This is a genomic window from Pseudomonas sp. FW305-3-2-15-E-TSA4 (genome assembly GCF_058787295.1).
This window is the reverse complement of record NZ_JBYSZP010000008.1, coordinates 188,923-244,560: the sequence shown is the minus strand read 5'-3', so window position 1 is coordinate 244,560 and position 55,638 is coordinate 188,923. Positions and strand designations below refer to the sequence as shown.

The 55,638-nt window shown below is 61.1% G+C and carries 54 protein-coding genes and 1 pseudogene (2 of these 55 cut by a window edge); 39 read left to right on the top strand and 16 right to left on the bottom strand.

What is annotated here, in order from left to right:
- The 8 genes from AC3WMV_RS13720 to AC3WMV_RS13685 form a co-directional block, all read left to right on the top strand.
- Positions 1–285 carry the 3' end of an SDR family oxidoreductase gene (locus AC3WMV_RS13720; RefSeq protein ID WP_096794887.1) on the top strand. The gene continues 534 nt to the left of window position 1, outside the view, so only the last 285 of its 819 coding nucleotides appear in the window; the start codon falls outside the window, past its left edge; its stop codon occupies positions 283–285.
- Between the two features lie 136 nt (positions 286–421).
- Entirely contained in the window at positions 422–1,426 is a 1,005-nt protein-coding gene (locus AC3WMV_RS13715) for a substrate-binding domain-containing protein (protein ID WP_027612369.1), read from the top strand.
- A 33-nt stretch (positions 1,427–1,459) separates the two neighbouring features.
- Positions 1,460–3,004, top strand: coding sequence for an L-arabinose ABC transporter ATP-binding protein AraG (araG, locus tag AC3WMV_RS13710; protein WP_103369238.1), 1,545 nt, complete (start codon positions 1,460–1,462; stop codon positions 3,002–3,004).
- A 12-nt stretch (positions 3,005–3,016) separates the two neighbouring features.
- Entirely contained in the window at positions 3,017–3,985 is a 969-nt protein-coding gene (araH, locus tag AC3WMV_RS13705; protein WP_027612371.1) for an L-arabinose ABC transporter permease AraH, read from the top strand.
- A gap of 186 nt (positions 3,986–4,171) precedes the next feature.
- Positions 4,172–4,885: a GntR family transcriptional regulator gene (locus AC3WMV_RS13700; protein WP_027612372.1), complete on the top strand. Its 714-nt coding sequence runs from the start codon at positions 4,172–4,174 to the stop codon at positions 4,883–4,885.
- Positions 4,882–5,880 (top strand): ADP-ribosylglycohydrolase family protein, encoded by a 999-nt coding sequence (locus AC3WMV_RS13695; protein ID WP_103369239.1) that lies wholly within the window; start codon positions 4,882–4,884, stop codon positions 5,878–5,880. The genes AC3WMV_RS13700 and AC3WMV_RS13695 overlap by 4 nt, the downstream gene beginning before the upstream one ends.
- A 214-nt stretch (positions 5,881–6,094) precedes the next feature.
- Positions 6,095–7,561 (top strand): purine-cytosine permease family protein, encoded by a 1,467-nt coding sequence (locus AC3WMV_RS13690; protein WP_103369240.1) that lies wholly within the window; start codon positions 6,095–6,097, stop codon positions 7,559–7,561.
- The gene (locus tag AC3WMV_RS13685; RefSeq protein ID WP_027612375.1) at positions 7,554–8,483 is read left to right on the top strand and encodes a PfkB family carbohydrate kinase; all 930 of its coding nucleotides are present in this window, start codon (positions 7,554–7,556) and stop codon (positions 8,481–8,483) included. Before AC3WMV_RS13690 ends, AC3WMV_RS13685 begins: the two co-directional genes overlap by 8 nt.
- Positions 8,484–8,599: 116 nt before the next feature.
- On the opposite strand, the gene AC3WMV_RS13680 is transcribed toward AC3WMV_RS13685, so the two are convergent.
- The 4 genes from AC3WMV_RS13680 to AC3WMV_RS13665 all read right to left on the bottom strand — a co-directional run bounded on the left by AC3WMV_RS13680 (position 8,600) and on the right by AC3WMV_RS13665 (position 10,441).
- A complete protein-coding gene (locus tag AC3WMV_RS13680; RefSeq protein WP_103369241.1) occupies positions 8,600–8,980 on the bottom strand; it encodes a Rho termination factor N-terminal domain-containing protein in 381 nt (126 codons plus the stop codon).
- 63 nt (positions 8,981–9,043) lie between these two features.
- Entirely contained in the window at positions 9,044–9,301 is a 258-nt protein-coding gene (locus tag AC3WMV_RS13675) for a hypothetical protein (RefSeq protein ID WP_096794892.1), read from the bottom strand.
- A gap of 44 nt (positions 9,302–9,345) precedes the next feature.
- On the bottom strand, positions 9,346–9,690 hold the full coding sequence (locus AC3WMV_RS13670) for a hypothetical protein (protein WP_103369242.1): 345 nt from the start codon (positions 9,688–9,690) through the stop codon (positions 9,346–9,348).
- A gap of 97 nt (positions 9,691–9,787) precedes the next feature.
- Positions 9,788–10,441: an HD domain-containing protein gene (locus AC3WMV_RS13665; RefSeq protein WP_103369243.1), complete on the bottom strand. Its 654-nt coding sequence runs from the start codon at positions 10,439–10,441 to the stop codon at positions 9,788–9,790.
- 222 nt (positions 10,442–10,663) lie between these two features.
- On the opposite strand from AC3WMV_RS13665, the gene AC3WMV_RS13660 reads away from it, so the two are divergent.
- The 4 genes and pseudogenes from AC3WMV_RS13660 (at position 10,664) to AC3WMV_RS13645 (ending at position 12,564) form a co-directional block, all read left to right on the top strand.
- Positions 10,664–11,143, top strand: coding sequence for a GNAT family N-acetyltransferase (locus AC3WMV_RS13660; protein WP_047295620.1), 480 nt, complete (start codon positions 10,664–10,666; stop codon positions 11,141–11,143).
- Positions 11,144–11,301: 158 nt separating this feature from the next.
- Positions 11,302–11,589: pseudogene (locus AC3WMV_RS13655) on the top strand (hypothetical protein); the annotation flags it as partial.
- 25 nt (positions 11,590–11,614) lie between these two features.
- Complete coding sequence (locus AC3WMV_RS13650; RefSeq protein WP_103369244.1) at positions 11,615–12,058, top strand: PAAR domain-containing protein; 444 nt, start codon at positions 11,615–11,617, stop codon at positions 12,056–12,058.
- Between the two features lie 11 nt (positions 12,059–12,069).
- Positions 12,070–12,564, top strand: a complete 495-nt coding sequence (locus tag AC3WMV_RS13645; protein ID WP_049827881.1) for a hypothetical protein — start codon at positions 12,070–12,072, stop codon at positions 12,562–12,564.
- Positions 12,565–12,607: 43 nt separating this feature from the next.
- On the opposite strand, the gene AC3WMV_RS13640 is transcribed toward AC3WMV_RS13645, so the two are convergent.
- On the bottom strand, positions 12,608–13,054 hold the full coding sequence (locus AC3WMV_RS13640; protein WP_103369245.1) for a hypothetical protein: 447 nt from the start codon (positions 13,052–13,054) through the stop codon (positions 12,608–12,610).
- Positions 13,055–13,245: 191 nt separating this feature from the next.
- Here AC3WMV_RS13640 and AC3WMV_RS13635 point away from each other — a divergent pair, with 191 nt between their 5' ends.
- The 5 genes from AC3WMV_RS13635 to AC3WMV_RS13615 all read left to right on the top strand — a co-directional run bounded on the left by AC3WMV_RS13635 (position 13,246) and on the right by AC3WMV_RS13615 (position 18,422).
- Positions 13,246–14,235 carry a 2-dehydro-3-deoxygalactonokinase gene (locus AC3WMV_RS13635; protein WP_103369246.1) on the top strand — a complete coding sequence of 330 codons (990 nt, stop codon included), beginning with the start codon at positions 13,246–13,248 and terminating at the stop codon, positions 14,233–14,235.
- A gap of 19 nt (positions 14,236–14,254) precedes the next feature.
- Positions 14,255–14,875: a 2-dehydro-3-deoxy-6-phosphogalactonate aldolase gene (locus AC3WMV_RS13630; protein ID WP_103369247.1), complete on the top strand. Its 621-nt coding sequence runs from the start codon at positions 14,255–14,257 to the stop codon at positions 14,873–14,875.
- Between the two features lie 48 nt (positions 14,876–14,923).
- Positions 14,924–16,072 (top strand): galactonate dehydratase, encoded by a 1,149-nt coding sequence (gene dgoD, locus AC3WMV_RS13625; RefSeq protein ID WP_007961968.1) that lies wholly within the window; start codon positions 14,924–14,926, stop codon positions 16,070–16,072.
- Positions 16,073–16,253: 181 nt separating this feature from the next.
- The gene (locus AC3WMV_RS13620) at positions 16,254–17,558 is read left to right on the top strand and encodes an MFS transporter (protein ID WP_098964997.1); all 1,305 of its coding nucleotides are present in this window, start codon (positions 16,254–16,256) and stop codon (positions 17,556–17,558) included.
- A gap of 60 nt (positions 17,559–17,618) precedes the next feature.
- Positions 17,619–18,422, top strand: a complete 804-nt coding sequence (locus tag AC3WMV_RS13615; protein ID WP_103369248.1) for an IclR family transcriptional regulator — start codon at positions 17,619–17,621, stop codon at positions 18,420–18,422.
- Here the strand turns inward: AC3WMV_RS13615 and AC3WMV_RS13610 are convergent.
- Positions 18,419–19,471 carry an NAD(P)-dependent alcohol dehydrogenase gene (locus AC3WMV_RS13610; RefSeq protein WP_041069261.1) on the bottom strand — a complete coding sequence of 351 codons (1,053 nt, stop codon included), beginning with the start codon at positions 19,469–19,471 and terminating at the stop codon, positions 18,419–18,421. The two genes, AC3WMV_RS13615 and AC3WMV_RS13610, sit on opposite strands and share 4 nt — an antisense overlap.
- Before the next feature lie 190 nt (positions 19,472–19,661).
- Between AC3WMV_RS13610 and AC3WMV_RS13605 the strand changes: the two genes are divergently transcribed.
- Positions 19,662–20,552 (top strand): AraC family transcriptional regulator, encoded by an 891-nt coding sequence (locus AC3WMV_RS13605; protein WP_007961974.1) that lies wholly within the window; start codon positions 19,662–19,664, stop codon positions 20,550–20,552.
- Between the two features lie 183 nt (positions 20,553–20,735).
- Here the strand turns inward: AC3WMV_RS13605 and AC3WMV_RS13600 are convergent, their stop codons facing one another.
- Positions 20,736–22,400, bottom strand: coding sequence for an electron transfer flavoprotein-ubiquinone oxidoreductase (locus AC3WMV_RS13600; RefSeq protein ID WP_027612388.1), 1,665 nt, complete (start codon positions 22,398–22,400; stop codon positions 20,736–20,738).
- A gap of 525 nt (positions 22,401–22,925) precedes the next feature.
- On the opposite strand from AC3WMV_RS13600, the gene AC3WMV_RS13595 reads away from it, so the two are divergent.
- The 10 genes from AC3WMV_RS13595 (at position 22,926) to AC3WMV_RS13550 (ending at position 32,365) form a co-directional block, all read left to right on the top strand.
- Positions 22,926–23,675 carry an electron transfer flavoprotein subunit beta/FixA family protein gene (locus AC3WMV_RS13595; protein ID WP_003226982.1) on the top strand — a complete coding sequence of 250 codons (750 nt, stop codon included), beginning with the start codon at positions 22,926–22,928 and terminating at the stop codon, positions 23,673–23,675.
- A gap of 2 nt (positions 23,676–23,677) precedes the next feature.
- On the top strand, positions 23,678–24,607 hold the full coding sequence (locus AC3WMV_RS13590; RefSeq protein WP_007961977.1) for an electron transfer flavoprotein subunit alpha/FixB family protein: 930 nt from the start codon (positions 23,678–23,680) through the stop codon (positions 24,605–24,607).
- 80 nt (positions 24,608–24,687) lie between these two features.
- Positions 24,688–25,509: a substrate-binding periplasmic protein gene (locus tag AC3WMV_RS13585; protein ID WP_103369249.1), complete on the top strand. Its 822-nt coding sequence runs from the start codon at positions 24,688–24,690 to the stop codon at positions 25,507–25,509.
- Positions 25,510–25,518: 9 nt separating this feature from the next.
- A complete protein-coding gene (locus AC3WMV_RS13580; RefSeq protein WP_027612390.1) occupies positions 25,519–25,875 on the top strand; it encodes a DUF4398 domain-containing protein in 357 nt (118 codons plus the stop codon).
- A complete protein-coding gene (locus tag AC3WMV_RS13575; RefSeq protein WP_027612391.1) occupies positions 25,872–26,684 on the top strand; it encodes an OmpA family protein in 813 nt (270 codons plus the stop codon). The genes AC3WMV_RS13580 and AC3WMV_RS13575 overlap by 4 nt, the downstream gene beginning before the upstream one ends.
- A gap of 201 nt (positions 26,685–26,885) precedes the next feature.
- Positions 26,886–28,325, top strand: coding sequence for an aminotransferase-like domain-containing protein (locus AC3WMV_RS13570; protein WP_003226969.1), 1,440 nt, complete (start codon positions 26,886–26,888; stop codon positions 28,323–28,325).
- A 78-nt stretch (positions 28,326–28,403) separates the two neighbouring features.
- On the top strand, positions 28,404–28,892 hold the full coding sequence (locus tag AC3WMV_RS13565; protein WP_103369250.1) for a translation initiation factor 2: 489 nt from the start codon (positions 28,404–28,406) through the stop codon (positions 28,890–28,892).
- 165 nt (positions 28,893–29,057) lie between these two features.
- On the top strand, positions 29,058–29,312 hold the full coding sequence (locus tag AC3WMV_RS13560; protein ID WP_041069283.1) for a YkgJ family cysteine cluster protein: 255 nt from the start codon (positions 29,058–29,060) through the stop codon (positions 29,310–29,312).
- 41 nt (positions 29,313–29,353) lie between these two features.
- Positions 29,354–29,959, top strand: coding sequence for an START domain-containing protein (locus AC3WMV_RS13555; protein ID WP_027612394.1), 606 nt, complete (start codon positions 29,354–29,356; stop codon positions 29,957–29,959).
- 312 nt (positions 29,960–30,271) lie between these two features.
- On the top strand, positions 30,272–32,365 hold the full coding sequence (locus tag AC3WMV_RS13550) for an LTA synthase family protein (RefSeq protein ID WP_027612395.1): 2,094 nt from the start codon (positions 30,272–30,274) through the stop codon (positions 32,363–32,365).
- A 57-nt stretch (positions 32,366–32,422) separates the two neighbouring features.
- Here AC3WMV_RS13550 and AC3WMV_RS13545 read toward each other — a convergent pair whose 3' ends face one another.
- Complete coding sequence (locus AC3WMV_RS13545; protein ID WP_169432680.1) at positions 32,423–32,581, bottom strand: DUF3309 family protein; 159 nt, start codon at positions 32,579–32,581, stop codon at positions 32,423–32,425.
- A gap of 323 nt (positions 32,582–32,904) precedes the next feature.
- Between AC3WMV_RS13545 and AC3WMV_RS13540 the strand changes: the two genes are divergently transcribed.
- The 3 genes from AC3WMV_RS13540 to csrA all read left to right on the top strand — a co-directional run bounded on the left by AC3WMV_RS13540 (position 32,905) and on the right by csrA (position 34,448).
- Entirely contained in the window at positions 32,905–33,720 is an 816-nt protein-coding gene (locus AC3WMV_RS13540) for an SDR family oxidoreductase (protein WP_097088415.1), read from the top strand.
- Positions 33,721–33,783: 63 nt separating this feature from the next.
- The gene (locus AC3WMV_RS13535) at positions 33,784–34,116 is read left to right on the top strand and encodes a YnfA family protein (RefSeq protein ID WP_096794907.1); all 333 of its coding nucleotides are present in this window, start codon (positions 33,784–33,786) and stop codon (positions 34,114–34,116) included.
- Between the two features lie 146 nt (positions 34,117–34,262).
- Entirely contained in the window at positions 34,263–34,448 is a 186-nt protein-coding gene (gene csrA / locus AC3WMV_RS13530) for a carbon storage regulator CsrA (protein WP_027612397.1), read from the top strand.
- On the opposite strand, the gene AC3WMV_RS13525 is transcribed toward csrA, so the two are convergent.
- The 5 genes from AC3WMV_RS13525 to mnmC all read right to left on the bottom strand — a co-directional run bounded on the left by AC3WMV_RS13525 (position 34,445) and on the right by mnmC (position 41,847).
- Entirely contained in the window at positions 34,445–34,672 is a 228-nt protein-coding gene (locus tag AC3WMV_RS13525; protein WP_003192759.1) for a YheU family protein, read from the bottom strand. The genes csrA and AC3WMV_RS13525 overlap by 4 nt on opposite strands.
- A 170-nt stretch (positions 34,673–34,842) precedes the next feature.
- The gene (locus tag AC3WMV_RS13520) at positions 34,843–36,033 is read right to left on the bottom strand and encodes an osmoprotectant NAGGN system M42 family peptidase (protein WP_027612398.1); all 1,191 of its coding nucleotides are present in this window, start codon (positions 36,031–36,033) and stop codon (positions 34,843–34,845) included.
- Between the two features lie 160 nt (positions 36,034–36,193).
- Positions 36,194–37,942, bottom strand: a complete 1,749-nt coding sequence (gene ngg / locus AC3WMV_RS13515) for an N-acetylglutaminylglutamine synthetase (RefSeq protein ID WP_103369251.1) — start codon at positions 37,940–37,942, stop codon at positions 36,194–36,196.
- A gap of 3 nt (positions 37,943–37,945) precedes the next feature.
- On the bottom strand, positions 37,946–39,718 hold the full coding sequence (locus AC3WMV_RS13510) for an N-acetylglutaminylglutamine amidotransferase (protein ID WP_095137247.1): 1,773 nt from the start codon (positions 39,716–39,718) through the stop codon (positions 37,946–37,948).
- A 149-nt stretch (positions 39,719–39,867) separates the two neighbouring features.
- Positions 39,868–41,847 (bottom strand): bifunctional tRNA (5-methylaminomethyl-2-thiouridine)(34)-methyltransferase MnmC2/FAD-dependent 5-carboxymethylaminomethyl-2-thiouridine(34) oxidoreductase MnmC1, encoded by a 1,980-nt coding sequence (mnmC, locus tag AC3WMV_RS13505; RefSeq protein ID WP_103369252.1) that lies wholly within the window; start codon positions 41,845–41,847, stop codon positions 39,868–39,870.
- Between the two features lie 341 nt (positions 41,848–42,188).
- Here mnmC and pap point away from each other — a divergent pair, with 341 nt between their 5' ends.
- Both pap and AC3WMV_RS13495 read left to right on the top strand, forming a co-directional pair.
- Positions 42,189–43,703 carry a polyphosphate:AMP phosphotransferase gene (gene pap / locus AC3WMV_RS13500; protein WP_103369253.1) on the top strand — a complete coding sequence of 505 codons (1,515 nt, stop codon included), beginning with the start codon at positions 42,189–42,191 and terminating at the stop codon, positions 43,701–43,703.
- A gap of 103 nt (positions 43,704–43,806) precedes the next feature.
- Positions 43,807–44,991 (top strand): thiolase family protein, encoded by a 1,185-nt coding sequence (locus AC3WMV_RS13495; RefSeq protein WP_103370563.1) that lies wholly within the window; start codon positions 43,807–43,809, stop codon positions 44,989–44,991.
- A gap of 110 nt (positions 44,992–45,101) precedes the next feature.
- On the opposite strand, the gene AC3WMV_RS13490 is transcribed toward AC3WMV_RS13495, so the two are convergent.
- A complete protein-coding gene (locus tag AC3WMV_RS13490; RefSeq protein ID WP_103368368.1) occupies positions 45,102–45,296 on the bottom strand; it encodes a DUF6316 family protein in 195 nt (64 codons plus the stop codon).
- Between the two features lie 209 nt (positions 45,297–45,505).
- Between AC3WMV_RS13490 and AC3WMV_RS13485 the strand changes: the two genes are divergently transcribed.
- A complete protein-coding gene (locus tag AC3WMV_RS13485) occupies positions 45,506–46,465 on the top strand; it encodes a DMT family transporter (RefSeq protein WP_103368367.1) in 960 nt (319 codons plus the stop codon).
- Positions 46,466–46,588: 123 nt separating this feature from the next.
- Here the strand turns inward: AC3WMV_RS13485 and AC3WMV_RS13480 are convergent, their stop codons facing one another.
- Positions 46,589–47,983 carry a class II fumarate hydratase gene (locus AC3WMV_RS13480; protein ID WP_103368366.1) on the bottom strand — a complete coding sequence of 465 codons (1,395 nt, stop codon included), beginning with the start codon at positions 47,981–47,983 and terminating at the stop codon, positions 46,589–46,591.
- Between the two features lie 193 nt (positions 47,984–48,176).
- Here AC3WMV_RS13480 and AC3WMV_RS13475 point away from each other — a divergent pair, with 193 nt between their 5' ends.
- The 5 genes from AC3WMV_RS13475 to AC3WMV_RS13455 all read left to right on the top strand — a co-directional run bounded on the left by AC3WMV_RS13475 (position 48,177) and on the right by AC3WMV_RS13455 (position 52,682).
- Complete coding sequence (locus AC3WMV_RS13475) at positions 48,177–48,695, top strand: DUF2059 domain-containing protein (RefSeq protein ID WP_003226938.1); 519 nt, start codon at positions 48,177–48,179, stop codon at positions 48,693–48,695.
- Positions 48,696–48,707: 12 nt separating this feature from the next.
- A complete protein-coding gene (locus AC3WMV_RS13470) occupies positions 48,708–49,007 on the top strand; it encodes a BolA family protein (protein ID WP_003226935.1) in 300 nt (99 codons plus the stop codon).
- A gap of 285 nt (positions 49,008–49,292) precedes the next feature.
- On the top strand, positions 49,293–50,234 hold the full coding sequence (trhO, locus tag AC3WMV_RS13465; protein WP_103368365.1) for an oxygen-dependent tRNA uridine(34) hydroxylase TrhO: 942 nt from the start codon (positions 49,293–49,295) through the stop codon (positions 50,232–50,234).
- Positions 50,235–50,269: 35 nt separating this feature from the next.
- Complete coding sequence (locus tag AC3WMV_RS13460; protein ID WP_171061881.1) at positions 50,270–50,872, top strand: DsbA family protein; 603 nt, start codon at positions 50,270–50,272, stop codon at positions 50,870–50,872.
- The gene (locus AC3WMV_RS13455; RefSeq protein ID WP_097088393.1) at positions 50,865–52,682 is read left to right on the top strand and encodes an ABC transporter ATP-binding protein; all 1,818 of its coding nucleotides are present in this window, start codon (positions 50,865–50,867) and stop codon (positions 52,680–52,682) included. Before AC3WMV_RS13460 ends, AC3WMV_RS13455 begins: the two co-directional genes overlap by 8 nt.
- Here AC3WMV_RS13455 and AC3WMV_RS13450 read toward each other — a convergent pair whose 3' ends face one another.
- Positions 52,683–55,638, bottom strand: the 3' portion of a protein-coding gene (locus tag AC3WMV_RS13450) for a deaminase domain-containing protein (RefSeq protein WP_103368364.1). 1,661 nt of this gene lie beyond the right edge of the window; only the last 2,956 of its 4,617 coding nucleotides appear in the window; the start codon falls outside the window, past its right edge; its stop codon occupies positions 52,683–52,685.

Genomic DNA, 55,638 nt, shown 5'->3' with positions numbered 1-55,638 from the left:
GGGCTGACCCGAGCGCTGGGCATCGAATATGCGGCGAAGGGCGTTCGGGTCAACGCCATCGCCCCGGGGTACATCGAGACGCAACTCAACGTCGATTACTGGAACGGTTTTGCCGATCCGCACGCCGAGCGTCAGCGAGCCTTCGATCTGCACCCGCCGAAACGCATCGGCCAGCCGCTCGAAGTGGCGATGACCGCCGTGTTTCTGGCCAGTGATGAAGCGCCGTTCATCAACGCCTCGTGCATCACCATCGATGGTGGGCGCTCGGTGATGTACCACGACTGAGTGGATCGTGTTTCAGGCGGTGAACTCCGCGTGAAATCCAATCATCATACGATATGACTATTTTTGTCCTACATTGCAAAACCAGGCTTTAACGCTTTTCAAATAACGCTCAAAAAAAATAACAAGGAGTCAGCTTATGAAACGTCGTTTCGGGATTCGTACCCTGTGCAGTGCCGCCCTGGCGGTCACCGCGTTCAGTCTGAGCAGTACGCTGCTGGCTGCCGATGCCGTGAAAATCGGTTTCCTGGTCAAACAGGCTGAAGAGCCATGGTTCCAGACCGAGTGGGCTTTTGCTGAAAAAGCCGCCAAGGATAAAGGCTTCGAACTGATCAAGATCGCCGTGCCAGACGGCGAGAAAACCCTCTCGGCCATCGACAGCCTCGCGGCCAACGGCGCCAAAGGCTTCGTGATCTGCCCGCCGGACGTCTCGCTCGGCCCGGCGATCATGGCCAAAGCCAAACTCAATGACCTGAAAGTGATTGCCGTGGACGATCGTTTCGTCGACGCCAACGGCAAGTTCATGGAGGACGTGCCGTACCTCGGCATGGCCGCGTTCGAAGTCGGCCAGAAGCAGGGCAACGCGATGGTCGCCGAAGCGAAGAAGCGCAACTGGGACTGGAAAGACACCTACGCGGTGGTCAACACCTACAACGAACTCGACACCGGCAAGAAGCGCACCGATGGTTCGATGAAGGCGCTCGAAGACGCCGGCCTGCCGAAAGACCACATCCTGACCGCCGCGCTGAAAACCCTCGACGTGCCGGGCAGCATGGACGCCACCAACTCGGCGCTGGTCAAGCTGCCCAGTGCGGCGAAGAACCTGATCATCGGCGGCATGAACGACAACACCGTACTCGGCGGCGTCCGCGCCACCGAAGCCGCCGGGTTCGCTGCGGCCAATGTGATTGGCATCGGCATCAACGGCACCGACGCCATCGGCGAGCTGAAAAAGCCCAACAGCGGTTTCTTCGGTTCGATGCTGCCAAGCCCGCACATCGAAGGCTACAAGACTGCCGAGATGATGTACGAGTGGGTCACCACCGGCAAAGAACCGCCGAAGTACACAGCGATGGACGACGTCACCCTGATCACCCGTGAGAACTTCAAGCAAGAGCTGGAAAAAATCGGCCTGTGGAATTGATGGCTGCTCGATCGGTGTGAAGAGGTGACTCAGATGCACGCGCAAGTACAGACACACTCAAGCAGCGCCGGCGGCAGCCTGCGCTTCAACGGGATCGGCAAGACCTTCCCCGGGGTCAAGGCGCTGGACGCCATCAGCTTCGTCGCCCATCCAGGGCAGGTGCACGCCTTGATGGGCGAGAACGGCGCCGGCAAATCGACCCTGCTGAAAATCCTCGGTGGCGCCTACATTCCGAGCAGCGGCGAGTTGCAGATCGGCGAGCAGACCATGGCGTTCAAGTCGACCGCCGACAGCATCGGCAGCGGCGTCGCGGTGATTCACCAGGAGCTGCATCTGGTGCCGGAAATGAGCGTGGCCGAGAACCTTTTTCTCGGTCATCTGCCGGCCAGTTTCGGCCTGATCAATCGTGGCGTCCTGCGCCAGAATGCCCTGGCCTGCCTCAAGGGCCTGGCCGATGAAATCGATCCGCAGACCAAGGTCGGGCGCCTGTCGCTCGGTCAGCGGCAACTGGTGGAAATCGCCAAGGCGCTGTCCCGTGGCGCGCATGTGATCGCCTTCGATGAGCCGACCAGCAGCCTCTCGGCGCGCGAAATCGACCGTTTGATGGCGATCATCAGTCGCCTGCGCGATGAGGGCAAAGTGGTGCTCTACGTCTCGCATCGCATGGAAGAAGTGTTCCGCATTTGCGACGCGGTGACGGTGTTCAAGGACGGCCGTTACGTGCGCACCTTCGATGACATGAGCCAGTTGACCCACGATCAACTGGTGACCTGCATGGTCGGCCGCGACATTCAGGACATCTACGATTACCGCAGTCGTCCACGCGGCGCGGTGGCGCTGAAGGTCGACGGTTTGCTCGGCCCGGGGCTGCGTGAGCCGGTGAGTTTCGAGGCGCACAAGGGCGAGATTCTCGGGCTGTTCGGCCTGGTCGGGGCCGGGCGCACCGAGCTGTTCCGCTTGCTCAGCGGGCTTGAACGCAACACCGCCGGACGCCTCGAATTGCGCGGGCATGAATTGAAGTTGCGCTCGCCGCGTGACGCGATTGCCGCCGGGATCCTGCTGTGCCCCGAGGACCGGAAAAAAGAGGGGATCATCCCGCTGGCCAGCGTTGCCGAGAACATCAACATCAGCGCGCGCGGTGCCAATGCCAGCCTCGGCTGCCTGCTGCGCGGGCTGTGGGAGAAGGGCAACGCTGACAAGCAGATCAAGGCGCTGAAAGTCAAAACCCCGCACGCCGGTCAGCAGATCAAATTCCTGTCCGGCGGCAATCAGCAGAAGGCGATTCTCGGTCGCTGGCTGTCGATGCCGATGAAGGTTCTGCTGCTCGATGAGCCGACTCGCGGCATCGACATCGGCGCCAAGGCCGAGATTTACCAGATCATCCATAACCTGGCCGCCGACGGCATTTCGGTGATCGTGGTGTCCAGCGACCTCATGGAGGTGATGGGCATTTCCGATCGCATTCTGGTGCTCTGCGAAGGCGCGCTGCGCGGCGAAGTCAGCCGCGCCCAGGCCAATGAATCCAACCTGCTGCAACTGGCTTTGCCGCGCCATCGCGCTGACGGCGTGGCGAACTGAGAGGTGACTATGATGACCATCCAAAACAAGGCGCTGCCGACTCCCCGCAAACCGCTGGACCTGCGGCGCTTCCTCGACGACTGGGTCATGCTGCTGGCGGCGATCGGTATCTTCGTCGCCTGCACTCTGCTGATCGATAACTTCCTCTCGCCGCTGAACATGCGCGGGCTGGGTCTGGCGATTTCCACCACCGGGATTGCCGCGTGCACCATGCTGTATTGCCTGGCGTCAGGTCACTTCGACTTGTCGGTGGGCTCGGTGATCGCCTGCGCGGGGGTCGTTGCTGCGGTGGTGATGCGCGACACCAACAGCGTGTTCCTCGGCGTCAGCGCAGCGCTGGTGATGGGCCTGATTGTCGGGCTGATCAACGGCATCGTGATCGCCAAGTTGCGGGTCAACGCGCTGATCACCACGCTGGCGACCATGCAGATCGTTCGCGGTCTGGCCTACATTTTTGCCAACGGCAAAGCGGTGGGCGTGTCGCAGGAATCGTTCTTCGTCTTCGGCAACGGCCAGTTGTTCGGCGTGCCGGTGCCGATCCTGATCACCATCGTCTGCTTCCTGTTCTTCGGCTGGCTGCTGAACTACACCACCTACGGGCGCAACACCATGGCCATCGGCGGCAACCAGGAAGCGGCGTTGCTCGCCGGGGTTAACGTTGACCGGACCAAGATCATCATCTTTGCCGTGCACGGCGTGATCGGTGCGCTGGCCGGGGTGATTCTGGCGTCGCGCATGACCTCCGGGCAGCCGATGATCGGCCAGGGTTTCGAGCTGACGGTGATTTCGGCGTGTGTGCTCGGCGGCGTGTCGCTGAGCGGCGGGATCGGCATGATCCGCCACGTGATTGCCGGGGTGCTGATTCTGGCGATCATCGAGAACGCGATGAACCTGAAGAACATTGATACGTTTTATCAGTATGTGATTCGTGGTTCGATTCTGTTGCTGGCCGTCGTCATCGACCGCCTCAAACAACGGTAAACCGCACTCCCATGTAGGAGTGAGCCTGCTCGCGATAGCGTCCTTTCAGTCACATCGTTGCTGGATGTGCCGACGTCATCGCGAGCAGGCTCACTCCTACAGTAGATCGCGCCGTTCTCCCGCCTCTCGTCACCTTCCCCAAATATTCCTTGCCCGTCTGCGCCGGTTTCGGGTATCAATTTGTACATGATTAGACAGGTACGATTTGACAAGAAACAACGGGTGGTCGATGAACTCGTCCGGCGCATCGAAAGCGGCCTCATGGAGGACGGCTTTCTGTTGCCCGGCGAGCATCAGTTGGCTCAGGAATTCAACGTCAGCCGTGGCACGTTGCGCGAAGCGCTGGCCGAACTGAAGCGGCGCAATTACATCGCCACGCAAAGCGGGGTCGGCTCGATCGTCACCTTCGATGGTGTCGCGCTCGATCAGCGCAGCGGCTGGGCGCAGGCGTTGGCCGACAGCGGGGCGCTGATCAACACCGAAGTGCTGCGCCTGGAAGCGGTGACGCGGCCTGATCTGCTTTCGCGCTTCGGCACCGACCAATTCATCACCCTCGATCGCCGTCGTCGTTCCAACGACGGCACGCTGGTGTCCCTTGAACGTTCTTTGATGCCGGCCACCGGCGGCCTGGAAAGCCTGCCGCGGGTCGGTCTGATCGACAACTCGCTGACCATCACCCTCGCTGCCTACGGCTACATCGGCGAGCGCGGCGATCAGTGGATCGGCGCCGAACCACTCAATGCCGAAGACGCCGAACTGCTCGGGCGCCCGGTCGGCACCGTGTTCCTCAAGGCCCTGCGTACCACCTACGACCGGCAGAACCGTTTCATGGAGCAGGTCGAAAGCCTGCTCGACCCGGTGCATTTCCGCCTGCACCTGCAATTTGGAGAATCGAAATGACCGCGCTCAACCGTGCCCTCGGTGCGTTTTATGGCCTGGCCCTCGGTGATGCGCTGGGCATGCCGACGCAATCGTTGAACCGCGAAACGATCAAGACCCGCTTTGGCCGGATCACCGATCTGCAGGATGCCGGTCCTCTGCAACCGATCGCCGCCAACATGCCCAAGGGCTCGATCACCGACGACACCGAACAGGCGATTCTGGTCGGCGAGTTGCTGGTCGAAGGCAAGGGTCGCATCGAACCGGCAGTCCTCGCTCAACGGCTGATCGAGTGGGAAGCCGAGATGCAGGCCAAGGGGTCGCAGGACCTGCTCGGCCCGTCGACCAAACGCGCCATTGAAATGATCCTCGCCGGGCATTCGCCGGAGGAGGCCGGGCGTTACGGCACCACCAACGGCGCGGCGATGCGCATCACTCCGGTGGGCATCGCTGCAGACGTCGCCGATCCCGAGCGTTTCATTACGGCCGTGGTGCAGGCCTGTCAGGTCACCCACAACACCACGCTGGGGATTTCCAGCGCGGCGGCGGTGGCGGCGGTGGTCTCGGCCGGGATCAATGGCATGGATCTGGGCGAGGCGCTGAACCTCGGTCAGCAGATCGCGCAACAGGCCGAGGCACATGGTCACTGGGTGGCCGGCGGGCGCATCGCTTCGCGCATCAGTTGGGCGCGAACCATCAGCGTCGATAGCGACAAGGCGCTGCTGGCGGATCTGCTGTACGACGTGATCGGCACGTCGGTGGCCTCGCAGGAATCGGTCGTGGTGTCGTTCGCCCTGGCGCAGCAAGTGGCGGTCGGCGAAATGAGCGCTTTCGAAGCGTTGTGCATGGCCGCCAGCCTTGGCGGCGACACTGACACCATCGCGGCGATTCTTGGCGCCATGCTCGGGGCCTGCCTGGGTCTTGAGAGTTGGCCTGCCGAGATGATCGAGACGGTGAAGGCTGTCAATCATCTGGAGCTTGAGCCGTTGGTGCAGGGGCTGTTGGCCTTGCGTTGATCGGGCGGACGCCTTCGCGAGCAGGCTCGCTCCCACATTGGATCTGTGGCGTTCACATAACCCATGTGGGAGCGAGCCTGCTCGCGAAGGCCGCACTGCAAATCTTGAATATTCACCCGCAATGGATCGCACAGACAGGCCGAGGATGGCCGGGATGTCTTGTCGTTTTGAGTCATTGCCACAACCACAATAAAGGCAAACAGGAGCATTGTTCATGAGTTTAACAAACGCCGGGCAAAGCGCCGGGCAACTGGAAACCCGGGGGATTGAGCCGGTGCCGGAAGCTGAGTGCAACGGCCATCCGCTGCAGCTGTTCTGGGTCTGGTTCGCCGCCAACATTTCCATTCTCGGCCTGCCATTGGGCGCCACGCTGGTGGCGTTTCGCGGGCTGGCGATCTGGCAAGCGATCATCGTTGCCATCGTCGGCGCCGCCGGTTCATTCGCCGTGGTCGGGATCATCTCGATTGCCGGCCGCCGTGGCCGCGCGCCGAGTCTGACCCTGTCGCGAGCGATCTTCGGTGTGCGTGGCAATATCGGCCCGACGCTGGTCTCGCTGATGTCGCGTCTGGGCTGGGAAACGGTCAACACCACCACCGCGGCGTTCGTGCTGCTGTCGCTGTGTTCGATCCTGTTCGGCTCGCCGGTTGAAGCGAAAAGTGCGCCCGTGCTGACGCTGATCTTCATCGCCATTTTCGTCCTGCTGACTCTGTCGGTTTCCGGCCTCGGTCACGCCACCTTGCTGGTGATCCAGAAGTGGGCGACCTACGTGTTCGGCGCGCTGAACATTCTGGTCGGCGGCTTCCTCTGCGCGACCATCGACTGGAGCGCGGTGTTCAACGCCACGCCAGCGCCGCTGAGCGCGATGATCATCGGCATCGGCACCATGGCCGCCGGCACCGGGATCGGCTGGGCTAACGCCGGTGCGGACATGTCGCGCTATCAGCACCGCAGCGTCAAGGCTGTACGGCTGGTCGCTTCGGCGGCGTTCGGTGCGGGGATTCCGCTGGTTCTGCTGATCACCCTCGGCGGCCTGCTGTCGGTAGGCAACAACGATCTCGCCTCGGCGACTGACCCGATCGTGGCCATCCGCGACATGCTGCCGACCTGGATGGCCGTGCCGTACCTGATCACCGCGTTCGGTGGCTTGCTGCTGTCGAACAACCTCTCGGTGTACTCCGCCGGTCTGACCACGCTGACCCTCGGTCTGAAGGTCAAACGCGTGTACGCGGTGGTGGTCGACATCGTGGCGATCTTCGCCGGCTCGATCTACTTCATGCTGATCGCCGACAGCTTCTACGGCCCGTTCATCACCTTCATTTCCCTGCTGGCGGTGCCGATCACCGCGTGGGTCGGGATCTTCGTGGTCGATCTGATTCACCGTCACTACTACAGCCCCAAAGACCTGCTCGACGTCAGCCCGAGCAGCGCCTATTGGTATCGCGGCGGCATCGAGTGGCGCGCGTTCGGCGCGTGGGCGATTGCCATCGTGCTCGGCTTCAGCTTCACCACCATCGGCACCACCGCCGAGAACGTCTGGTTCAAGGGCTTTTTGTCCGACTCGTGGCTGGGCCACAACGGCCTCGGCTGGATCGTGACCTTCGTGGTGGCCGGTGGCATTTACTTCGTCCTTGGCGGGGCGAAAGATCGCCGTGCCGCGCAAGTCGAGAATGCTCATGCCTAAGATGTTGCACACCGGCCAGGTCATCATCGACCTGGTCATGGCCGTGGATCAGCTGCCGCAAATCGGCGGCGATGTGCTGGCGCAGTCTGCCGCTTTCGAGGCTGGCGGCGGCTTCAACGTGATGGCCGCAGCCGTGCGCAACGGTTTGCCGGTGGTCTATCTCGGTCGCCACGGCACTGGGCGTTTTGGTGATCTGGCGCGTCAGGCGATGAAGGATGAAGGCATTCACATCGGCATCCAGATGCCTGCACAACGCGATACCGGGATATGCGTGGCGCTGACCGATGCGTCGGCCGAGCGCAGTTTCATTTCCTACATCGGCGCTGAAGGTGAGGTGACCGGAGAGGACTTGAACAGCGTGGCGGCCGAGGCGGGCGACTACGTTTATGTAAGCGGTTACAGCCTGCTGCACGCAGGCAAGGCGCAGGCGCTGCTGGACTGGACGCTGGCGCTGCCGGAGGTGATCAACGTGGTGTTCGATCCGGGGCCGTTGGTGGAGTCGCCGGACTCGGCGCTGATGCAGGCGCTGCTGCCGCGCATCGATGTGTGGACCAGCAACAGCGTCGAGGCGTTGCGCTTTACCGGGGCTGCAGACATTGCTCAAGCGCTGGATCGGCTGGCGGATCATCTGCCCAAGGATGTGCTGATGGTGGTGCGCGATGGACCACAGGGTTGCTGGATTCAGCAGCGTGGCGAGCGACGGCATGTACCGGGGTTTGCGGTAAAAGCCGTGGACAGCAACGGGGCGGGTGATGCCCATGCCGGGGTGTTCGTCGCCGGGTTGGCGCAGGGTTTGCCCGCCCATGAGGCGGCGCGGCGGGCGAATGCGGCAGCGGCTTTGGCAGTGACACGATGGGGGCCGGCAACAGCGCCGGGCGCGGCTGAAGTGGATGGGTTTATCCGCGGATCCGGCAGCGACTGAGCTGACGCTTTCGCGAGCAGGCTCGCTCCCACAGGGAGATTTGCATCGTTCATAGTTCCCTTTGTGGGAGCGAGCCTGCTCGCGAAGGGGCCATACGGCTCAGCACAAAATATGGATCAGCCCGCTTTGCGCAACGCCGCAATCAACTCATCCTTGCGCATCGAAGAGCGCCCGGCAATGTTCTTCGCCCGCGCCTCTTTGCGCAGACTGTCGACAGTCTGCGTCTCGCGCGACGCCTTGCTGTCACGCGCATGTCCCTCGCGACTGGCCACTGCGCGTCGTGACGACTCCTTGCGGTCTTCGGACTTGGCACTCTCCGGTTTCTTGCGTCCGGAACCGCCAGCCTTTTCGCCGCCGCCCGACTGTTTGTTGACCGTCGCCCAGGCCCGCGCTTCGGCTGCATCCTTCGACAAGCCTTTTTTCTCATAGCTGTCTTCTATGTGTTCGGCCTTGCGCTTCTGTTCGGCGGTGTATTTGTCTTTGCTTCCACGAGGCATGGGATTTCTCCTCTTGTGTGCAGATTCGGCCGCTCGCCGCACCGGCAGCGAGCGGCCTGAGGACTACTGCAAATCCAGCTTGCGCGCCGCTTCAACGCCAGCCGCACTGAGCTTGATCGGCAGATTCAACGAGTGTTCGCCGGCCTCGTTGCAGGTCACATGACCATGGTGAATCAAACCGCGATCCTGCAGGGAGGCGAGGGCGCTGGCCACCACTTTCTCGCCGCGATAATTGTCCAGCACCTCTTTGCCCAGTCCGCTCGGATGGGCGTGCAGCAGGCGGGTGAGGACTTCTTTTTCCAGGTTTTTATCGACGTTCATGGTTACCTCTTCATGGATGTGAATAGGACGCTCGCGTCGGCGAACTACTGGCCGCCGCCCTCGGAGCCCGAGCCACCGGTGGTGGTTTTCGAGCCGATGCCGGGGCCGGCGTTATCGGGTGTGGCGGGGGAGTCAGGGGTGTTCATGCCACCCTGGCGGCCGGGGTCACTGCCTTGGGTGCGGGGGTCGGTGCCAGTGGCGGGTGGCTGGTTGATCAAGGGTACGCCGGAGCCATCGGTGTTCATGCCGGGGGCACTGTTGATGGCGGGCGCGCGTGGCGGTGGAACCGGATCGGTGGGGCCTGTGCCCGCTGCGGTGGTAGAGGCGGCGAACACCGCTGGGCAGAGCAGGGCGGCGAAAACGAGGGCAGTCAACCTTGACGGGATCATAGGGCTTCTCCAGTGATTGGAATCCTTACCTGTATTTGGTCTGCCCTCGAATCGGATTGGTGCCTGATGAACGACGAACGGTCGAGACACAGGACTGTCAGTCGAGGCCGATTTCTTCCTTGAACTGCTCCATGAAACCCTTCAGGCGTTGATGGCGAATCTGCGCCAGACGCTGACCGGCGCCAGTCTGGAAACCATCGGCCAGGTGCAGCAGCTTGGTCTGAAAGTGGTCGAGGCAGAAGCGGGTGTCGTCGTAGTCGCGCTCCTTGGCTTCAGGGTCGAGCGGGTCATACAGCGCACTGCCCATGCGCCCGGCGACGTAGAAGGTGCGGGCAACGCCGAGCATGCCCAGCGAGTCGAGCCGGTCGGCGTCTTGGACCAGTTTCGCTTCGAGGGTCAGCGGGGTGATGTTGGCGGAAAAACTGTGGGCTTCGATGGCGTGGGTGACGCCGCTGATTTTGCTTTCGGGCCAATCCAGATCGGCCAGCACGCTGGCGGCTTTTTCTGCGGCGAGACGCGAAGCCTGCGAGCGCAGTGGCGAATTTTTTTCCACGGACACACAATCGTGCAGCAGCACGGCAGCGAGCAACACTTCCAGGTCGCCACCTTCCTCGGCCTGCAAGGTGCGCGCGTTGTGCCAGACCCGTTGCAGGTGGGCGAGGTCGTGGGCGCCGTCGTCGGACGGCTCCAGCGCGTGGGGCAGCAACTCGGCGGCGAGTGAGATGAGCGGCGCGAAAGCAGTGGCGTTCATGAGCATCCTTGAAGTCTTACCCAAATTTTTGAAGCGAATGATACTGCTGTGGTGAGGGGATTTATCCCCGATGGAGTGCGAAGCACTCCCATTTTTCAGGGCTGCTGCGCAACCCATCGGGGATAAATCCCCTCACCACAAGGTTCTCTGCAGGTTTGGCATGTGACGAGCGCCGCATCCGGCCTTAGTATGGCGCTTTCCCTTTTCCGACAAGGCCCGTTCATGACGATCGAAATCCGCCCGGCGACCCCCAGCGATGCACCGCAAATCCTCGCCTTCATCACCGAACTGGCAGATTTCGAAAAAGCTCGCCACGAAGTGATCGCCAGCGTCACCGACATCGAGCGCAGCCTGTTCAGCGAAGGCGCTACCGCCCACGGCCTGATCTGCCTGCGTGACGGTATGCCTATCGGTTTTGCAGTGTTCTTCTTCAGCTATTCGACGTGGCTCGGCAGCAACTGCCTGTACCTCGAAGACCTCTACATCACCCCCGAACAACGCGGCGGTGGGGCCGGCAAAACCCTGTTGCGACATCTGGCGAAAATCGCCTGCGACAATGACTGCGGGCGCTTCGAATGGAGCGTGCTGGACTGGAACACTCCAGCCATCGAATTCTACAAATCCCTCGGTGCGCAGCCGCAAGAAGAGTGGGTGCGCTATCGCATGGATGGCAAGGTGTTGCGTGAGTTTGCCGAAGGCTGAGGAGATGATGGCAATCCGATGCTGAAGTGATTGCCGCCACCGCTCTAGTCCGGCATTCTACGCGCCATTTTTGCGCGCTCACGGACGACACCTGCAATGCTTCTGGCAAAACTTCTCCACGCCCGTGGGGCCTTCGCTGTGTCTCTGAGTGACCGGCGATGAGCGGATTGCAGGCGTCAATGCGCCTGTATGGCCTGGTGAAAAACTCAGGCTGCTCTGACAACCCTCAGCGTCAACCGGTAGACATCCTGTGCATCGTCAATCGCACGGGCGGCAAAGCCATTCGTGCGTTTGTGTCGCGGCTCGACGCCGAACTCATGACACGCAGCGCCGGCCTGGGTGACTACCGTGTGATCGCGTTACGCCACTTCGAGCCGAATGCGTTTATCGACGCGCACCAGGGCTGGCTGACGCTGCACATCTGTTGCGGTTTCGTCGCCCCCGCCAACCTCTGAAGCAAGGAGCTTTGAACTGAGTGGTAAACCCGCCGCCCGCGTCACCGACCCGACCGCCTGCCCATTGCCAGGTCATGGCACCAACCCGATCGTTTCCGGCTCGCCCGACGTCTTCTTCGCTGGCCTCGCCACTGCGCGCATGACCGATAAATCAGCCTGTGGCAGCGCGATCACCGGCGCTGTTTCCGGGACTGTATTCATCAATGGCCTGAACGCCGCCACGCTCGACAGCACCGATGGGCACGGCAATGTCGTGGTCGGTGGTTCGGGCACGGTGATTATTGGACAAAGTGGTGGAGGGGCGGCGTTTAGTGGACTGTTGCCGATGCCAGTGCATTTCGATGATCGGATGCAAGTGATTAACGAGATAACGGGGGAGCCTATGGCTAATCATCCTTACGCGATTCAACGCGGCGATGGGCGTGTAGAGCATGATGGAATCGGTGGTGTTGCATTTTAAAGGAAGGAAATGTGCGTAAGTTAATTCTGATTTTGATGTTTTCGATGTGTGCTTCATGTGCGATCAGCCACGGAAAACCTACTGCAAAAATCGAGTATTTGGGGGTGGAGCGCTACTTGGATCGAAACATTTACCAAGTCAGTTTTTCGTCCGACGTCGATGTCGACAAACTCTTCAAGTCCAAGATAAGTCAGTCGCTGCTTTGTGCTTTGGGGGAGAGTAGAGATTTTTCGCAGTCGCGCAATCTGAATGAATATGGTGAAGGATGGATTGAGCCTCTGAAGCCTGCAGACGGATCCACTTTCAAAGCGGATCTCATGTTTTATCGTGTGAAAGACTCAACGAGTGAAACGCTGATGAGCAGCAAGGACTTAAGCACTGTATTAGCGGGGCGAAAAACAATCGCATGCAAAGTCAGAATCAACTCCTACTCCTACAAAATCTACTATTCAGAAGTGATGAATATTCCTGTTGCTGAGCTGCTTAAGGAAGTTGACAAGTATTGAGATTGGGCTTCTTGCCTGATCACAGGAAGCCTTGTTCTGATGCTCATTTCTCTGCGGATTCCCAATGACCGCTGAGCAACCCATCAAGTGTCTTTCGCACGGAAATCTTGAAAGCCCCGGCCTTCTCTTCATCGAAGGCCGCTTTCCAGTAGGTGTAGCCCTGACTGAAATCCGGAATCTGCGCCGTCTCTCCCACGCGACGAGTCAGGCTGCGCTGCAAAGCCTCGGCCTGGAAAGGCAGGTGGGGCATTGCGGTGAACTCGCCTCCGGTGACCGGGTTGATCATCCGAATGCCATCAACGCGGATATGCACGACGGTGCCGTAGTGCGGATAGCTTTCGATTTTGAGGATGGTCAAGGTCGAGGCTTCTTCACCCGGCCGGGTGTTGTAAGCCCAGATATCACCCTCCTTGATAGCGGGCAAGGCGCTGGCAATCGCCGCGAAGCAGAGTGCGCTGCAGAGCAGTAACGCCTTTAAAGCGGTTTTCATTTTTTCTTCCTTGAACCTGTCGAGAGCGGTCGTCGCGTGAATGGGATCGGCATTTTAGAGATTTGGCGAAGAAACGGCTGTTACACTTGTAAATCCCATAATATGGGAATGATATTTATATATTGAGATTTTCCTGCACCAAGGTTTATAGTCCGTCGCACTCACTGCCAAAAAACAAAACAGGTGAAGCGATGCAGGCGCAATTGATCGCGCTCGACTGGGGGACGACCTCATTACGTGCTTACAAACTCGCGGCGGGCGGGGTGGTGCTGGAGCAGCGTGCGCTGTCGTCCGGGATCATGCAGTTACCGAAGACGCCGCGAGTCATCCACGGTGGTGAATGCGCCGACGGCTTTGAACTGGCCTTCGAAGAGGCGTGTGGCGACTGGCTCGAGGCGCAGCCGGATCTGCCAGTGATCGCCTGCGGGATGGTCGGCAGCGCCCAGGGCTGGCGCGAAGCGGCCTACTGCGAGACGCCGGCGAACGTCGCCAATCTCGGAAATTCCCTACAAATATTGGTCAGTCTGCGCGGCACCCGGGTGCACATCGTGCCTGGCGTGATCCAGCGTTCACGCCTGCCCAACGTGATGCGCGGCGAAGAAACTCAGGTCCTCGGCGTACTGCAGAACCTGCCGGCCGAGGCGGGCGGCGATCTGTTGATCGGTCTGCCGGGTAGCCACTCCAAGTGGGTGGAGGTGGTCGAGGGCCGCATCACGCATTTCGACACCTTCATGACCGGCGAAGTGTTCGCCGTGCTTAGTGAACACAGCATTCTCGGGCGTACCCAGCAACAGGGTGCGGCGTTCGACGGGTTGGCGTTCGACCGTGGCGTGCAAGTGGCGCTGTCGGCGGACGGCGAACTGGGCGTGCTCTCCACGTTATTCAGTGCCCGCACCCTGGGCCTGACCGGCGAACTGGCGCCGACGGCGCAAGCGGATTACCTCTCTGGCCTGATGATTGGCCATGAACTGGTGGCGCTTGCCGCAGCCCAGCGGCGCCGACGCAATAGTGCGCATCTGCCGTCGATCATCCTCATCGGCAACGCGCAACTCTGCGCCCGTTACGGCCGTGCCCTCGATGCCTGCGGTTTCGCGCGCGTCACGCTGGCCGAGCAGGCCACCGAGCGTGGCCTGTGGCAACTGGCGCTGGCCGCCGGGCTGCTCGATTCCTTATCCCGTTAACCCTGACTGGAGGCCTGACATGCTCAAGCAAGCATTGGCACAAAACGGTCTGATCGCAATCCTGCGTGGCCTGCATCCGCAGGAAGCCGCTGCTGTCGGAGAAGTCCTGTATGCCGCCGGATTTCGCGTCATCGAAGTACCGCTCAATTCCCCGTCGCCGTACGAAAGTATCCGCATCCTGCGTCAGACCTTGCCCGCCGATTGCCTGATCGGTGCCGGTACGGTGTTGACGCCGGAGCAGGTCGAATTGGTGAAAGAGGCCGGCGGCCAGGTGATCGTGATGCCACACAGCGATGCCAAGGTGCTGCGCGCAGCGAAAGCGGCGGGGCTGTACCTGTCGCCGGGAGTAGCGACGCCGACCGAAGCGTTCGCGGCGCTGGAGGAGGGCGCGGACATTCTCAAGCTGTTCCCGGCCGAGCAGATGAGCCCGGCGGTGGTCAAGGCATGGCTCGCGGTGTTGCCTTCCGGGACGGTGCTGGCGCCGGTCGGCGGGATCACCCCGGACAACATGCAAGCATTCATCGACGCTGGCGTGAAAGGTTTCGGACTCGGTTCCGGACTGTTCAAACCGGGCATGACGGTTGAGCAAGTGGCGGCCAATGCCAAGGCCTACGTGGCTGCCTGGAAGGCCCTTCGCTGAGATTTATCCGGCGCTGCGTGCGCTGCATCTAACAAGAGAGACAAACAGATGAAAATCACCAAACTCACCACCTTCATCGTCCCGCCGCGCTGGTGCTTCCTCAAGGTCGAAACCGATGAGGGCGTGACTGGTTGGGGCGAGCCTGTGGTCGAAGGCCGTGCCCACACCGTCGCCGCTGCCGTTGAAGAATTGTCCGACTACCTGATCGGCAAAGACCCACGCAACATCGAGGACATCTGGACCGTGCTGTACCGCGGCGGCTTCTACCGTGGTGGCGCGATCCACATGAGTGCACTGGCCGGTATCGATCAGGCGCTGTGGGACATCAAGGGCAAAGCCCTCGGCGTGTCGGTCAGCGATCTGCTCGGCGGTCAGGTGCGCGACAAGATTCGTGTGTATTCGTGGATCGGTGGCGATCGTCCGGCCGACACCGCACGCGCCGCGAAAGAGGCGGTGAGCCGGGGTTTTACTGCGGTGAAAATGAATGGCACTGAAGAGCTGCAGTTCCTCGACTCCTTCGAGAAAGTCGATCTGGCCCTGGCCAACGTTGCCGCCGTGCGCGATGCCGTCGGGCCGAACGTCGGTATCGGCGTCGACTTCCACGGTCGGGTACACAAGCCGATGGCCAAGGTGCTGATGAAGGAGCTCGACCCGTACAAACTGATGTTCATCGAAGAGCCGGTGCTCAGTGAAAACTACGAAGCGCTGAAAGAGCTGGCACCGTTGACCAGCACGCCGATCGCCCTTGGCGAGCGGCTGTTCTCGCGCTGGGATTTCAAGCGGGTGCTGAGCGAAGGCTACGTCGACATCATCCAGCCGGATGCCTCGCATGCCGGCGGTATCACCGAGACCCGCAAGATCGCCAACATGGCCGAAGCCTACGACGTGGCGCTGGCGCTGCATTGTCCGCTGGGGCCGATTGCGCTGGCGGCGTGCCTGCAACTGGACGCGGCTTGTTACAACGCGTTTATCCAGGAGCAGAGTCTGGGTATCCATTACAACGAGAGCAACGATTTGCTCGACTACGTGAAGGATCCGCGAGTGTTCGACTACGACCAGGGCTTCGTGAAGATTCCGAACGGGCCAGGGCTGGGCATCGAGATCAACGAGGAATACGTGATCGAACGCGCGGCGGTCGGCCACCGCTGGCGCAACCCGATCTGGCGCCATGCCGATGGCAGTTTTGCCGAGTGGTGAGTCTCTTCTGACCCACCACAAATCCTTGTGGGAGGGGGCTTGCTCCCGAATGCGGCATGTCAGCTAAAGAGATGTCGACTGACACTCCGCATTCGGGAGCAAGCCCCCTCCCACAATTGATCTCCATGGATGGGAGATTTGCGTCAATGACCTCAAATAATCATAAGAAGAGGCACCCCCCATGCCAACGCAAACCCTCACCGGGCAGGCGTCTTTAGTCACGCCTAGCCGCAAGCGGTTTTTCATCATGGTGTTGCTGTTCATCACCGTGGTCATCAACTACCTCGACCGCAGCAACCTGTCGATTGCCGCGCCCGCGCTGACCAGTGAACTGGGCATCGACCCGGTTCACGTCGGGCTGATTTTCTCCGCATTCGGCTGGACCTACGCCGCGATGCAGATCCCCGGCGGCTGGCTGGTGGATCGGGTGCCGCCGCGCATCCTCTATAGCGTCGCGCTACTGCTGTGGTCGCTGGCCACGGTGCTGCTCGGCTTCGCCGCGAGTTTCATTGCGCTGTTCGTGCTGCGCATGGCGGTCGGCGCGCTGGAAGCGCCGGCCTATCCGATCAACAGCCGCGTGGTGACCACCTGGTTTCCCGAGCGCGAGCGGGCCACGGCGATTGGTTTCTACACCTCCGGGCAGTTTGTCGGCCTGGCGTTTCTGACGCCGGTGCTGGCCTGGCTGCAACATGAGTTCGGCTGGCACATGGTGTTCGTCGCGACCGGTGCGGCTGGCATCATCTGGGCAGCGATCTGGTACGCGGTGTATCGCGAACCGCGAGACTTCAAGGGCGCCAACGACGCGGAGATCGACCTGATCCGCGAGGGTGGCGGACTCGTAGACATTCAAGCGCAAACGGCCAAGGCCTCGTTCAGTTGGACCGATCTCGGTATCGTCCTCACTAAGCGCAAATTGTGGGGCATCTACCTCGGTCAGTTCTGCCTGAACTCGACGCTGTGGTTCTTCCTGACGTGGTTCCCGACCTACCTGGTGAAATATCGCGGCATGGACTTCATCAAGTCCGGCTTGTTGGCATCGCTGCCGTTTCTCGCGGCTTTTGTCGGTGTGCTGTGCTCGGGATTCTTTTCCGATCTGTTGATCCGGCGTGGCTGCAGCGTGGGCTTCGCGCGCAAGTTGCCGATCATTGGCGGGCTGCTGATTTCCACCTCGATCATCGGCGCCAATTTTGTTGAATCGACACCGCTGGTGATTGCCTTCCTGGCGTTGGCGTTTTTTGGCAACGGTCTGGCCTCGATCACCTGGTCGCTGGTCTCGACCCTCGCTCCGGCGCGGTTGCTGGGGCTGACCGGCGGGGTGTTCAACTTCATCGGCAACCTGTCGGCGATTGCCACGCCGATTGTCATCGGTTTCCTCGCCAGCGGTGATTCGTTTGCCCCGGCGATCACCTACATCGCGGTGCTGGCGCTGATCGGTGCATTGTCCTACGTGCTGCTGGTGGGCAAGGTCGAACGTATCGAGTTGTAGTCGTCTGCGTCGGGCGACCATAATGCCGCCCGTTCCCTCGCTCAACGGTAAAGGCTGGATATGCAGGAAGACGCCCCGGAAAAAACCAAGGACGCCGCACCCACCGGCACCCAGACGCTGCTTCGCGGACTGGGTGTGGTGCAGGCGGTGGCCAGTGGCGCCCGCGATCTGAAAGAGATCGCCCGGCTGATCGGCACCACGCGCAGCACCACCCATCGTCTGGCCAGTTGCCTGGTCGACGAGCGCTACCTACGCGTGGTGCCACAAATCGGCTATTTGCTGGGGCCGAAGCTGATCGAGTTGGGGTTTCAGGCGCGCGAAGAGTTGCCGCTGGTGAGTCTGGCCGGGCCGTATCTGGACGAGTTATCGGCGCTGACCGGCGACACCGTGCACCTGGGCATTCGTGAGGGCGACGAGGTCTTGTATCTGCTGAAGAATCCGGGGCGTAACGGCCCGGAAATGCGCTCGCGGGTCGGCTACCGGATGCCGTTGGCGCGCACCGGGATCGGCAAGGCCTTGATGCTCGATGATGCGCCGCAGGATTGGCAGCGCCTGTACGACATCAGCCTGCCGGCGGGTGGGAAGAGTCAGTTCTGGCCGCAGCATCCGCAGCAGTCGTGGGAACAGTTCGAACAGCGCATGACCGAGTACGTAGCCGGTGGCTACGCCTTCGATCTGGAGGACAACGAACCGTCGATCCGCTGTGTGGCGGCGCCGATTCGCGATGCGAGCAAGCGCATTGTGGCGGCGATCAGTATCGCCAGCACCGTGCCGTACATGCCGCTGGAAAAAATGGCCGAGCTGATCCCCCTGATCAAAGGGGTCACAGCCCGGCTGTCGGCAGAACTCGGTCTGAAGGTTTAAAGCTTCAGCGTCGCCATGTCGATCACGAAGCGATACTTCACGTCACCGGCGATCATCCGTGCGTAAGCCTCGTTGATCTGGCGGATGTCGAGCATTTCGATGTCGCAGGTGATGTTGTGCTCGGCGCAGAAATCCAGCACTTCCTGGGTCTCGGCGATGCCGCCGATCAGCGAACCGGCCAGCACGCGGCGGCCCAGCACCAGGTTGGCGGCGTGCACGGGCGGGTCGATCGGTTCGATCAGGCCGACCAGGATATGCACGCCATCAAAGCGCAGGGTTTGCAGGTACGGGTTGAGGTCGTGCTGCACCGGAATGGTGTCCAGCAGGAAATCGAAACGGCCTGCAGCGGCAGCCATCTGCTCGGCATCGGTGGAGACGATCACGTGATCGGCGCCCTGACGACGACCTTCTTCGGCCTTGCTCGCCGAACGGGTGAACAGCGTGACTTCCGCGCCCATCGCCTTGGCGAACTTGATGCCCATGTGGCCGAGGCCGCCCATGCCGAGAATCCCGACCTTGTCGCCGGCCTTGACCCCATAGTGCTTGAGCGGCGAGTAGGTGGTGATGCCGGCACAGAGGATCGGCGCGGCGCTGGCCAAGTCGAGTTTCTCCGGGATGCGCACCACGAAGTGCTCGCTGACCACGATGCTGTCGGAGTAGCCGCCCATGGTGTTGCTGCCGTCGACCCGGTCCGGGGTGGCGTAGGTCATGGTCGGGCCTTCGAGGCAGTATTGCTCGAGGTTCTGCTGGCAGGCGGCGCAGGTGCGGCAGGAGTCGACCATGCAACCGACACCGACCAGATCGCCGACTTTATGTTGGGTGACATTCGCACCAATGGCGGTGACTTTTCCGACGATCTCATGGCCGGGCATCAACGGATAAACCGCGATGCCCCATTCGTTGCGCGCCTGGTGGATATCGGAGTGGCAGACGCCGCAATACAGGATCTCGATCGCCACGTCGTCAGCGCGTGGGCTGCGGCGTTCGAATTTCATCGGGGCGAGGGGAGTGGTGGCCGATTGGGCGGCATAACCGATAGCGGTGTACATGAGAAACCTCGCAGAAGCAGTGACAGGTGAGGTGGCGCATTTTGGGCGCCGACTGCCGCTGCGGCCATGACGATTCCTCCGGGTCTCATGCCTAATCCTCCGGCATGCAGGTCTGGGCAAGCGCATTGGCAAAAGGATCTGCGATGATGCTTGCATGCCTTTTTCCGTGACTTTTTTGAAGACCCCTCCGATGCAGTTGACCCGTCACCTTGATGCCAATGCCACGCTGGTTTCGCTGATCGAGCCGCTGGCGCTCTGCGATGGTTACAGCCAGACCGGGCTGCCCGGCGTGCAGGTGTTGCGCGCCAGTTGCGACGTGGCGCGTGGCCCGCACATTTATGAGCCGAGCCTGATGATCATCGCCCAGGGCAGCAAACTGGCGTTCCTCGGCCCGCGTACCATGGAGTACGGCGCCGGGCACTACCTGATTCAGGCGCTGCCGGTGCCGTTCGAGTGCGAAACCTTTGCCTTGCCGGATGCGCCGTTGCTGGGTGTGTCGGTGGCCATCGACCGGGTGCTGCTCGGCGAGCTGGTGCTGGCCATGGGGCTGGCGCCGGGGCGGCATATCCCGGCGCAAACGCCGGAGTCGATGACCTCGGTGGTGCTCGACGATGACATGCGCGGCTGCGTCGAACGCTTGTTACGCTGCCTGCACGATCCGCTGGAGCGGCAGATTCTCGGGCCGGCGCGGGTGCGTGAATTGTTGTTCACCGCGCTGCGCGGGCCACAGGCCGATGTGTTGCGCGCGCTGGTGGAACAGCAGGGGCAGTTCGCCCGGGTGGCGGCGTCGATCAGTCACCTGCATGCGCATTACACCGAGCCGCTGAATGTCGAGACTCTGGCCAGTTGCGCGAATATGAGCGTGTCGTCCTTCCACGAGCACTTCAAGCGCAGCACGCTGTTGTCGCCGGTGCAGTATCTGAAACGTTTACGCTTGCTCAAGGCGCAGACCTTGCTGGTCGCCGAAGGGCTGGGCGTGGCGCAGGTGGCGCATCGGGTGGGGTATCAGAGTACGTCGCAGTTCAGTCGTGAGTACAAGCGCTACTTCGAGCGTAGCCCTGGCGATGAGCGCGTTGCCTGAGAGTTTGCGTAACCCTGTGGGAGCTGGCTTGCCAGCGATGGCGGTGATCCAGGCTGCCAAGATGTCGACTGACACGGCCCCATCGCGGGCAAGCCAGCTCCCACAGGGGGGTGATGTGATGCATTAAATTTTGGGCAACAAAAAGGCCCCCATTTCGGGAGCCTCGTTGTTCAGCGATACGCCTTACATGTTCGGGTAGGTCGGGCCGCCAGCGCCTTCCGGCGTGACCCAGGTGATGTTCTGCGAAGGGTCCTTGATGTCACAGGTCTTGCAGTGCACGCAGTTCTGGGCGTTGATCTGAAAGCGTTTTTCGCCGTCTTCCTTGGTGATCACTTCGTAGACGCCGGCCGGGCAGTAGCGCTGCGCCGGTTCGTCGTACAGCGGCAGGTTCTTGCTGATCGGGATGCTCGGATCGGTCAGCTTCAGGTGGCACGGCTGTTCTTCTTCGTGGTTGGTACCGGAGATGAACACCGAGCTCAGTTTGTCGAAGCTGAGTTTGCCGTCCGGCTTCGGATAGTCGATCTTCTTGCAGTCGGCCGCGAGTTTCAGGCAAGCGTAGTCCGGCTTGGTGTCGTGCAGGGTGAACGGCAGTTTGCCGCCGAAGATGTTCTGGTCCAGCCAGTTGAAACCACCGCCGACGATCGCGCCGAACTTGTGGATCGCCGGGCCGAAGTTACGGCTGGCGAACAGTTCGTCGTAGAGCCAGCTCTTCTTGAACGCGTCGACGTAAGTGGTCAGCTCTTCAGTACCATCCTTCTCGGCGAACAGCGCGTCGGCCACCGATTCAGCGGCGAGCATGCCGGACTTCATCGCGGTGTGGCTGCCCTTGATCTTGGCGAAGTTCAGGGTGCCGAGGTCGCAACCGATCAGCGCGCCGCCCTTGAAGACCATTTTCGGCAGCGAGTTCAGGCCACCTTTGCAGATCGCGCGGGCGCCGTAGCTGACGCGCTTGCCACCTTCCAGGTACTGAGCCAGCACCGGGTGATGTTTGAGGCGCTGGAACTCGTCGAACGGCGACAGGTAAGTGTTGCTGTAGGACAAGTCAACGATCAGACCGACCACTACCTGGTTGTTTTCCAGGTGATAGAGGAACGAGCCGCCGGTGTTTTCGGTGCCCATGATGTCCAGCGGCCAACCGGCGGTATGCACCACCAGGCCTGGCTGGTGTTTGGCCGGGTCGATTTCCCAGATTTCCTTCAGACCGATACCGTAGTGCTGGGCGTCGGCATCGCTGTCGAGGTTGTAGCGCTTGATCAGTTGCTTGCCGATGTGGCCACGGCAGCCCTCGGCGAACAGCGTGTACTTGCCACGCAGTTCCATGCCCGGGGTGTACAGGCCTTCTTTCGGGTTGCCTTCGCGGTCGACGCCCAGATCACCGGTGATGATCCCGCGCACGATGCCGTTTTCGTCGATCAGCGCTTCCTGAGCAGCGAAGCCCGGGTAGATTTCCACGCCGAGGTTCTCGGCCTGCTGGGCCAGCCAGCGGCACAGGTTGCCGAGGGAAATAATATAGTTGCCTTCGTTGTGCATGGTCTTGGGCACAAAGAAGTCCGGAATTTTCTGCGCACTGTCGGCGTTTTTCAGCACGAAAATGTCATCGCGGGTGACCGGCGTGTTCAGCGGGGCGCCGAGTTCTTTCCAGTCCGGGAACAGTTCGTTCAGAGCACGTGGTTCGAACACGGCACCGGAAAGGATGTGTGCGCCGACTTCGGAGCCTTTTTCGACCACGCAGACGCTGATTTCCTTACCGGCTTCGGCGGCCTTCTGCTTCAGACGGCAGGCGGCGGACAGGCCAGCGGGGCCGGCACCGACGATGACCACGTCGAATTCCATGTATTCGCGTTCCACAGGCTATCTCCTACTCAAGGCTCAACAGTTTTTTTTCTAATTTGGAGGTTCGGTGTCATATCCGTTATTGCCTTTACGTTAACGTCAAGGGTAATAATGGGCAAACCACCTTTCTCTCTAGGCGGCGCATTATATCTACACCACTCCGAGCGTCCAATACAAACGTTTGTTTGAATCGGCTCCAGCCCAGAGAAATCAAAGAAGCGCGGCTTATGAACGGCCATTTTGCCGTATTGACCGGAATAGGCGTTCCGGTCAAGATACGGGCGGTTTTGCGCTCGCCGTAGGCAGACTGGCGGTTTCAAGAGCACCTCTAAAGACAGGGCACAGGCAGTACAAGGTGATGCGCAGCGCAAGTCCGGCGCGCAGTTTACACACCGTGCGATTCAATGACCCGTTGGTCACCACTGACGAACGGTCATCGCCCCCCGCCGGCGTTTTTAGAGGTGCCCTTGTGCCCGATGAGCATCAACCGCCAGGTTCGCCTAGGCGACTTTCTTTTCACCGGAGAGTAACGAGGAATCCATGAAGGTTCTTGTAGCTGTCAAACGCGTTGTGGATTACAACGTCAAGGTCCGCGTCAAGGCGGACAATTCCGGCGTAGACCTCGCCAACGTCAAGATGTCGATGAACCCGTTCTGCGAAATCGCAGTGGAAGAAGCCGTACGCCTGAAAGAGAAAGGTGTTGCGACTGAAATCGTCGTCGTCTCCATCGGCCCGTCCACCGCTCAGGAACAGCTGCGTACCGCACTGGCTCTGGGTGCCGACCGCGCCATCCTCGTCGAATCCGCTGAAGACCTGACTTCGCTGGCCGTGGCCAAGCTGCTCAAGGCTGTGGTCGACAAGGAACAGCCTCAGCTGGTGATCCTGGGCAAACAGGCGATCGACAGCGACAACAACCAGACCGGCCAGATGCTCGCTGCACTGAGCGGTTACGGTCAGGGCACTTTCGCCTCGAAAGTCGAAGTCTCCGGCGACAGCGTTGCCGTGACCCGCGAAATCGACGGCGGCGCGCAGACCGTTTCCCTGAAACTGCCAGCGATCGTCACCACCGACCTGCGTTTGAACGAGCCGCGCTACGCGTCTCTGCCAAACATCATGAAAGCCAAGAAGAAGCCTCTCGAAGTGCTGACTCCGGACGCTTTGGGCGTTTCCACCGCCTCCACCAACAAGACCCTGAAAGTCGAAGCGCCGGCTGCACGCAGCGCAGGCATCAAGGTCAAGTCGGTGGCTGAACTGGTCGAGAAACTGAAAAACGAAGCGAAGGTAATCTAAAAATGACTATCTTGGTAATCGCTGAACACGACAACAAAGTGCTGGCCCCGGCCACACTGAACACCGTGGCTGCTGCTGCCAAAATCGGCGGCGACATTCACGTGCTGGTTGCCGGTCAGGGCGCTGGCGCCGTGGCCGAGGCCGCTGCGAAAATCGCTGGCGTAAGCAAAGTCCTGAACGCTGACAATGCCGCTTACGCGCATCAGTTGCCGGAAAACGTTGCGCCGCTGGTTGCAGAGCTGGGCAAGGGCTACAGCCACATCCTGGCTGCCGCCACGTCCAACGGCAAAAACATCCTGCCGCGCGTTGCCGCTGCGCTGGACGTTGACCAGATCTCCGAGATCATCTCGGTAGAAAGCGCCGACACCTTCAAGCGTCCGATCTACGCCGGTAACGCTATCGCTACCGTGCAATCGACCGCTGCGATCAAAGTGATCACCGTGCGTGCCACCGGTTTCGACCCGGTTGCCGCTGAAGGTGGTTCGGCGGCTGTTGAAGCGGTTGCTGCTGCGCACGACGCCGGCACTTCCAGCTTCGTCAGCGAAGAACTGGCCAAGTCCGATCGTCCTGAGCTGACCGCTGCCAAGATCGTCGTTTCCGGCGGCCGCGGCATGCAGAACGGTGACAACTTCAAACACCTGTACGCTCTGGCCGACAAGCTGGGGGCTGCCGTGGGTGCTTCGCGCGCCGCGGTCGACGCAGGTTTCGTACCGAACGACATGCAGGTCGGTCAGACCGGCAAGATCGTTGCACCACAGCTGTATATCGCGGTCGGTATCTCCGGCGCGATCCAGCATTTGGCCGGCATGAAAGACTCCAAAGTGATCGTCGCGATCAACAAGGATGAAGAAGCGCCAATCTTCCAGGTGGCCGATTACGGTCTGGTGGCGGATCTGTTCGAAGCGGTACCTGAGCTGGAGAAGCTGGTCTAATCCGGCAGCTTCACTTATAAAGAGCCCGGCCTTATGGTCGGGCTTTTTTTTGTCTCGAATTTGCGTGGGAGTGTTTTGCCATGGATCTGCGCCGCGGGTTGTTATTGGGATTGATCCTGTTACCGGGGATGGCTGCGGCCGCCGGCAAATGCGAGCGCCTTGTCGTCACCGGCAGCCCGGATGCACCGCCGTACCTGTGGCAGGATCCACAGAATCCCAAGCACTTGATCGGCGCCAGTGCCGACCTGTTGCAGCAAGTGGCCAAGGATCTGGGGATCAAGGTCGAGCTGCTCTACGCCGGCAAACGCGCGCAGGCCCTTGATGAAGTACGCAGCGGGCGCATGGACATGCTGGCCGACACGCCGCTGATGTTCAACGAGCTGGAAAACCTCGACTACATCTATCCGCCGTTGCTGGAAAACGACTATCTGGTGTGGACGCGCAAAGGCTCGACGCTGGTCTACAGCGAAGCCAGGGACCTGCACGGGCACACCGGCGGGCTGTCGGAAAAGTCTCGAATGACCCAGGCATTCGGCACTTTCGCCGAGCAGAATCTGACCCTGACCCGGACGGCAAACCTCACTCAGGCCTTTCAGAAACTTCTGCTGGGCGAAGTCGAATATGTACTCGCCGGGCGCTACTCGGGCATGGCCGCCGCGCAGGCATTGGGCATGGCCAATGATCTGCTGGCCTTCGAGCAACCGATCGACCGACCGGGACTGTTCCTCGCGGTTTCGCACAACTCGGCCTGCAACGATCCGTGGTTGCGCGGACAGCTCGCTAAAAAGATGACAGAATTGCCCGCGTCCGGACTGACCGAAGCCGCGCTGCAACGCAACATCGAGCGCTGGAAGGCTCAGCAGCAACAGCCGCAGCCACCTGTCAGTGCCCCAAAACAGTAGGGATTCTTAGTGAGTATTCGACCTCTTTTCGCGGCCATGGCCGTTCTGGCCCTGGCCGGCTGCGCCAACGATCCGGCACCCAATGAGCAAATGCGCCTGACCGAGCAGGCCATCACCCAGGCCAAGGCTGTCGGTGCGACCGCCGATGAAATGCCGGAAATGAAACTGGCCGAAGACAAGTTCAACCGGGCCAAGGGCAACATGACCGACGAGTCCTTCAAGAACGCCCGCATGCGCGCCGAACAGGCCGAGCTGGATGCACGTCTGGCCGAAGCCAAGGTGCTGACGCAAAAGAGCGAAGAGCAACTGAACGTGCTCAACACCCGCATCATCCGTCTGCGCAAGCAACTGGGAGATGCCCAATGAGCCTCAAGTCCAAAGCCCTCGGCGGTTTGCTTCTGGCCGGTTGCGCGAGCCTCTATGGTTGCGCCGGTCAACACGGTGAGGCCGCATTGCAACAGGCCGGCAGTGATTTCCAGAAGGTCAAGGAAGATTCCAACGTGCTGCGTATCGCGCCCAAGGATGTGATCCGCGCCGGTGAGTCGCTGGCCCGTGCCGATCGCCTGTCCACCTATTGGGGCAGTGGCTCGGACGTGGTGCATTACGCCTACCTGAGTCAGCGCTATAGCGAAATCGCCCGCGAACACACCAATCTGGTGCTCAACGAAGAGCGCGCGGCGAAGCTCGAGCTGGAACGCCAGCGCCTGCAACTGGCCCTGCGTGAGTCCAAACTGCTGAGCGTGCAGCAGCAGGGCAAGTGGCTCGAGGAGCAGATCGTTGCGCTGGCCACCACGCAAACCGATCGCGGCCTGGTCATGACCTTGGGCGACGTGCTGTTCGACACCGGCGAAGCGGAGCTGAAAAACTCGGCCAACCGCGTGGTGCTGAAGATCGTGCAGTTCCTGCAGCTCAACCCGAAACGCGTGGTGCGCATCGAGGGCTACACCGACAGCACCGGCGGCAAACAGGAAAACCTCAAGCTGTCGCGTGATCGCGCACAGGCGGTGGCCGATGTGCTGATGGACCTGGGTATCGAGGACAAGCGGATTCAGGTCGAAGGTTACGGCGACGAATACCCGGTGGACGTCAACGCTTCCGAGCGTGGGCGAGCACAGAACCGTCGGGTGGAAATTGTGTTCTCCGACGAAAAAGGCCAGCTCGGCGCCGCCCGCTGAGGGCTGCGTCTCTGGAAAGCCCGGCCTGTCATGCAGCGCCGGGCTTTTTTACGTCTGTCGAATAGCACGCAAATCCGTACAGTTGTAGCTGACACTGCACTGTACGGTCGACTATGGTGGCAACTGTCCCAGTACACTTCTAAACTGTTCCGGTATTGTTTCACACAAGAATAAAATGCCCGTGAAATCGAGTGCTGCGTCATGACCAACCTCTTGCTCTACCAACGTATTGCTCAACAGCTGGCGGAAGACATCCGGCGCGGTGTCTATCAGCCCGGAGAACGCGTGCCGTCGGTGCGCAAGATGAGTTCGCAGCTCAATGTCAGCCATGCAACGGTGTTGCAGGCTTACGCCAACCTCGAAGATCAGGGCCTGATCCGTGCACGGCCGCAGTCCGGTTACTACGTGCACCAGACCCCGGCACTGACAGCGCCGACCCCGGACATCGCCCGGGTCGAGCGGCCAGGACTGGTCACCCGCGCCAGCATCATTCAGCAAGTGTTGGTCGAATCGCGGCGCGAAGGGGTGTTTCCGTTGGGCGCTGCGGTGCCGAGTGTCGATTACCTCCCGGTGCGCGCGCTGCATCAACAACTGGCCAAGGTCACCCGATTCCATAGTCCGCGCGCGTTCAGTTACATGTTCAGCCCGGGTTTCGAACCGCTGCGTCGGCAAGTGGCGATCCGCATGCGCGATGCCGGGGTCGTCGTCGATCCTTCAGAAGTGGTGATCACCCACGGGTGTGTCGATGCGCTGCAGATGTCGCTGCGGGTGCTGACTCGTCCGGGCGACCTGATCGCCGCCGAATCGCCAACCTATTACGGTCTGCTGCAACTGGCCGACCTGCTGGGCCTGAAAGTGATCGAGATCCCCAGCGATCCGGCCACCGGCATGAGCCTCGAAGCCCTGCAACTGGCGGCGAACCAATGGTCAATCAAGGCGCTGGTGCTGACCACTCGCCTCAGCAATCCACTGGGCGGCACCATGCCGGAAGAGCGGCAGAAACAACTGCTGCGCCTGGCTTCGGACTTCGATATCCAGATCGTCGAAGACGACATCTATGGCGAGTTGATGTTCGAACAGGGCCGCACCAAAGCCCTCAAGGCCTACGATCGACTGGATCGGGTGATCTACTGCTCGAGCTTTTCCAAGACCTTGTCGCCGGGTGTGCGCGTCGGCTGGATGATCGCCGGCAAGTATCAGCAGGAAATCCAGCGTCTGCAGACCTTCACCACGCATTCGGCGTGCAGCGTCACGCAAATGGCGATTGCCGCTTATCTGGAAAATGGCGGTTATGACCGGCATTTACGGTACATCCGCCAGGAATACCGAAAAAACCTCAGCGCATTTCAGCTGGCGGTGCAGCAGTACTTCCCCGAAGGCACGCAAATGACCCGGCCCACGGGCGGTTTCATCCTCTGGGTGAGTCTGCCGGGCAGGGTCAATACACAGGAATTGCATGTCCGCGCCTTGCAGCAGGGCATCAGTATTGCGCCGGGGCTGATCTTCAGTAATACCGAGCAGTTCAATCACTGCATCCGCCTGAACTGCGGCACGCCGTGGAATCGCGAGGCGGAAAGGGCGCTGATGACCCTCGGTTTGCTGGCGACTCAACTGTGTCAGGAAACCGCAGGCGGTTTCTGAACGAGTGGCGCACCGCGCTTGTCTTGTGACGCTCAACAGGCGAGCATATGGCCCTCTGCCGTTAGTGTTGTGGGGCTCATGAAAGCGATTTTGCCTGCTGCCTGGATTTTGCTTGGTGTGTTGACGATGGGCCATGCGCCCGGTGTCATGGCAGCCGCCGTTCAGGAAAAGCCTGCGGCGTCAGCTCCGGCGAGTAAAACGGCCAGCAAAGCCGTTGCGGACAAGAAAGCTCAGACGAAGAAAGCCCCGCAGAAGAAAGCGGCCCCGGTGAAGAAGCGGCCCCCGATTGCCTCCAAGTCAAAACCGGCCAGTGAAGTGGCTAAAACCAGACTGCCGCCGGCCAAACTGGACCTGAGCCTGCCCAAAGACATGGTCCAGCAGCTCAAACCTGCCGGTACCGTGCCGATGCCCAAACACGAGGCGATCCTGCCGCAGATGTTTGGCGAGAAGAACAGCGGCTTCCAGCTCAATGGCCGCCTGCTCAGCAATGAAATGCAGTTGCAGCTGCGCAACGAAGAGCGCCGCGAAGTCGAAGGCGCAGCGCTGGATTTCGAGTTCAAGCAATAAATTCAATCGACCCGTGACCCGCAGACCAGACGCTTTGTCGGAGACTGGTCAGTCACATTCAGTTATCGGTAAAAACCCCGGTGCAGGGAATTTGAAACAACCGTTTTAGCGGTTACTCTGTCCGTGTCTCTTTAACACATTGCCCGTCGCGAGGACTTGCTCGTCATGAAATGCCGTGAAGGCTGTGGCGCTTGCTGCATTGCCCCGTCCATCAGCTCTGCCATTCCGGGCATGCCCAACGGCAAACCTGCCGGCGAACGTTGCGTGCAACTCTCGGTCGAAAACCTGTGCAGCATTTTCGGCCAGCCGGAGCGTCCGGCGGTCTGTTCAGGATTCGCCGCCGATGTCGAAGTCTGCGGCAGCAGCTCCGAGGAAGCGATCAAACTGATCGGTTGGTGGGAGCAGATGACGGCGGCGTGATGTGTCAAACGAACGGAACTTCAACAATAAGGAATAAGACTATGGGTTCGCTGCATCGTATCGCTGTGTTGTGTGGTTTGACCGCTGTGCTGGCTACTTCGATGGCTCAGGCCGAAGACTGGAAGGTCGCCAAGGAACAGGACGGGATCAAGGTCTCGCTGGCCGAAGTGCCGGGTTCCGATTACAAGTCCTATCAGGGTGTTGCCCTGATGAAGACCACCGTTGCCAAACTGCGTGCCTTGCAGGAAGACGTGGCCGGAGCCTGCGCCTGGATTCACGAATGCAAAACCCAGAAACTGCTCAAGCACGAGGGCGATCAGAGCTGGACCTACACCCAGTTCAATACGCCGTGGCCAGTGACCCCACGTGATTCGGTGTTGCACATCACCACCGTTGAGGGCGCCGATGGCAGCCTGACCCGCAACCTCGAAGGCGTGCCGAAGTACCTTCCCGAAGAGAAAGGCTTTGTCCGTGTCGCTCAGGTCAAAGGGTTCTGGAAGTTCGTACCCAAAGGTGATCAAGTCGAAGTGACCTATCAGGTGCACACCGAACCCGGTGGCAGCGTGCCAAGCATGATTGCCAACAAGTTCGTGGTCGATGCGCCGTTCAATACGCTGAAAGCCCTGAAAGAACGCGCCGAGAAGTAATTCTTCGCGCTGACAGCAAAACGCCCCGACCGAATCGGGGCGTTTTGTTTTGTCGTTATATTGTGTTTCCAGATATGCGTTGGACGAAATTTTCACAAAGTGTTCCAGACAATTCGCCCGCGCAACTCGGTTTGTCCCCCGTCCGAATGCTTGTATGAAAGAGTCGGGCAATGGGGCAGTAATCAATGGCAATGCTGCCGTTGATCGTGCAACATTTGCGCACCGCGCACGCCCCGGGGCCTGGAATGGCCAATAGAGGGCATGGCGCCGCTGTATTTTGCAACTTCAACTTCCAATGGGTCCTAAAACGACATGGCAAACCCGGACGCCCTGAATCAGCAGCGATCTTCCACTCGCCTGCTGCAACCGACCGTCAAATCGCATCTGGCCTACACGCTGCTGTGTGCCCTGGTCATGATGGTGATGTTTTCCGTGCTGCGCCTCGCGCTGCTGGTCTACAACCGCGAGATGATCCTCGATACCCCGGCTTCGACCTTCCTCGAAGCCTTCGCCAACGGCCTGCGTTTCGACCTGCGCCTGGTGGTCTACGTCTGCGTTCCGCTGGTGCTGGCGCTGTTCAGTGCCCGGGCGATGGCTGCGCGTGGCTTCTTCCGCCTGTGGCTGACCGTGGCGTCGAGCATCGCGCTGTTCCTCGGCCTGATGGAAATGGACTTCTACCGCGAGTTCCACCAGCGCCTCAATGGCCTGGTGTTCCAGTACGTGAAGGAAGACCCGAAAACCGTGATGAGCATGCTCTGGTACGGTTTCCCGGTAGTGCGTTACCTGCTGGCGTGGGTCATCGGCACCGTGATCCTGACCCTGGCCTTCAAGGGCGCCGACCGTGCGACCCGTCCACGCGGCCCGTTCAGCGGCGGCAACGTCGGCACCCGTCAGGTGGCGCCGTGGTACACCCGCCTGGCGGTGTTCGTGGTCTGCCTGCTGATCTGCGTCGTGGCCGCCCGTGGCACCCTGCGTCAGGGCCCGCCGCTGCGCTGGGGTGACGTGTACACCACCGAATCGAACTTCGCCAACCAGCTCGGCCTCAACGGCACGCTGTCGCTGATCGCCGCCGCCAAGGACCGCATGGGCGAGGACCGCGATAACATCTGGAAAGCCACCCTGCCGCAGGAACAGGCGCAGAAAGTGGTGCGCGAGATGCTGGTGATGCCGGACGACAAACTGGTCGATGCCGACATCGCTGCCGTGCGTCGTGACTACACGCCACCGGCCGACAAGACCCTGCCGATCAAGAACGTGGTCGTGATCCTGATGGAAAGCATGGCCGGTCACTCGGTCGGCGCCCTGGGCGCACCGGGCAACATCACACCTTACCTCGACAAACTGTCGAAGGAAGGTCTGCTGTTCGACCGCTTCTTCTCCAACGGCACCCATACCCACCAGGGCATGTTTGCGACCATGGCGTGCTTCCCGAACCTGCCAGGTTTCGAATACCTGATGCAGACCCCGGAAGGCAGCCACAAGCTGTCCGGTCTGCCGCAGCTGCTCAGCGCGCGCAAGTATGACGACGTGTATGTCTACAACGGCGACTTCGCCTGGGACAACCAGTCGGGCTTCTTCAGCAACCAGGGCATGACCAACTTCGTTGGCCGTAACGACTTCGTCAATCCGGTGTTCTCCGATCCGACCTGGGGCGTGTCCGACCAGGACATGTTCGACCGTGGTCTGCAGGAGCTGAAGGCACGGGAAAACGGCAAGCCGTTCTACGCGCTGCTGCAAACCCTGTCCAACCACACGCCGTACGCCTTGCCGACGCCATTGCCGGTCGAGCGCGTGACCGATCGCGGCAGCCTCAACGAACACCTGACCGCCATGCGTTACGCCGACTGGGCGCTGGGTCAGTTCTTCGAGAAGGCACGCAAAGAGCCGTACTTCAAGGAAACCCTGTTCGTCATCGTCGGTGACCACGGTTTCGGCAACGAACGCCAGATCACCGAAATGGACCTGGGCCGCTTCAACGTGCCGATGCTGATGATCGCCCCGGGCATTCAGGAAAAATTCGGCACTCGTGACCACACCGTGGGTACGCAGATCGACATCGTGCCGACCATCATGGGCCGTCTGGGTGGCGAAGTGCGTCATCAGTGCTGGGGGCGTGACCTGCTCAACCTGCCGGCCGGCGACACCGGTTTCGGTGTGATCAAGCCGTCCGGCAGCGAGCAGACCACCGCCATCGTCACTGCCGACCAGATCCTGGTGCTGCCGAAAGAGAAGGAAATGGCGCCGAAGATCTACCAGTACCAACTGGGCGCGAACCCTTCTGCCGAGATCATTCCGGACGCACCGCGTACCGCCGAACTGAAGCTCAAGCTTGAGGCGTTCCTGCAAACGGCGACCAAGAGCCTGATGGACAACACCGCCGGTGTGATCAACGGCAAGCCGGACTGATAAAACCGCTGCATAAAAAAGAGGCCCCTGAGGGCCTCTTTTTTTTGTCTTGGGGTTTTATATCCTGCCAAGTAACAGCAAGACCAACAGCACCACCAACACCACGCCGATAATGCCCGAAGGACCATAACCCCAACTTCTGGAGTGCGGGAAGACCGGCAGACCACCGATCAGCAACAGGATCAGGATAATGATAAGAATTGTGCCCATGTCGATTTCCTTGTTTATAGCGTTCGAGAAGACTTGGTGTTCAAGGGCGACTGGAGGCTAACTAATTCCAGACGGCTTACAAATTCCGACTGGTGCGAATGAAAGAAAATTCAATGTTTTTTTAATGTATTTGGATTACTCGTTTATTTCCTTTAAAGCGCGAGATCAAAAGATCGCAGCCTTCGGCAGCTCCTACAGGGAATTCATGTAGGCGCTGCCGCAGGCTGCGATCTTTTGATCCTGTATTCAGCAATCTGATGGAGCGTGGGTGGCCAGTGTTCCTTCGCTACACTCCGTGCATCTCCTACGGAACAACAAGGCTGTCTGCTATGCAAAATCGCATGATGATCACGGGTGCGGGCTCAGGTTTGGGTCGCGAAATCGCGCTGCGCTGGGCGCGTGAAGGCTGGCAGCTGGCCTTGTCCGACGTCAGCGAACCTGGCCTGCAGGAAACCCTGAAGCGGGTGCGCGAGGCCGGTGGTGACGGTTTCACCCAACGTTGCGATGTGCGTGACTACAGCCAGCTCACCGCGTTTGCCCAGGCTTGCGAAGTGAAGCTCGGCGGTATCGATGTCATCGTCAACAACGCCGGTGTGGCGTCCGGCGGGTTCTTCAGCGAACTGTCGCTGGAGGATTGGGACTGGCAGATCGCGATCAACCTGATGGGGGTGGTCAAGGGCTGCAAAGCGTTCCTGCCGCTGCTGGAGCAGAGCAAAGGCAAGATCATCAACATCGCTTCGATGGCTGCACTGATGCAGGGCCCGGCGATGAGCAACTACAACGTGGCCAAGGCCGGTGTAGTGGCGCTGTCGGAAAGTTTGCTGATCGAACTGGCGCAGCAGGAAGTCAGCGTGCATGTGGTCTGCCCGTCGTTCTTCCAGACCAACTTGCTCGACTCGTTCCGTGGTCCGACCCCGGCCATGAAAGCCCAGGTCGGCAAGTTGCTGGAAAGTTCGCCGATCACGGCTGCTGACATTGCAGACTATATCTACCAGCAAGTGGCCGCCGGCGAATTCATGATCCTGCCGCACGAGCAGGGGCGCATGGCCTGGGCGATCAAACAGAAGAACCCGCAACTGATCTACAACGAAATGACCACCATGGCCGATAAAATGCGCGCCAAGGCCAGACAAACCAACGGCTGAACTTGCCCCGAGGATGTTGCGTCGTTAGGGTGGCCGCAATGGTCACCCTGTCGAGACACATCAATGCTCAATTACCTGTGGTTTTTCCTCGCGGCGCTGTTTGAAATCGCCGGCTGTTTCGCCTTTTTCATGTGGCTGCGTCAGGGCAAAAGTGCCTTGTGGGTGATCCCGGCGCTGCTCAGCCTGACCCTGTTCGCCCTGTTATTGACCCGCGTCGAAGCGGCTTACGCCGGGCGCGCCTATGCCGCCTATGGCGGGATCTACATCGTCGCGTCGATCGGCTGGCTGGCGGTGGTCGAGCGCGTTCGCCCTTTGGGTTCGGACTGGATCGGCGTGGCGCTGTGCGTGATCGGCGCGAGCGTGATTCTGTTCGGTCCGCGCTTTTCCGCCCCGTGAGGCGAGGCTGTTTAGTGATTTGCAGGAAATGTCTGACGGGCGCAGCGCTCGTGGGTGTAGGGCAAGACTGAATTGCTCACGACGTATTGTCGAGCGCGCGCCCACCGCGCATCTTCAGGGCTGGCTAACCCTGAAGGACGAACTCCATGCTTGTACTCAGCCGTGTAGTGGGCGAGTTGATTTCCATCGGTGACGACATTTCCGTGCGCGTGTTGTCAGTCAACGGCTCCAGTGTGCGCTTTGGTGTCGAGGCGCCGCAGAAGGTCAATGTGCACCGTTCTGAAGTCTATCAGCGGATCCAGCGCAAACAGGTCACCGAAAAGGTCCGCTAGTCGAACAGATGCTTGGGCACATCGTGTTTGAGCATCAACTGGCATTGTTCGCTTTCCGGGTCGAAGACGATCAGCGCCTGGCCTTTGGTCAGCGCCTGGCGCACGCGCAGCACGCGGGTTTCCAGCGGTGTGTCATCACCGTTGTCGGTGCCGTCGCGGGTGACGAAGTCCTCGATCAGGCGGGTGAGGGTGTCGACTTCAAGAGCGTCGTAGGGAATCAGCATGGGCACCTCGGTTCAATCAATGGCGGGATGCTACGGCGATTGGAGGCTGGCTGCCAGTTTTGTGTGGGCAGTATCGGCCTCATCGCGAGCAGGCTCACTCCTACAGGGAAATGCATTTCAACTGTAGGAGTGAGCCTGCTCGCGATAGCCATAGTTCAGACAACAAGGATTCAGCTGTCCGAACGCTGCCCCACCAGACTGTCCACCGACGGCACTCGCGTATCGCTCTCCATCTGTGTCTCATGCTCGATCTGGTGACTGAAGCGATCCAGCGAAGCATTGGCCGGCGCCGCATCGCTGGCAAATACCGGCGGACTCAAAATGTACGCCCCGAGCAAACGACTGAGCGCCGCCAGACTGTCGATGTGCGTACGTTCATAACCGTGAGTGGCATCGCAGCCGAAGGCCAGCAGGGCGGTGCGGATGTCGTGCCCGGCGGTGACTGCCGAATGCGCGTCGCTGAAGTAATAGCGGAACAGGTCGCGCCGTACCGGCAGTTCGTTTTCACCGGCCAGACGCAGCAAATGCCGCGACAGGTGATAGTCGTAAGGGCCACCGGAGTCCTGCATCGCCACGCTCACCGCGTGTTCGCTGGAGTGCTGGCCGGGCGCGACCGGCGCGATGTCGATACCGACGAATTCGCTGACGTCCCATGGCAATGCCGCCGCCGCACCGCTACCGGTTTCTTCAGTGATGGTGAACAGTGGGTGACAGTCGATCATCAACTCCTGACCGCTCTCGACGATGGCTTTGAGCGCAGCGAGCAATGCCGCAACCCCGGCCTTGTCGTCGAGGTGACGGGCGCTGATGTGACCGCTGTCGGTGAACTCCGGCAGCGGGTCGAACGCCACCACGTCGCCGACGCTGATGCCCAGCGAGTCGCAATCGGCCTTGGTCGCGCAGTAGGCATCCAGACGCAGCTCGACGTGATCCCAGCTGATCGGCATCTCGTCTACGGCAGTGTTAAACGCGTGCCCGGAGGCCATCAGCGGCAACACGCTGCCGCGTATCACGCCATTGTCGGTGAACAGGCTGACCCGGCTGCCCTCGGCGAACCTGCTCGACCAGCAACCGACCGGGGCCAGGGTCAGACGGCCGTTGTCTTTCACTGCACGCACGGCGGCGCCGATGGTGTCGAGGTGCGCGGAGACGGCGCGGTCGGGGCTGTTTTTCTTGCCCTTGAGGGTGGCGCGAATGGTGCCGCGACGGGTCATTTCGAAAGGGATGCCAAGTTCTTCCAGACGCTCGGCGACGTAGCGCACGATGGTGTCGGTGAACCCGGTAGGGCTGGGAATGGCGAGCATTTCCAGCAGGACTTTTTGCAGGTAGTTCAGATCCGGTTCAGGGATTTGAGTGGTCATGGAAACTCCTGATGAGTTGAGGCGCATCGATGGTTTCGATGAGAAGGGATTTGTGGTGCCTGATTCGGCCCCTTCGCGAGCAGGCTCGCTCCCACATTTGGATGAGTTCCCCTGTGGGAGCGAGCCTGCTCGCGAAGGCGTCAGTCCAGACACCTCGGAATCAAGAAACAGCCGGCTGACTGTGCGGAAACAACAGATCGACAAATCGCTCTGCCGTCGGCTGCGGCTCGTGATTGGCCAGGCCGGCGCGTTCATTGGCTTCGATAAACACGTACTCGGACTGATCCGCCGCCGGCACCATCAAGTCGAGGCCAACCATCGGAATGTCCAGCGCCCGCGCTGCACGGACGGCGGCATCGACCAGGGTCGGGTGCAGAATCGCCGTGACGTCTTCCAGCGTGCCACCGGTGTGCAGATTGGCCGTGCGACGGACGAACAGGTGCTCGCCCGCCGGCAGGATGCTGCTGTAGTCATACCCGGCCGCGTGCAGGGTGCGTTGGGTTTCGTGATCCAGCGGGATCTTGCTCTCGCCACTGGTAGCGGCTTGCCGACGCCGGCTCTGCGCCTCGATCAATGCACCGATCGAATGATGGCCGTCACCGACCACCTCGGCGGGACGACGAATCGCTGCCGCCACCACTTCAAAACCGATCACCAGAATCCGCAGGTCGAGGCCTTCGTGGAAGCTTTCCAGCAGTACGCGGCTGTCGAAACGCTTGGCGGCTTCGATGGCCTGCTGCACCTCTTCGATGCTCTGTAGATCCACCGCCACGCCCTGGCCTTGTTCACCGTCGAGCGGCTTGACCACCACACGCTGATGCTCGTCAAGAAACGCCAGGTTGTCGTCGGCGTTGCCCGCCAGTTGCTGCGAAGGCAGCTTCAGGCCGGCGCCTTTCAACACTTTGTGGGTCAGGCTCTTGTCTTGGCACAGACTCATGCTGATCGCGCTGGTCAGGTCGCTCAGCGATTCGCGGCAACGCACCCGACGTCCGCCATGGCTGAGGGTGAACAGCCCGGCTTCGGCATCGTCCACCTGCACGTCGATGCCGCGCCGGTGCGCTTCCTCGACGATGATCCGCGCATAAGGGTTGAAGTTGGCTTCCGGCCCGGGCCCGAGGAACAGCGTCTGATTGATGCCGTTCTTGCGCTTGATGGCGAAGGTCGAGAGGTTGCGAAAACCGAGCTTGGCGTAAAGATTTTTGGCCTGACGGTTGTCATGCAGCACCGACAGATCCAGATAACTCAGACCACGACTCATGAAGTGCTCGATCAAATGCCGCACCAGCACTTCACCGACACCGGGCCGCGAGCACTGCGGATCCACTGCCAGGCACCACAGGCTGCTGCCGTGTTCCGGGTCGTTGAAGGCTTTCTGGTGATTGAGGCCCATGACGCTGCCGATCACCGCGCCACTGTCTTCATCTTCGGCCAGCCAGTACACCGGGCCGCCCTGATGATGCGGAGTCAGGCGCGTGGCATCGATCGGCAACATGCCGCGGGCCTGATACAGCAGATTGATCGCTTGCCAGTCCGCTTCGCTTTGCGCGCGGCGAATGCGGAAGCCGCGAAACACGCGGGTGGCCTGGCGGTAATCGCTGAACCACAGGCGCAGAGTATCGGACGGGTCGAGAAACAGTTGCGTCGGTTCCAGACCGAGAATCTGCTGCGGCGCGGCGACGTATAGAGCGATATCGCGCTCGCCGGGCTGCTCGTTGAGCAGTTCTTGCGCCAGTGTCGCCGGGTCCGGGAAGGTGTGGCCGATCAGCAGCCGGCCCCAACCGCAGTGCACGGCGATGGGGTCGGCGCCGAGTTCGCTGCCGTCTTCGGCCAGACGCGCCTGCAAGCGTTCATACGACGGTGCCTGACCGCGTAACAGGCGCTGATTGATCGCTGTGGCGTGAGGTTTCATCAATCAGATTCCTTGTTCACTGAGCCACAGGTTCAGGGCCGCCAGTTGCCACAGTTTCGAGCCGCGCAACGGCGTCAGTTGGCCTTGCGGATCAGTCAGCAGTTTGTCGAGCATGGCCGGGTTGAACAGGCCGCGATCCTGGCTCGGATCCAGCAGCAGTTCACGCACCCAGTTCAGGGTGTCGCCTTGCAAGTGCTTGAGGCCCGGCACCGGGAAGTAGCCTTTCTTGCGGTCGATCACTTCACTCGGGATCACCAGGCGCGCGGCTTCTTTGAGCACCTGTTTGCCGCCATCGGGCAGCTTGAACTGGCCGGGAATCCGCGCTGACAGTTCAACCAGTCGATAGTCGAGAAACGGCGTGCGCGCTTCCAGGCCCCAGGCCATGGTCATGTTGTCGACGCGTTTGACCGGGTCATCCACCAGCATCACCGTGCTGTCCAGACGCAGCGCTTTATCCACTGCCGCATCAGCTCCGGGTTGAGCGAAATGCTCCTTCACGAAGTCGCCGGCCGCGTCATTCGCTGTCAGCCATTTCGGCTGTACGGTGGCCGCGTAGTCTTCGTAGCTGCGGTCGAAAAACGCCGCGCGATAGGCTGCATACGGATCCGCTGCGCCGTCGACTTGCGGATACCAGTGATAACCGGCGAACAGCTCATCCGCGCCCTGGCCGCTCTGCACCACTTTGCAATGCTTGGCCACTTCGCGCGACAACAGGTAGAAGGCGATACAGTCGTGGCTGACCATCGGCTCGCTCATCGCACGGAACGCGGCGGGCAGTTGCTCGATGATCTCTTTTTCGTCGATGCGCAATTGATGATGTTGAGTGCCGTAGTGCTTGGCGATCAGATCGGAATACTGGAATTCATCGCCACGCTCGCCGCCGGCATCCTGGAAACCGATGGAAAAGGTCGACAGGTTTTCCACGCCGACTTCACGCAGCAGGCCGACGAGCATGCTTGAATCGACACCGCCGGAAAGCAGCACGCCGACATCCACCGCTGCGCGTTGACGGATTGCCACGGCCTCGCGGGTGCTGTCGAGTACACGGTCGCGCCAGTCTTCGAGGGTCAGGTTTTTCTCGTCGTCGTGTGGGCCGTAGGGCAGGGTCCACCAGGTTTTCTGTTCGGTGCGGCCATCGGCTTCGACGCGCATCCAGGTCGCTGGCGGCAGCTTTTCGATGCCCGCGAGCAAGGTGCGTGGAGCGGGCACCACCGCGTGGAAATTCAGATAGTGGTTGAGCGCCACCGGATCGAGGATCGGGTTGATGTCGCCGCCCTTGAGCAGCGCCGGCAGGGCCGAGGCAAAGCGCAAACGCTGGCCGGTGCGCGACAGGTACAAAGGCTTCACGCCGAGACGGTCGCGAGCGATGAACAGGCGCTGGGCATCACGCTCCCAGATGGCGAACGCGAACATGCCGTTGAGTTTCGGCAGCAGCGCTTCGCCCCAGGCGTGGTAGCCCTTGAGCAGCACTTCGGTGTCGCCACCGGAATAGAAGGCGTAGCCCAGCGCTTCGAGTTCGGCGCGCAGTTCCGGGAAGTTGTAGATCGCGCCGTTGAAGGCCAGGGACAAACCGAGCTGGCTGTCGATCATCGGCTGCGCCGAGCCGTCCGACAGGTCCATGATTTTCAGGCGACGATGGCCCAGGGCAATTGGCCCTTGGGCATGGAAGCCCCATGCGTCGGGGCCGCGGGGGGCCAGGTGATGGGTGATTCGCTCTACCGCTGCAAGGTCTGCAGGTTGATGATCAAAACGTAACTCGCCAGCTAATCCGCACATAAAGTCCTTACCGGTTTTTCCGTTGGGGAGGGGTGATTCAAGTCAGGCCAAAATGGCCGGTACTCAGAAACTGACCCGCTGCAGATGTGGGAGTTTTAGAACGATGAGTTATAAGAGGGGGCGACTGACCAGCGGCCAGTCGCGATTTTTCATTTGCCGCGAATCAACGTGCGCAGCGCGAAACGATTGGGGTGGCAGGCTTCGGCGACACTTCTGGGCAGTGGCAGCGGCTCGTTGTCCAGCCACGCCGCGAGCAGTTCGCCAGACAGCGGCGCGGTGATCAGCCCGCGTGAACCGTGGCCACTGTTGACGTACAGGCCATCGAGCCACGGGCAGGCGATGTCCGGCACTTGTCGCGCGTCCTTGCTCAACGCGGCGTAGGCCTGAGTGAAAGCTGCGCGGTCAGCGAGGGGGCCGACGATCGGCAGATAGTCGGGACTGGTGCAGCGGAATGCGGCGCGTCCCTCCAGAGTTTCCGGGGGCAGTTGATTGATGTGCAGGCGCGCCACCAGATCGCTGGAGATCTCTTCGAGCATCGCCAGATTGCCCAGGTGTTCGGCGGTGGTCGGGGTCAGGTCGTCGCTGTTGAAGTCGAAACTCGCGCCCAGCGTGTGTTCGCCCAAGCGTGCCGGCGCGACATAACCTTCGGCGCAGACCACGGTGCGCAGCGCCTGGCTTTCAGTGGTTTGCGGCAGGCGCGTGATTTGCCCGCGAATGCGCTTGAGCGGCAACTCGGCACTTTGCGCAAAGCGTTTGATCTCCGCCGCGCCGGCCAATATCACCACCGGCGCGCTGGCGAGCACGCGCTCGCCGTCGAGGGCTTGCCACTGACCTTCGACCTTGCGCAGTTCCAGCGCATCGTGATGCTTGAGCAGTTCGATGTTCGCTTGCGCGGCTTGTGCCTGGCACAGCGCCGGCGGATGCACCCAGCCGCCTTCGGGGTAGAACAGCCCGCCGTGTGCCAGCGCAATCCCGGCTTGGATCTCGGCTTGCGGCTGATCGAGCCAGTGCACCAGATCTTCCGGGAATGCCGCGGCCAGTTGCGCCTGACGCTCGGCTTCCTTGGCGTTGAACGCCAGTTGCAGCACGCCGCAATCGTCCCAGTCGGTGCCGCGTTGCAGGGTTTCCAGCAGACGGCGGGTGTAGCCGAAGCCGCTGACAATCAGTTGCGACAACGCGGTGCCGTGGGCCGACAACTTCAGGTACAGCACGCCCTGCGGATTGCCCGACGCTTCCTGTGCCACGGCCTCGTGACGCTCCAGCAGACTGACTTGCCAGCCGCGCGCGGCGAGGCTGGCAGCGGTCGCACAACCGGCCAGCCCGGCGCCGATCACCAGCGCGCGCCGCTCGCCGGTCAGCGGGGCAGGGCGAGCGAACCACGGTTTGTCCGGCAGTGGTGGCGCGACGTCCTGCGGCCAGCCGAGAAACTCGCCGCGCAGGATCTCCCACTTGTGGCCGATGCCCGGCGTGCGTTTCATCTTGAACCCGGCGGCGTTGAGCAGACGCCGCACCCAACCGGTGCTGGTGAAGGTGCTGATGGTCGAGCCCGGCGCCGCCAGTCGCGCCAGTTCGACGAACAGTTCAGCGGTCCACATGTCGGGGTTTTTCGCCGGGGCGAAACCGTCGAGAAACCACGCATCAATCTGCGCATCGAGTTGCGGCAGTTGCTCCAGCGCATCGCCGATCAGCAGCGTCAGCGTCACGCGGCCATTGCCGAGAATGATCCGCTGAAAGCCCTGATGGATCGCCACGTACTGCGTCAGCAGTTGATCGGCCAGTGGCTTGAGCTGCGGCCACAAGGCCAGCGCCCGTTGCAGATCGGCCGGGCTCAACGGGTATTTTTCGACGCTGACGAAATGCAGCCGCGCACCGGCCACCGCGTACTGTACGAACAACTGCCAGGCGCAAAGGAAATTCAGCCCGGTGCCGAAGCCGGTTTCGCCGATCACCAGCCGCCCGTGCGCCGGCAGCGCGGCAAAGCGCTCGGCCAGACGGTTCTGTTCGAGGAACACGTAACGGGTTTCATCCAGCCCCGACTGGTCGGAAAAATACACATCATCGAACACCCGCGAGCGCGGGCGTCCCTGGTCATCCCAGTCGAGTTGGGCATGGGGCAATACAGGTTTCATGGCAGGCTCGGCAACGACAAGGCGGCCATTCTAGCTGATCGGGCGGAGCGTGCTTGATCCATGGCAAGGCCTGGCTGTGCAGCCTCGAAGACAATCAACGATTTGGGCGCGGATCAGAGCAACCTGTGGCGAGGGGATTTATCCCCGATCGGCTGCGTAGCAGTCGCAATCCCGCTACCAGCGTGCATCTGGCGTTGAATGGCTTTGGGGCCGCTGCGCTGCCCATCGGGGATAAATCCCCTCACCACAGAGTTTTTCTTGAAGCCAAAAGGAGCGGAATTTCTCCGTCGTGCCCATGCCCAATCCGCTAGTCTTGCTGAATCCTGGAAGGAGCCGTCCCCATGTTTGAATCCGCCGAAATCGGCCATGCCATCGACAAAGAGACTTACGACGCGGCTGTACCTGCCTTGCGTGAAGCACTGCTGGAAGCGCAATTCGAGTTGCAACAGCAGAAGCGTTTTCCGGTGATCATTCTGATCAACGGCATCGAGGGCGCCGGCAAGGGCGAGACCGTCAAGTTGCTCAACGAGTGGATGGACCCGCGTCTGATCGAGGTGCGTACTTTCGATCAGCAGACCGATGAAGAGCTGGCGCGGCCACCGGCGTGGCGTTACTGGCGGATGCTCCCGGCCAAGGGGCGGATGGGCGTGTTCTTCGGCAACTGGTACAGCCAGATGCTTCAGGGCCGGGTTCACGGTCTGTTCAAGGATCCGCGTCTGGACCAGGCGATCAACGCCGCCGAGCGTCTGGAAAAAATGCTCTGCGATGAAGGCGCGCTGATCTTCAAGTTCTGGTTCCACCTGTCCAAGAAGCAGATGAAAGCGCGGCTCAAGGCGCTGGCCGACGACCCGCTGCACAGCTGGCGCATCAGCCCGCTGGACTGGCAGCAATCGCAGACCTACGACAAGTTCGTCAAATACGGCGAGCGCGTGTTGCGTCGCACCAGCCGTGACTATGCGCCGTGGCACATCATCGAAGGCATGGACGCCAATTATCGCAGTCTCGCCGTCGGCAAAATTCTGCTGGAGGGCCTGCAGAATGCGCTCAAGCGCCCAGAGGTGCATACCGAAGAGGTCAACGCCGCCCCGTTGGGCACGGCGGTCGATCAACTCAACCTGCTCGACAGCCTCGACCTCAATCAGCGGCTGGAAAAGAAAGACTACGAAGAACAACTGATCACCGAGCAGGCGCGGCTGTCCGGGCTGATGCGCGATAAACGCATGCGCCGCCACGCACTGGTGGCGGTGTTCGAAGGCAACGATGCGGCGGGCAAGGGCGGGGCGATTCGCCGGGTGGCGGCGGCGCTCGATCCGCGTCAGTACAGCATCGTGCCGATTGCCGCGCCCACTGAAGAGGAGCGCGCGCAGCCGTATCTGTGGCGCTTCTGGCGGCATTTGCCGGCGCGGGGCAAGTTCACCGTGTTCGACCGCTCCTGGTATGGCCGGGTGCTGGTGGAGCGGGTCGAGGGCTTCTGCAGCCCGGCCGACTGGCTGCGGGCTTACAGCGAGATCAACGATTTCGAAGAGCAGATCGCCGACGCCGGGGTCATCGTCGTCAAGTTCTGGCTGGCTATCGACAAGGACACGCAGATGGAACGTTTCCAGGCTCGTGAGCAGATTCCATTCAAGCGCTTCAAGATCACCGAGGACGACTGGCGCAACCGCGACAAGTGGGACGCCTACCGCGCCGTCGTGGGCGACATGGTCGACCGCACCAGCACCGAGATTTCGCCGTGGACGCTGGTCGAGGCCAATGACAAACGCTGGGCCCGGGTCAAGGTCTTGCGCACGATTAACCGAGCGCTTGAGGAAGCTTTCGCGAAGTCCGACAAACGCGCGAAAAAACACAAGGACTGAGCCGATGGACCCGCATACGCGGGGTGAATGATTGTCGCGGTCGGCGGCAGGGTGGACTTATGCTCGGTCCACTCTCCTCCGACAACAACAATTGAGGTATGCCATGCGTGAAGTGGTGATCGTCGACAGCGTGCGGACCGGCCTGGCCAAGTCCTTTCGCGGCAAGTTCAACCAGACCCGCCCCGACGACATGGCGGCCCATTGCGTCAACGCGCTGCTGTCGCGCAACGACATCGACCCGGCCAGCGTCGAGAACTGCATTGTCGGCGCCGGCTCCAACGAGGGCGCGCAGGGTTACAACATCGGCCGCAACGTGGCGGTGCTGTCGCGTCTGGGCACCGGCGTGGCCGGCATGCCCCTCAACCGTTTCTGCTCTTCGGGGTTGCAGGCGATTGCGATTGCCGCCAACCAGATCGCCTCCGGTTGCAGCGACATCATTGTTGCCGGCGGCGTCGAGTCGATCAGCCTGACCCTGAAAAGCGTCAACACCGATCACCTGATCAACCCGCTGCTCAAGCAGCAGGTGCCGGGCATCTACTACACCATGGGCCAGACCGCCGAAGTGGTTGCGCGCCGTTACGACGTCAGCCGCGAGGCCCAGGATCGTTACGCGCTGCAGAGCCAGTTGCGCACTGCCCAGGCGCAGGCGGCCGGGCTGTTCAATGATGAAATTGTGCCGATGTCGGTCAAGTACCGGGTCGAGGACAAGAACAGTGGTGAGGTGCAGATCCTCGATGGCATCGTCGATCACGACGACTGCAACCGCCCGGACACCACTTACGAAAGTCTCGCCGGACTGAAACCGGTGTTTGCCGAGGACGGCTCGGTCACCGCTGGCAACTCATCGCAGCTGTCTGACGGCGCCTCGATGACGCTGGTGATGAGCCTGGAAAAAGCCCTGCAACTGGGGCTCAAGCCGAAGGCGTTTTTCCGTGGTTTCACCGTCGCCGGTTGCGAGCCGGACGAAATGGGCATCGGCCCGGTGTTCTCGGTGCCGAAACTGCTCAAGGCCAAAGGCTTGCAGGTGGCGGATATCGATCTGTGGGAGCTGAACGAGGCGTTTGCTTCGCAATGTCTGTATGCCCGGGACCGGCTGGAAATCGACAACGACAAATACAACGTCAACGGCGGCTCGATTTCCATCGGCCACCCGTTCGGCATGACCGGGGCGCGGCAGGTCGGGCATCTGGTGCGTGAGTTGCAGCGGCGTAACCTGCGTTACGGCATCGTGACCATGTGCGTGGGGGGCGGGATGGGGGCGACGGGGTTGTTTGAGGCGGTGCGCTGAACCCTGGAAGGTGGGGTGGTTGATCTACCGCTTTCGCGAGCAGGCTCGCTCCCACATTGGAATGCATTCACCTGTGGGAGCGAGCCTGCTCGCGAAGAGATCGACCGGATTTACCGGTTGGAATCCAGAAGCTGCATCCGCGCGATATACGCTTTTATTTCCTGCTCAGCCTTATCCGGGGAATCGAACGGCCCCTCAAGGGTGTTCTCCCGCGTGCTGAAAAACAGTTCGCCATTGACCCGACACAACCGGTCGCTGCGAAAGTGCGTGGCGGGGGCGCTGTCATCGGCGCGCATTCCGTACATGATCCGGCTCCTTAAGTGATCCGTTGCAGGGATCCAATCAGCTTATGCCTGAAGCACTTGGCGCGCCTCGTCAGCCGATCAACGGCAAAGCGTCAATTTAATGCTGCGACCTGCACAGTTTCATTCGCGGCCTGGCCCGAACTGTCCCTGTGTTGCGTCTGTCGGCGGGCCTAGAATGACCGCTCTCGTCAGCAGGCATTGGGGTTCGCATGCACATTTCATCCGGTCGCTGGGTTTACGGTCTGTTCCTGGCGCTGCTGACGGCGTTTTTGTGGGGCATCCTGCCAATCAAACTCAAGCAGGTGCTGCAGGTGATGGACCCGATCACCGTGACCTGGTTTCGCCTGTTGGTGTCGGGCGGCTGCCTGTTCATCTACCTGGCGGCCACGCGCCGCCTGCCGAGCCGCAAGGTGCTCGGCCCCCGGGGCGGCTGGCTGGTGCTGATGGCGGTGCTCGGGCTGGTGGGCAACTACGTGCTGTACCTGATGGGCCTTAACCTGCTCAGCCCCGGCACCGCGCAACTGGTGGTGCAGATGGGGCCGATCATGCTGTTGATTGCCAGCCTGTTTGTGTTCAAGGAGCGCTTCAGCATCGGTCAGGCCATTGGCCTGGCGGTACTGCTGATCGGTTTTGTGCTGTTCTTCAATCAGCGTCTGGCTGAACTGCTCACCTCATTGTCGGACTACACCGCCGGCGTGTTGCTGGTGCTGTTGGCCTCGACGGTCTGGACCTTCTACGCATTGGGGCAGAAGCAATTGCTCACGGTGTGGAATTCGTTGCAGGTGATGATGGTGATCTACCTGTTCTGCGCGCTGTTGCTGACGCCGTGGGTGCATCCGCTCGAAGCACTGGAACTGAGTCCGCTGCAGGGCTGGCTGTTGCTGGCGTGTTGCATGAACACGCTGATTGCCTACGGCGCCTTCGCTGAAGCACTGGCGCACTGGGAGGCCTCTCGGGTCAGTGCGACGCTGGCGATCACGCCATTGGTGACCTTTGGCGCGGTGGCGATTGCCGCCGGGGTGTGGCCGGAATATGTGCATGCCGAGCAGATCAATGGGCTGGGTTATGGCGGGGCGGTGCTGGTGGTGCTGGGGTCGGCGCTGGTGGCGTTGGGGCCGTCGTTGATTGCCGGGCTGAGGGCGCGGCGACTGCGCATTGCAGCCAGTTAGACCGCGCTGCTCCCATTCGCGAGCAGGCTCGCTCCCACATTTGAACGCTTTTCCAACATGGGAATGCGGTCCACTGTGGGAGCGAGCCTGCTCGCGAAGACGGACTTTCAGGCGCTACAAATCTCAGCCCTTGGCGCCAGCCTCGATCATGTTCTCCGGCCGCACCCAGGCATCGAACTCTTCATCGGTCAGATAGCCCAGCTGCAGCGCCGCCTCACGCAAGGTCAGGCCTTCGCCGTAAGCCTTCTTGGCGATTTCCGCCGACTTGTCGTAACCGATGTGCGGGTTCAGCGCGGTCACCAGCATCAGCCCACGTTCCAGGTGCTGGGCCATGACCTGCGCGTCCGGCTCAAGGCCGGCAATGCAATGCTGCTGGAAGTTGCTGCAACCGTCGGCGAGCAGGCGGATCGATTGCAGCAGGTTGTGAATGATCACCGGTTTGTACACGTTCAGTTGCAGGTGGCCCTGACTGGCGGCGATGCCGATGGTGACGTCGTTGCCCAGCACCTGGCAGGCCAGCATCGACAGCGCTTCGCACTGAGTCGGGTTGACCTTGCCGGGCATGATCGAACTGCCCGGTTCATTGGCCGGCAATTTGACTTCGGCAAAGCCTGCGCGAGGGCCGGAGCCGAGCAGGCGCAAGTCGTTGGCGATTTTCATCAGCGCCACGGCGAGCGTCTTCAGGGCGCCGGACAGACTGGTCAGCGGCTCGTGTCCGGCCAGCGCGGCAAACTTGTTCGGCGCGGTGACGAACGGCAGGCCGGACAGCGCGGCGAGTTCGGCGGCAATCGCTTCGCCAAAGCCGTGCGGCGAATTCAGGCCGGTGCCGACCGCAGTGCCGCCCTGCGCCAGTTCACACACCGCCGGCAGCGCGGCGCGGATCGCCCGCTCGGCATAATCCAGCTGTGCTATGAAGCCCGACAATTCCTGACCGAAGGTGATCGGCGTCGCGTCCATCATGTGCGTGCGACCGGTCTTCACCAGTTTCATATGGCGTGCCGCCAACTCGGCCAGACCGCCGGACAGCTCGGCGATCGCCGGCAGCAATTGCTCCTGCACGGCTTTGGCAGTGGCGATGCTCATGGCGGTGGGGAAGCAGTCGTTGGAGCTTTGCGAGCGGTTGACGTGATCGTTGGGGTGCACCGGCGTCTTGCCGCCGCGCGGGTTGCCGGCCAGTTCGTTGGCGCGACCGGCGATCACTTCGTTGACGTTCATGTTGCTCTGGGTACCGCTGCCGGTCTGCCAGACCACCAGCGGAAACTGGTCGTCGTGCTGGCCGTCGAGGACTTCGTCGGCGGCCTGTTCGATCAGGCGGGCGATGTCGGCGGGCAGGTCGCCGTTGCGGTCGTTGACCCGGGCGGCGGCTTTCTTGATCAGGGCCAGGGCGTGCAGTACCGGCAACGGCATGCGTTCCTGACCAATGGCGAAGTTGATCAGCGAGCGTTGCGTCTGAGCACCCCAGTAGGCGTCGTCCGGGACTTCGATCTGGCCCAGGCTGTCGGTTTCGATACGGCTCATCGTGCACACTCCTGTTGGTTCGTTTGCGCAGTTTAGGCCCGGTCAGGCCCAGGTGGTTCCCTCGAACCGATTGTTGACCGGTAAAACCCGGGCAATCAAGCGCGGCAAGGCTCGGGGGTTGAGCCACGAGGTTTTTTAGGCGCAGAATGGTCGCCCTTGGGGTTTTACCTCGCCTAGCTGAAAAGGAAACTCGATGACTCGTCTTCGTGCCATCTGCACCGCGGTTGCACTGGTTTGCGCCAGCGGCCAGGTGCTTGCCGATACCGCCAGCCACAACGCCAGTGCTGAAGCTTTCCTGACCCTGGCGCACGCTGACAAGCTGGGCACTCCGGTGTACATGCAAGTGCAGCAAATGTTCGCTCAGCGTTTTGAACAGACCAAAGCCCCGGAATCCAAGAAAGCCGTACTGGAAACCTACCAGGCCAAGGCCAACGCCGCCCTGGACCAGGCCATCGGCTGGAACAAGCTCAAGCCTGACATGGTCAAGCTCTACACCAGCAACTTCAGCGAATCGGAGCTCAAAGACCTGGTCGCGTTCTACCAGTCGCCACTGGGCAAGAAAGTCCTGGAAAAAATGCCGCAGCTGACCCAGCAATCGGCCCAGATGACCCAGGCCAAGCTGGAAAGCGCCGTGCCTGTCGTCAACAAGTTGCTCGACGACATGACCAACGAGCTGGCACCGAAAGGCGCTGCGCCGGCCAAGAAGAAGTAAGCGGAGTTCGTGATGACCATGCAACAACGCATCGAATCGACGCTGGGCCTGCTGCAGCCTGAGCATCTGCAAGTGCTGGACGAAAGCCACATGCACAGTCGCGGGTTACAGACGCACTTCAAGGCAGTGGTGGTCAGCGCGCAGTTCGAAGGCCTGAACCGGGTCAAGCGCCACCAGAAAGTCTACGGCACGCTCGGCGAGCTGATGGGCGAGTTCCATGCGTTGGCGCTGCACACCTACACCCCGCAGGAATGGGCAGAAGTGGGCGCCGCTCCGGCGTCGCCGACCTGTGCCGGCGGTAGCAAACACTGATATTGGATGCAGTTGTGGCAGGGGCTTTTGTGGTGAGGGGATTTATCCCCGATGGGCTACGAAGTAGCCCTGAAACCATTCAATCCATTTACAACCGTTAAACCGCATTCTCAGGATTTACGACTGCTGCGCAGCCGATCGGGGATAAATCCCCTCACCACAGTAGTTTTGACAGAACCTAAATCCACCGTGTTTTTGCTAGAATCCGCAACGCGCCGCTCACCCGGCGCGTTTTTTTTGAATCCGGTTCACCCTTTGCGAGGGTAGCCACCTGGAGAAATACCTATGACACAACCGATTGTCGTGGCGGCACTGTATAAGTTCGTCACCCTCGAAGATTACGTTGACCTGCGCGAGCCCCTGCTGCAAGCGATGGTCGACAATGGCATCAAAGGCACTCTGCTGATCGCCGAAGAAGGCATCAACGGCACCGTGTCCGGCAGCCGCGAAGGCATCGACGGCCTGCTCGCCTGGCTGAAGAACGACCCGCGCATGATCGACATCGACCACAAAGAGTCGTACTGCGACGAGCAGCCGTTCTACCGCACCAAGGTCAAGCTGAAGAAAGAGATCGTCACCCTTGGCGTCGAAGGCGTGGACCCGAACAAAAAGGTCGGCACTTACGTCGAGCCGCAGGACTGGAACGCGCTGATCAGCGACCCGGAAGTGCTGCTGATCGACACCCGCAACGACTACGAAGTGGCGATCGGCACCTTCGAAGGCGCCATCGATCCGAAAACCACCAGTTTTCGCGAATTCCCCGACTACATCAAAGAACACTTCGACCCGGCCGTGCACAAGAAGGTCGCGATGTTCTGCACCGGCGGCATTCGCTGCGAGAAAGCCTCCAGTTACATGCTGGGCGAGGGGTTCGAAGAGGTTTACCACCTCAAGGGCGGCATCCTGAAGTACCTCGAAGAGGTGCCGCAGGAAGAAACCAAGTGGCAGGGTGACTGCTTCGTGTTCGACAACCGCGTGACCGTGCGTCACGACCTCAGCGAAGGCGACTACGATCAATGTCATGCCTGCCGCACACCGGTCAGTGTTGAAGATCGCGCCTCCGAGCACTACGTGGCCGGCATCAGCTGCCCGCATTGCTGGGACAAGCTGAGCGAGAAAACCCGCCGCAGCGCCATCGATCGGCAGAAGCAGATCGAACTGGCCAAGGCGCGCAACATGCCGCACCCGATCGGCTACAACTATAAACAAGCACCCACCGAGGCCTGATCATGACTGCGCGCCTGCTCTATGTGATGGATCCGATGTGTTCCTGGTGCTGGGGGTTCGCTCCGGTTGCCAAGGCATTGGTCGAGCAGGCGCAGGCAGCCGGGGTGGAGTTGCACCTGGTGGTCGGCGGGTTGCGCACCGGTAGTGGTGCAGCATTGGAACCAACTACACGTCGCTACATCCTCGAGCACTGGCAGGCGGTCACTGAGGCTACCGGCCAGCCGTTCAAGTTCGACGGGGCGTTGCCCGACGGTTTTGTCTACGACACCGAGCCGGCCTGTCGGGCAATCGTCACCGCGCGCAGCCTGGCGCCGGATTGCGCGTGGACGCTGGTCGGCCTGATCCAGCAGGCGTTTTACGCTGAAGGCCGCGATGTCACCCAGGCCAGTGTGTTGGTCGAACTGGCCGAACAGGCCGGCGTGCCGCGCATCGAATTTGCTGCCTTGTTCGATCATGCCGACCAACACAAAGCGACTCAGGCTGATTTCAGCTGGGTGCAGGATCTGGGCATCGCCGGGTTCCCGACCCTGCTCGCCGAGCGCAATGGCCAACTGGCGCTGTTGACCAACGGCTATCAACCGCTCAGCGAACTCTCGCCGCTGCTTGGTCGCTGGCTGGAGCGCGCCGCCTGTGCCTGACCTGGCCGATGACACGCCAGCCGTAAAGCGTGTCGACCGGCTGAGCTGGGCAGAAGTCCGGCGCCTGGCACTGCATCACAAAAAATCCCTGTGGATCGCCAACGGCGTGGCCGTGCTGGCGACGCTGTGCAGTGTGCCGATTCCGTTGCTGTTGCCCTTGCTGGTGGACGAAGTCCTGCTCGGGCATGGCGATGCCGCGCTGAAAGTCATGAACCACGTGCTGCCGTCGATGTGGCAACAAGCGGCGGGTTACATCGGCCTGATGCTGGTGGTCACCTTGACTCTGCGTTGCAGCGCCCTGTGTTTTGGCGTGTTGCAGGCGCGGCTGTTTGCCCGGCTGGCGAAAGACATCGTCTACCGCATTCGCGTGCGGCTGATCGAGCGCCTGAAAAGGATTTCCCTCGGCGAATACGAAAGCCTCGGTAGCGGCACCGTGACCACCCATCTGGTCACTGACCTCGACACTCTCGACAAGTTTGTCGGCGAAACCCTCAGCCGATTTCTGGTGGCGATGCTGACGCTGGTCGGCACCGCGAGCATCCTGATGTGGATGCACTGGAAGCTGGCGCTGCTGATCCTGCTGTTCAATCCATTGGTGATCTACGCCACGGTGCAACTGGGCAAGCGGGTCAAGCACCTGAAGAAACTGGAGAACGACAGCACCTCGCGTTTCACTCAAGCCTTGAGCGAAACCCTCGATGCGATCCAGGAAGTGCGCGCCGGCAACCGTCAGGGTTTCTTCCTCGGGCGACTCGGCTTGCGCGCGCAGGAAGTGCGTAACTATGCGGTCAACTCGCAGTGGAAGACCGATGCGTCGAACCGCGCCAGTGGTCTGCTGTTCCAGTTCGGCATCGATATCTTCCGCGCGGCGGCGATGCTCACGGTGCTGTTCTCCGACCTGTCGATCGGCCAGATGCTCGCGGTGTTCAGCTACCTGTGGTTCATGATCGGCCCGGTCGAACAACTGCTCAATCTGCAATACGCCTACTACGCGGCGGGTGGCGCACTGGCGCGGATCAACGAACTGCTGGCGCGGGCTGACGAGCCGCAATACCCGGGCGGCGTCGATCCGTTCAAGGGGCGGGAAACCGTGGGTATCGAGGTGCAGGGGCTGAGCTTCGGTTACGGCGATGAATTGGTGGTGGATCAGATGAACCTGTCCATCGCCCCCGGTGAAAAAGTCGCGATTGTCGGCGCCAGCGGCGGCGGCAAAAGCACTTTGGTGCAACTGTTGTTAGGGCTGTACACGCCGTTGTCCGGGACCATTCGTTTCGGCGGTTCGACCCAGCAGGAAATCGGTCTGGAGCTGATTCGTGAAAACGTCGCGGTGGTGCTGCAGCATCCGGCGCTGTTCAACGACACCGTCCGCGCCAACTTGACCATGGGCCGCACCCGCAGTGACGAAGCCTGCTGGCAGGCGCTGGAAATCGCCCAGTTGGAGACGACCATCCGGGCGTTGCCGGACGGACTCGACAGCATCGTCGGACGTTCCGGCGTGCGTCTGTCCGGTGGTCAGCGTCAGCGTCTGGCGATTGCGCGGATGATCCTCGCCGAGCCGAAAGTGGTGATTCTCGACGAAGCCACTTCAGCCCTCGACGCTGCCACCGAATACAACCTGCATCAGGCCATGGCGCGCTTCCTCAATGGCCGCACCACGCTGATCATTGCCCATCGCCTGTCGGCGGTGAAGCAGGCGGATCGGGTGCTGGTGTTCGATGGCGGGCAAGTGGCCGAGGATGGCGACCACCAGCAACTGATCGCCGATGGCGGCCTCTACGCCAAACTCTACGGCCATCTGCAGCGCCTGTAATCAGCCCCACAGCACCTGCAACGCCGCCTCGCCGCCGTCATGGCCGAACTGCTTCATCACCACCGAACAGGATTCGCACGGGCGCATCGTTGTTGCGATGTCGACCGCGCGGATCTCTGTCGGGTCGGGATATTTCTCGCGCAGCACGCTGATCAGTTTGCTTTCGCTGTCCAGCGAGGTCGGCCGGCTGGTTTGCGTCGGCTGATAGGTTTTCAGCTCCTTGATGGTCAGCGGCACGGCCAGCAGTTGCCCTTGCTCGGTGACCTCCAGCGAGGTGCGCGGGAAGTCTGGGTTGTAGTCGATGTTGATGTAAGTGGTGTCGCCGATCCGCACGTGATCAGCGTTGATGCGGCTAAACAGCGGCAAGCACTGTGTGCTGCCCTGAGCGCCGGAGACACTGACGTACACCTCCCGTTTGCCGCTGGTGGTGGTGACTTCTGCATAGGCAATGTTGCGCGGATTGTGTGACTGCTGATGCGCGGGCAACCGTTTGTGCAGTTTCTGCATGGCACGGTTGATACGCAGGGGCGCGTTGGTGTTGGCCGGGTTGATCGTCGGTGACAGAAACAACGTGTCGAAAATCTCTGCGGTTTTCTGCCGGAAGAGCTCCGGCGCTTCGCTGCTGCGCGTCCAGGTGGTGGCGCCTTCGGGCAGGCGGGTGACGATCATCCGTGTCGAATTATCGAACATCAATGCTTCGCCCGGGCTGGTGTCGACCTTCAGCCATTTCATATTGTTTGCAGGAATGGCCGTGGTGCCGATGGGGATCGCGATCTGTTCCATGGTGTGCATCGCGCGCTGCACCGATTCCAGACCATGGATGCGCACAATGTTGTTGGCGTGTAGCGAGCCGGTGTAGACGGTCAGCAGTTCAGCACCGAGGGTGCCGTCGGCCAGTTCGGCGGGTGCCAGGCGCCTGAAGGTCAATTGATCGGGCGCTTTTTTACCCTTGGCGATGGTGGCCAGGTAGTACTCCTGGATGTTGATTCGGAAGAACACGTAGGAGGCCGAGTCGTCGATGGCCGGCATTAGCACCGCACCAACCTGATGTGAGTCATTGATCCCGTCATAGCTGCCGCCGGTTTTTATCCGCGCATAAATGCCTTTGCGAAACTGCAGCGTGGCTTGAATCTGCTGTCTTGGTACCAGCCTGCCTTGATGGAATCCAAGGAGTCGCAGATCACCGGTGAACAGCCTCGGGCGGTTATCGATGATTTGATAAAGCCTGGCATCGACCGCCAGGAACATTCCGTCTTGATGGGGCAGCATGGCCGGCTCCGAAACCCGCTCGCCGAACCACGGTGCGTAACCCTTTTCCTTGTCGATCGTGCCGACGGCGGGCGTCGGGGCGGGTTCTGCGGTGATGTAGCTGACGCGGCAGTCGCCCGCGCCCGGTGCGCGACGGATCCGGCACGGCAGCAGCGTCCAGTGCTGACTGTCATCGAGCAGATCAACGCGGCGCAGTTCATCGCCGTCGAGTCGATAGGGCACATCATCGATCAAGACCGTGGTGCGTCCGCCAGCCTCGGGGACAAGCTCGACGCGGGTGTTCGGCGCTACTTCGATATCGATCTGATCGTCGGTTTTTTTCACGGTGCGGTAGTGCGAACGCCCCAGCGAAAAATCATGCTCGTGTGCGAGCAACTGCGGCCCATAAGGGCGGTCGGACAGCGGATCGAGCAAGTGATGCCGCGAGCCGCCGACGTTGCGCACCGGCACATCGTCGATGCCTCTGACCACGGCCAGGTGATCGGCAGGGTTCAGCGCTTTCCAGCGCCCGGCATCCAGTGCCTGGGGCAGACTGTGCAGCAGGTCATAGTCAGCGCTTCTGCCGGCCAGCCTTTTCAGACGTGCAACCGCGCGGTGTTCCAGATGCGCCACGGCCCGCACTGCGCCGATCGCGCCTCGACCACCGAGCTTGAGCAAAGCAGGCGCAGCGTCCAGCGGATTGAGGTTTCTCAAGCTCGAAATCAGCAGGTTTTTCGACAATTGCGCCATGCGTGGCAGGGCGACGCGAATCGCCATTTTCCCGGCTACGGCAGCGAGGCGAATGCTGCCGGCGACGAACTTGCCCAAGGGAATCGCGAACGAGACGATATCAAGGAGCAGGCCGAGTACGCCCATTGCGCGTTTGCCCGGACTGTCCGACTGCAGGTCTTCGAGACTGCCCCAGAACGGGATGAAGCCCTTGAGGGCATGAGTCCAGTGCTTTTTGCGGCTGTCGCGCTCGAAACGGGTATCACCCCAGGCCTCACTGCGCAGCGCCTGCTCATCGGCATAGAACAACCGGGTCGCGATGAACGAGGCGATGTGCGCCGTGCGCGGCGAGGTGAAGGTCAGGTTCGGCGAACTGTCGTGATGGGCCGCCGGGATCATCGAAATCGGGAGGGAGTCGCCCAGCGGTTCGAGGATCGCGACGCATTTGGCGTCGGGGGCGGGTGTCGAACCGTCCCAGTGTGCTTTTCGATCAAACGGCAGGCGGCGGGCGACGATGCGGCTGATGCTCTGGCCCTTGGTCCGTCCACGTTTGGGCGGCAGGGGTGGCAATAACAGGCCGCCCACATGTGTGTCATTCAGATCCGGGCGTTTGCGAAGGATGCCGGCGCGTGGCAGGCATTCGTAGAATTGTGGCGGGCCCTGATACGTCGCCTGCAACACGAAGCCCATGCGAGCCCGGTACGGCAGGATGTTTTCCGCTGTCTCCAGGTGAGCTTCGATATGCCGTGTCGGATCCCTGAGGCTGTGAATCCGCACTTCGCCGTGCTCCAGTGCCCGGCGGTCGGGCCACGGCAGTGTGACCAGCAGCGACTTGATCAGGTATTCATAGGCTTCGCGGGTCTCGCTCAGATAGTCATCGAACTGCTGCTCGAACAAGGGCCTGATCTCGGGCAAGGTGCAGTTGCTCGGAAACCGTGAAAGGCGTCGGCCTGGATGTCCGGTGTCGACAAAACCGCTT

What these genes read in the sequence shown, in the direction of transcription:
- AC3WMV_RS13715 (WP_027612369.1), top strand. Translation starts at nt 422, where the DNA reads ATGAAACGTCGTTTCGGGATTCGTACCCTGTGCAGTGCCGCCCTGGCG.
- araG (WP_103369238.1), top strand. Translation starts at nt 1,460, where the DNA reads ATGCACGCGCAAGTACAGACACACTCAAGCAGCGCCGGCGGCAGCCTG.
- araH (WP_027612371.1), top strand. Translation starts at nt 3,017, where the DNA reads ATGACCATCCAAAACAAGGCGCTGCCGACTCCCCGCAAACCGCTGGAC.
- AC3WMV_RS13700 (WP_027612372.1), top strand. Translation starts at nt 4,172, where the DNA reads ATGATTAGACAGGTACGATTTGACAAGAAACAACGGGTGGTCGATGAA.
- AC3WMV_RS13695 (WP_103369239.1), top strand. Translation starts at nt 4,882, where the DNA reads ATGACCGCGCTCAACCGTGCCCTCGGTGCGTTTTATGGCCTGGCCCTC.
- AC3WMV_RS13690 (WP_103369240.1), top strand. Translation starts at nt 6,095, where the DNA reads ATGAGTTTAACAAACGCCGGGCAAAGCGCCGGGCAACTGGAAACCCGG.
- AC3WMV_RS13685 (WP_027612375.1), top strand. Translation starts at nt 7,554, where the DNA reads ATGCCTAAGATGTTGCACACCGGCCAGGTCATCATCGACCTGGTCATG.
- AC3WMV_RS13680 (WP_103369241.1), bottom strand. Translation starts at nt 8,980, where the DNA reads ATGCCTCGTGGAAGCAAAGACAAATACACCGCCGAACAGAAGCGCAAG.
- AC3WMV_RS13675 (WP_096794892.1), bottom strand. Translation starts at nt 9,301, where the DNA reads ATGAACGTCGATAAAAACCTGGAAAAAGAAGTCCTCACCCGCCTGCTG.
- AC3WMV_RS13670 (WP_103369242.1), bottom strand. Translation starts at nt 9,690, where the DNA reads ATGATCCCGTCAAGGTTGACTGCCCTCGTTTTCGCCGCCCTGCTCTGC.
- AC3WMV_RS13665 (WP_103369243.1), bottom strand. Translation starts at nt 10,441, where the DNA reads ATGAACGCCACTGCTTTCGCGCCGCTCATCTCACTCGCCGCCGAGTTG.
- AC3WMV_RS13660 (WP_047295620.1), top strand. Translation starts at nt 10,664, where the DNA reads ATGACGATCGAAATCCGCCCGGCGACCCCCAGCGATGCACCGCAAATC.
- AC3WMV_RS13640 (WP_103369245.1), bottom strand. Translation starts at nt 13,054, where the DNA reads ATGAAAACCGCTTTAAAGGCGTTACTGCTCTGCAGCGCACTCTGCTTC.
- AC3WMV_RS13635 (WP_103369246.1), top strand. Translation starts at nt 13,246, where the DNA reads ATGCAGGCGCAATTGATCGCGCTCGACTGGGGGACGACCTCATTACGT.
- AC3WMV_RS13630 (WP_103369247.1), top strand. Translation starts at nt 14,255, where the DNA reads ATGCTCAAGCAAGCATTGGCACAAAACGGTCTGATCGCAATCCTGCGT.
- dgoD (WP_007961968.1), top strand. Translation starts at nt 14,924, where the DNA reads ATGAAAATCACCAAACTCACCACCTTCATCGTCCCGCCGCGCTGGTGC.
- AC3WMV_RS13620 (WP_098964997.1), top strand. Translation starts at nt 16,254, where the DNA reads ATGCCAACGCAAACCCTCACCGGGCAGGCGTCTTTAGTCACGCCTAGC.
- AC3WMV_RS13615 (WP_103369248.1), top strand. Translation starts at nt 17,619, where the DNA reads ATGCAGGAAGACGCCCCGGAAAAAACCAAGGACGCCGCACCCACCGGC.
- AC3WMV_RS13610 (WP_041069261.1), bottom strand. Translation starts at nt 19,471, where the DNA reads ATGTACACCGCTATCGGTTATGCCGCCCAATCGGCCACCACTCCCCTC.
- AC3WMV_RS13605 (WP_007961974.1), top strand. Translation starts at nt 19,662, where the DNA reads ATGCAGTTGACCCGTCACCTTGATGCCAATGCCACGCTGGTTTCGCTG.
- AC3WMV_RS13595 (WP_003226982.1), top strand. Translation starts at nt 22,926, where the DNA reads ATGAAGGTTCTTGTAGCTGTCAAACGCGTTGTGGATTACAACGTCAAG.
- AC3WMV_RS13590 (WP_007961977.1), top strand. Translation starts at nt 23,678, where the DNA reads ATGACTATCTTGGTAATCGCTGAACACGACAACAAAGTGCTGGCCCCG.
- AC3WMV_RS13585 (WP_103369249.1), top strand. Translation starts at nt 24,688, where the DNA reads ATGGATCTGCGCCGCGGGTTGTTATTGGGATTGATCCTGTTACCGGGG.
- AC3WMV_RS13575 (WP_027612391.1), top strand. Translation starts at nt 25,872, where the DNA reads ATGAGCCTCAAGTCCAAAGCCCTCGGCGGTTTGCTTCTGGCCGGTTGC.
- AC3WMV_RS13570 (WP_003226969.1), top strand. Translation starts at nt 26,886, where the DNA reads ATGACCAACCTCTTGCTCTACCAACGTATTGCTCAACAGCTGGCGGAA.
- AC3WMV_RS13565 (WP_103369250.1), top strand. Translation starts at nt 28,404, where the DNA reads ATGAAAGCGATTTTGCCTGCTGCCTGGATTTTGCTTGGTGTGTTGACG.
- AC3WMV_RS13560 (WP_041069283.1), top strand. Translation starts at nt 29,058, where the DNA reads ATGAAATGCCGTGAAGGCTGTGGCGCTTGCTGCATTGCCCCGTCCATC.
- AC3WMV_RS13555 (WP_027612394.1), top strand. Translation starts at nt 29,354, where the DNA reads ATGGGTTCGCTGCATCGTATCGCTGTGTTGTGTGGTTTGACCGCTGTG.
- AC3WMV_RS13550 (WP_027612395.1), top strand. Translation starts at nt 30,272, where the DNA reads ATGGCAAACCCGGACGCCCTGAATCAGCAGCGATCTTCCACTCGCCTG.
- AC3WMV_RS13540 (WP_097088415.1), top strand. Translation starts at nt 32,905, where the DNA reads ATGCAAAATCGCATGATGATCACGGGTGCGGGCTCAGGTTTGGGTCGC.
- AC3WMV_RS13535 (WP_096794907.1), top strand. Translation starts at nt 33,784, where the DNA reads ATGCTCAATTACCTGTGGTTTTTCCTCGCGGCGCTGTTTGAAATCGCC.
- csrA (WP_027612397.1), top strand. Translation starts at nt 34,263, where the DNA reads ATGCTTGTACTCAGCCGTGTAGTGGGCGAGTTGATTTCCATCGGTGAC.
- AC3WMV_RS13525 (WP_003192759.1), bottom strand. Translation starts at nt 34,672, where the DNA reads ATGCTGATTCCCTACGACGCTCTTGAAGTCGACACCCTCACCCGCCTG.
- AC3WMV_RS13520 (WP_027612398.1), bottom strand. Translation starts at nt 36,033, where the DNA reads ATGACCACTCAAATCCCTGAACCGGATCTGAACTACCTGCAAAAAGTC.
- ngg (WP_103369251.1), bottom strand. Translation starts at nt 37,942, where the DNA reads ATGAAACCTCACGCCACAGCGATCAATCAGCGCCTGTTACGCGGTCAG.
- AC3WMV_RS13510 (WP_095137247.1), bottom strand. Translation starts at nt 39,718, where the DNA reads ATGTGCGGATTAGCTGGCGAGTTACGTTTTGATCATCAACCTGCAGAC.
- mnmC (WP_103369252.1), bottom strand. Translation starts at nt 41,847, where the DNA reads ATGAAACCTGTATTGCCCCATGCCCAACTCGACTGGGATGACCAGGGA.
- pap (WP_103369253.1), top strand. Translation starts at nt 42,189, where the DNA reads ATGTTTGAATCCGCCGAAATCGGCCATGCCATCGACAAAGAGACTTAC.
- AC3WMV_RS13495 (WP_103370563.1), top strand. Translation starts at nt 43,807, where the DNA reads ATGCGTGAAGTGGTGATCGTCGACAGCGTGCGGACCGGCCTGGCCAAG.
- AC3WMV_RS13490 (WP_103368368.1), bottom strand. Translation starts at nt 45,296, where the DNA reads ATGTACGGAATGCGCGCCGATGACAGCGCCCCCGCCACGCACTTTCGC.
- AC3WMV_RS13485 (WP_103368367.1), top strand. Translation starts at nt 45,506, where the DNA reads ATGCACATTTCATCCGGTCGCTGGGTTTACGGTCTGTTCCTGGCGCTG.
- AC3WMV_RS13480 (WP_103368366.1), bottom strand. Translation starts at nt 47,983, where the DNA reads ATGAGCCGTATCGAAACCGACAGCCTGGGCCAGATCGAAGTCCCGGAC.
- AC3WMV_RS13475 (WP_003226938.1), top strand. Translation starts at nt 48,177, where the DNA reads ATGACTCGTCTTCGTGCCATCTGCACCGCGGTTGCACTGGTTTGCGCC.
- AC3WMV_RS13470 (WP_003226935.1), top strand. Translation starts at nt 48,708, where the DNA reads ATGACCATGCAACAACGCATCGAATCGACGCTGGGCCTGCTGCAGCCT.
- trhO (WP_103368365.1), top strand. Translation starts at nt 49,293, where the DNA reads ATGACACAACCGATTGTCGTGGCGGCACTGTATAAGTTCGTCACCCTC.
- AC3WMV_RS13460 (WP_171061881.1), top strand. Translation starts at nt 50,270, where the DNA reads ATGTGTTCCTGGTGCTGGGGGTTCGCTCCGGTTGCCAAGGCATTGGTC.